This window comes from Streptomyces sp. 8N616 (genome assembly GCF_052246385.1).
Classification (GTDB): Bacteria; Actinomycetota; Actinomycetes; order Streptomycetales; family Streptomycetaceae; genus Streptomyces.
In genome coordinates, this window is record NZ_JBQQBY010000002.1 from 223926 (window position 1) to 280639 (window position 56714).

The 56714-nt window shown below is 71.7% G+C and carries 50 protein-coding genes and 1 pseudogene (2 of these 51 cut by a window edge); 31 read left to right on the forward strand and 20 right to left on the reverse strand.

Annotated features, from left to right (window positions below; all coding sequences use genetic code 11):
• The 6 genes from ACTWQC_RS02755 to ACTWQC_RS02780 all read left to right on the forward strand — a co-directional run.
• A protein-coding gene (locus ACTWQC_RS02755) for a VOC family protein (RefSeq protein WP_443313849.1) crosses the window boundary here: on the forward strand, window positions 1-340 show its end. Its footprint begins 455 nt before the window's first position; only the last 340 of its 795 coding nucleotides appear in the window; the start codon falls outside the window, past its left edge; the stop codon is at window positions 338-340.
• Window positions 341-408: 68 nt separating this feature from the next.
• Window positions 409-1026, forward strand: coding sequence for a 2Fe-2S iron-sulfur cluster-binding protein (locus ACTWQC_RS02760; protein ID WP_443313850.1), 618 nt, complete (start codon window positions 409-411; stop codon window positions 1024-1026).
• Complete coding sequence (locus ACTWQC_RS02765; protein ID WP_443313851.1) at window positions 1023-2027, forward strand: FAD binding domain-containing protein; 1005 nt, start codon at window positions 1023-1025, stop codon at window positions 2025-2027. Before ACTWQC_RS02760 ends, ACTWQC_RS02765 begins: the two co-directional genes overlap by 4 nt.
• Window positions 2024-4126 carry a xanthine dehydrogenase family protein molybdopterin-binding subunit gene (locus ACTWQC_RS02770; protein WP_443313852.1) on the forward strand — a complete coding sequence of 701 codons (2103 nt, stop codon included), beginning with the start codon at window positions 2024-2026 and terminating at the stop codon, window positions 4124-4126. Before ACTWQC_RS02765 ends, ACTWQC_RS02770 begins: the two co-directional genes overlap by 4 nt.
• A 109-nt stretch (window positions 4127-4235) precedes the next feature.
• Window positions 4236-4865: an alpha-ketoglutarate-dependent dioxygenase AlkB family protein gene (locus ACTWQC_RS02775; RefSeq protein ID WP_443313853.1), complete on the forward strand. Its 630-nt coding sequence runs from the start codon at window positions 4236-4238 to the stop codon at window positions 4863-4865.
• Between the two features lie 133 nt (window positions 4866-4998).
• Window positions 4999-5952 carry an NAD-dependent epimerase/dehydratase family protein gene (locus ACTWQC_RS02780; RefSeq protein ID WP_443313854.1) on the forward strand — a complete coding sequence of 318 codons (954 nt, stop codon included), beginning with the start codon at window positions 4999-5001 and terminating at the stop codon, window positions 5950-5952.
• Window positions 5953-6093: 141 nt separating this feature from the next.
• Here ACTWQC_RS02780 and ACTWQC_RS02785 read toward each other — a convergent pair whose 3' ends face one another.
• On the reverse strand, window positions 6094-7326 hold the full coding sequence (locus tag ACTWQC_RS02785) for an ROK family protein (protein WP_443313855.1): 1233 nt from the start codon (window positions 7324-7326) through the stop codon (window positions 6094-6096).
• A gap of 223 nt (window positions 7327-7549) precedes the next feature.
• On the opposite strand from ACTWQC_RS02785, the gene ACTWQC_RS02790 reads away from it, so the two are divergent.
• From ACTWQC_RS02790 to ACTWQC_RS02800, 3 genes are read left to right on the forward strand one after another with little or no spacing between them, the layout of a single operon-like run.
• Complete coding sequence (locus ACTWQC_RS02790) at window positions 7550-8353, forward strand: sugar phosphate isomerase/epimerase family protein (RefSeq protein ID WP_443313931.1); 804 nt, start codon at window positions 7550-7552, stop codon at window positions 8351-8353.
• Window positions 8350-9747 carry an MGH1-like glycoside hydrolase domain-containing protein gene (locus ACTWQC_RS02795; RefSeq protein WP_443313856.1) on the forward strand — a complete coding sequence of 466 codons (1398 nt, stop codon included), beginning with the start codon at window positions 8350-8352 and terminating at the stop codon, window positions 9745-9747. The genes ACTWQC_RS02790 and ACTWQC_RS02795 overlap by 4 nt, the downstream gene beginning before the upstream one ends.
• Before the next feature lie 5 nt (window positions 9748-9752).
• The gene (locus ACTWQC_RS02800) at window positions 9753-11738 is read left to right on the forward strand and encodes an amylo-alpha-1,6-glucosidase (protein WP_443313857.1); all 1986 of its coding nucleotides are present in this window, start codon (window positions 9753-9755) and stop codon (window positions 11736-11738) included.
• 41 nt (window positions 11739-11779) lie between these two features.
• On the opposite strand, the gene ACTWQC_RS02805 is transcribed toward ACTWQC_RS02800, so the two are convergent.
• The 3 genes from ACTWQC_RS02805 to ACTWQC_RS02815 form a co-directional block, all read right to left on the reverse strand.
• On the reverse strand, window positions 11780-11995 hold the full coding sequence (locus ACTWQC_RS02805) for a hypothetical protein (RefSeq protein ID WP_443313858.1): 216 nt from the start codon (window positions 11993-11995) through the stop codon (window positions 11780-11782).
• Between the two features lie 83 nt (window positions 11996-12078).
• Entirely contained in the window at window positions 12079-12312 is a 234-nt protein-coding gene (locus tag ACTWQC_RS02810; RefSeq protein ID WP_443313932.1) for a UBP-type zinc finger domain-containing protein, read from the reverse strand.
• Between the two features lie 50 nt (window positions 12313-12362).
• Window positions 12363-12797, reverse strand: a complete 435-nt coding sequence (locus ACTWQC_RS02815; RefSeq protein WP_443313859.1) for a hypothetical protein — start codon at window positions 12795-12797, stop codon at window positions 12363-12365.
• Between the two features lie 180 nt (window positions 12798-12977).
• On the opposite strand from ACTWQC_RS02815, the gene ACTWQC_RS02820 reads away from it, so the two are divergent.
• The 4 genes and pseudogenes from ACTWQC_RS02820 to grpE all read left to right on the forward strand — a co-directional run.
• Window positions 12978-14186 carry an LLM class flavin-dependent oxidoreductase gene (locus ACTWQC_RS02820; RefSeq protein ID WP_443313933.1) on the forward strand — a complete coding sequence of 403 codons (1209 nt, stop codon included), beginning with the start codon at window positions 12978-12980 and terminating at the stop codon, window positions 14184-14186.
• On the forward strand, window positions 14174-14794 hold the full coding sequence (locus ACTWQC_RS02825; protein WP_443313860.1) for an FMN reductase: 621 nt from the start codon (window positions 14174-14176) through the stop codon (window positions 14792-14794). The genes ACTWQC_RS02820 and ACTWQC_RS02825 overlap by 13 nt, the downstream gene beginning before the upstream one ends.
• 684 nt (window positions 14795-15478) lie before the next feature.
• Window positions 15479-17362 carry a molecular chaperone DnaK gene (dnaK, locus tag ACTWQC_RS02830; protein ID WP_443313861.1) on the forward strand — a complete coding sequence of 628 codons (1884 nt, stop codon included), beginning with the start codon at window positions 15479-15481 and terminating at the stop codon, window positions 17360-17362.
• A 68-nt stretch (window positions 17363-17430) separates the two neighbouring features.
• Window positions 17431-17940, forward strand: a pseudogene (gene grpE, locus ACTWQC_RS02835) (nucleotide exchange factor GrpE); the annotation flags it as partial.
• A gap of 8 nt (window positions 17941-17948) precedes the next feature.
• On the opposite strand, the gene ACTWQC_RS02840 reads toward grpE, so the two are convergent.
• From ACTWQC_RS02840 to ACTWQC_RS02850, 3 genes are all read right to left on the reverse strand, one after another.
• Window positions 17949-19124 carry an acyltransferase family protein gene (locus ACTWQC_RS02840; RefSeq protein WP_443313862.1) on the reverse strand — a complete coding sequence of 392 codons (1176 nt, stop codon included), beginning with the start codon at window positions 19122-19124 and terminating at the stop codon, window positions 17949-17951.
• A gap of 90 nt (window positions 19125-19214) precedes the next feature.
• On the reverse strand, window positions 19215-20978 hold the full coding sequence (locus ACTWQC_RS02845; RefSeq protein WP_443313934.1) for an ABC transporter ATP-binding protein: 1764 nt from the start codon (window positions 20976-20978) through the stop codon (window positions 19215-19217).
• Window positions 20979-21225: 247 nt separating this feature from the next.
• Window positions 21226-22866, reverse strand: coding sequence for an FAD-dependent oxidoreductase (locus tag ACTWQC_RS02850; protein WP_443313935.1), 1641 nt, complete (start codon window positions 22864-22866; stop codon window positions 21226-21228).
• A gap of 220 nt (window positions 22867-23086) precedes the next feature.
• On the opposite strand from ACTWQC_RS02850, the gene ACTWQC_RS02855 reads away from it, so the two are divergent.
• From ACTWQC_RS02855 to ACTWQC_RS02900, 10 genes are all read left to right on the forward strand, one after another.
• Window positions 23087-24205, forward strand: a complete 1119-nt coding sequence (locus ACTWQC_RS02855; protein WP_443313863.1) for a SchA/CurD-like domain-containing protein — start codon at window positions 23087-23089, stop codon at window positions 24203-24205.
• Between the two features lie 100 nt (window positions 24206-24305).
• Window positions 24306-24740: a cupin domain-containing protein gene (locus ACTWQC_RS02860; protein ID WP_443313864.1), complete on the forward strand. Its 435-nt coding sequence runs from the start codon at window positions 24306-24308 to the stop codon at window positions 24738-24740.
• Window positions 24737-26005, forward strand: a complete 1269-nt coding sequence (locus ACTWQC_RS02865) for a beta-ketoacyl-[acyl-carrier-protein] synthase family protein (protein WP_443313865.1) — start codon at window positions 24737-24739, stop codon at window positions 26003-26005. The genes ACTWQC_RS02860 and ACTWQC_RS02865 overlap by 4 nt, the downstream gene beginning before the upstream one ends.
• Window positions 26002-27252, forward strand: coding sequence for a ketosynthase chain-length factor (locus tag ACTWQC_RS02870; protein WP_443313866.1), 1251 nt, complete (start codon window positions 26002-26004; stop codon window positions 27250-27252). The genes ACTWQC_RS02865 and ACTWQC_RS02870 overlap by 4 nt, the downstream gene beginning before the upstream one ends.
• A 26-nt stretch (window positions 27253-27278) precedes the next feature.
• Window positions 27279-27536, forward strand: coding sequence for an acyl carrier protein (locus ACTWQC_RS02875; protein ID WP_443313867.1), 258 nt, complete (start codon window positions 27279-27281; stop codon window positions 27534-27536).
• 1 nt (window position 27537) lies between these two features.
• Complete coding sequence (locus ACTWQC_RS02880) at window positions 27538-28023, forward strand: SRPBCC family protein (protein ID WP_443313868.1); 486 nt, start codon at window positions 27538-27540, stop codon at window positions 28021-28023.
• Between the two features lie 122 nt (window positions 28024-28145).
• A complete protein-coding gene (locus ACTWQC_RS02885) occupies window positions 28146-28478 on the forward strand; it encodes a TcmI family type II polyketide cyclase (RefSeq protein ID WP_443313869.1) in 333 nt (110 codons plus the stop codon).
• 32 nt (window positions 28479-28510) lie between these two features.
• The gene (gene accD / locus ACTWQC_RS02890) at window positions 28511-30253 is read left to right on the forward strand and encodes an acetyl-CoA carboxylase, carboxyltransferase subunit beta (RefSeq protein WP_443313870.1); all 1743 of its coding nucleotides are present in this window, start codon (window positions 28511-28513) and stop codon (window positions 30251-30253) included.
• The gene (locus ACTWQC_RS02895; RefSeq protein ID WP_443313871.1) at window positions 30250-30816 is read left to right on the forward strand and encodes an acetyl-CoA carboxylase biotin carboxyl carrier protein; all 567 of its coding nucleotides are present in this window, start codon (window positions 30250-30252) and stop codon (window positions 30814-30816) included. The genes accD and ACTWQC_RS02895 overlap by 4 nt, the downstream gene beginning before the upstream one ends.
• Before the next feature lie 5 nt (window positions 30817-30821).
• Window positions 30822-32204, forward strand: a complete 1383-nt coding sequence (locus tag ACTWQC_RS02900) for an acetyl-CoA carboxylase biotin carboxylase subunit (protein ID WP_443313872.1) — start codon at window positions 30822-30824, stop codon at window positions 32202-32204.
• A gap of 92 nt (window positions 32205-32296) precedes the next feature.
• Here the strand turns inward: ACTWQC_RS02900 and ACTWQC_RS02905 are convergent, their stop codons facing one another.
• The 3 genes from ACTWQC_RS02905 to ACTWQC_RS02915 form a co-directional block, all read right to left on the reverse strand.
• Entirely contained in the window at window positions 32297-33325 is a 1029-nt protein-coding gene (locus tag ACTWQC_RS02905) for a methyltransferase (RefSeq protein WP_443313873.1), read from the reverse strand.
• Between the two features lie 57 nt (window positions 33326-33382).
• Window positions 33383-34471, reverse strand: coding sequence for a right-handed parallel beta-helix repeat-containing protein (locus ACTWQC_RS02910; protein WP_443313874.1), 1089 nt, complete (start codon window positions 34469-34471; stop codon window positions 33383-33385).
• Window positions 34472-34855: 384 nt separating this feature from the next.
• Window positions 34856-35695, reverse strand: a complete 840-nt coding sequence (locus tag ACTWQC_RS02915) for an SAM-dependent methyltransferase (RefSeq protein ID WP_443313936.1) — start codon at window positions 35693-35695, stop codon at window positions 34856-34858.
• 177 nt (window positions 35696-35872) lie between these two features.
• On the opposite strand from ACTWQC_RS02915, the gene ACTWQC_RS02920 reads away from it, so the two are divergent.
• Window positions 35873-36037: a hypothetical protein gene (locus tag ACTWQC_RS02920; protein ID WP_443313875.1), complete on the forward strand. Its 165-nt coding sequence runs from the start codon at window positions 35873-35875 to the stop codon at window positions 36035-36037.
• A gap of 12 nt (window positions 36038-36049) precedes the next feature.
• Here the strand turns inward: ACTWQC_RS02920 and ACTWQC_RS02925 are convergent, their stop codons facing one another.
• Window positions 36050-37069, reverse strand: coding sequence for an endonuclease/exonuclease/phosphatase family protein (locus ACTWQC_RS02925; protein ID WP_443313937.1), 1020 nt, complete (start codon window positions 37067-37069; stop codon window positions 36050-36052).
• Window positions 37070-37505: 436 nt separating this feature from the next.
• Here ACTWQC_RS02925 and ACTWQC_RS02930 point away from each other — a divergent pair, with 436 nt between their 5' ends.
• A complete protein-coding gene (locus ACTWQC_RS02930; protein ID WP_443313876.1) occupies window positions 37506-38324 on the forward strand; it encodes a serine hydrolase in 819 nt (272 codons plus the stop codon).
• 46 nt (window positions 38325-38370) lie between these two features.
• Here the strand turns inward: ACTWQC_RS02930 and ACTWQC_RS02935 are convergent, their stop codons facing one another.
• From ACTWQC_RS02935 to ACTWQC_RS02955, 5 genes are all read right to left on the reverse strand, one after another.
• Window positions 38371-38736, reverse strand: coding sequence for a hypothetical protein (locus ACTWQC_RS02935; RefSeq protein WP_443313877.1), 366 nt, complete (start codon window positions 38734-38736; stop codon window positions 38371-38373).
• A gap of 337 nt (window positions 38737-39073) precedes the next feature.
• A complete protein-coding gene (locus tag ACTWQC_RS02940; protein WP_443313878.1) occupies window positions 39074-39841 on the reverse strand; it encodes an anti-sigma factor family protein in 768 nt (255 codons plus the stop codon).
• A gap of 297 nt (window positions 39842-40138) precedes the next feature.
• Window positions 40139-42007, reverse strand: coding sequence for a penicillin-binding transpeptidase domain-containing protein (locus ACTWQC_RS02945; RefSeq protein ID WP_443313879.1), 1869 nt, complete (start codon window positions 42005-42007; stop codon window positions 40139-40141).
• Window positions 42008-42066: 59 nt separating this feature from the next.
• Window positions 42067-42540 (reverse strand): hypothetical protein, encoded by a 474-nt coding sequence (locus ACTWQC_RS02950; RefSeq protein WP_443313880.1) that lies wholly within the window; start codon window positions 42538-42540, stop codon window positions 42067-42069.
• Window positions 42541-42748: 208 nt separating this feature from the next.
• A complete protein-coding gene (locus ACTWQC_RS02955; protein WP_443313881.1) occupies window positions 42749-44059 on the reverse strand; it encodes a glycosyltransferase 87 family protein in 1311 nt (436 codons plus the stop codon).
• A 274-nt stretch (window positions 44060-44333) separates the two neighbouring features.
• Between ACTWQC_RS02955 and ACTWQC_RS02960 the strand changes: the two genes are divergently transcribed.
• The 4 genes from ACTWQC_RS02960 to ACTWQC_RS02975 all read left to right on the forward strand — a co-directional run bounded on the left by ACTWQC_RS02960 (window position 44334) and on the right by ACTWQC_RS02975 (window position 47920).
• A complete protein-coding gene (locus ACTWQC_RS02960; RefSeq protein ID WP_443313882.1) occupies window positions 44334-44804 on the forward strand; it encodes a hypothetical protein in 471 nt (156 codons plus the stop codon).
• A gap of 235 nt (window positions 44805-45039) precedes the next feature.
• Window positions 45040-45882 (forward strand): YqjF family protein, encoded by an 843-nt coding sequence (locus tag ACTWQC_RS02965; protein WP_443313883.1) that lies wholly within the window; start codon window positions 45040-45042, stop codon window positions 45880-45882.
• Window positions 45883-45987: 105 nt separating this feature from the next.
• Window positions 45988-46944 carry a lysylphosphatidylglycerol synthase transmembrane domain-containing protein gene (locus tag ACTWQC_RS02970; RefSeq protein ID WP_443313884.1) on the forward strand — a complete coding sequence of 319 codons (957 nt, stop codon included), beginning with the start codon at window positions 45988-45990 and terminating at the stop codon, window positions 46942-46944.
• Between the two features lie 157 nt (window positions 46945-47101).
• Window positions 47102-47920, forward strand: a complete 819-nt coding sequence (locus ACTWQC_RS02975) for an SAM-dependent methyltransferase (protein WP_443313885.1) — start codon at window positions 47102-47104, stop codon at window positions 47918-47920.
• Between the two features lie 74 nt (window positions 47921-47994).
• Here ACTWQC_RS02975 and ACTWQC_RS02980 read toward each other — a convergent pair whose 3' ends face one another.
• Both ACTWQC_RS02980 and ACTWQC_RS02985 read right to left on the reverse strand, forming a co-directional pair.
• Entirely contained in the window at window positions 47995-48861 is an 867-nt protein-coding gene (locus ACTWQC_RS02980) for an SAM-dependent methyltransferase (protein ID WP_443313886.1), read from the reverse strand.
• 412 nt (window positions 48862-49273) lie between these two features.
• Window positions 49274-50176, reverse strand: a complete 903-nt coding sequence (locus ACTWQC_RS02985) for an NADP-dependent oxidoreductase (RefSeq protein ID WP_443313887.1) — start codon at window positions 50174-50176, stop codon at window positions 49274-49276.
• Between the two features lie 170 nt (window positions 50177-50346).
• Here ACTWQC_RS02985 and ACTWQC_RS02990 point away from each other — a divergent pair, with 170 nt between their 5' ends.
• Window positions 50347-51711 (forward strand): LuxR C-terminal-related transcriptional regulator, encoded by a 1365-nt coding sequence (locus tag ACTWQC_RS02990; protein WP_443313888.1) that lies wholly within the window; start codon window positions 50347-50349, stop codon window positions 51709-51711.
• 436 nt (window positions 51712-52147) lie between these two features.
• Window positions 52148-54943 (forward strand): AAA family ATPase, encoded by a 2796-nt coding sequence (locus tag ACTWQC_RS02995; RefSeq protein WP_443313889.1) that lies wholly within the window; start codon window positions 52148-52150, stop codon window positions 54941-54943.
• A 112-nt stretch (window positions 54944-55055) separates the two neighbouring features.
• Here the strand turns inward: ACTWQC_RS02995 and ACTWQC_RS03000 are convergent, their stop codons facing one another.
• Together ACTWQC_RS03000 and ACTWQC_RS03005 are read right to left on the reverse strand one after the other, a co-directional pair.
• Window positions 55056-56549: a carboxylesterase/lipase family protein gene (locus ACTWQC_RS03000; RefSeq protein ID WP_443313938.1), complete on the reverse strand. Its 1494-nt coding sequence runs from the start codon at window positions 56547-56549 to the stop codon at window positions 55056-55058.
• Window positions 56550-56605: 56 nt separating this feature from the next.
• Window positions 56606-56714 carry the final stretch of an MBL fold metallo-hydrolase gene (locus ACTWQC_RS03005; RefSeq protein WP_443313890.1) on the reverse strand. Its footprint extends 794 nt past the window's final position, so only the last 109 of its 903 coding nucleotides appear in the window; its start codon lies off the right edge, out of view — the gene reads right to left on this strand; its stop codon occupies window positions 56606-56608.

Genomic DNA, 56714 nt, shown 5'->3' on the forward strand with positions numbered 1-56714 from the left:
GGAGCCCGACCGGGCCCGTGAGTTCTACCCGGCCGCGCTCGGCATCGGCGTCTCCCTCATGGAGGGCTTCGAGGACTACTTCTCGCTCGACGCGGGCGGCCGCACGGTCGGCGGCATGCGGCCCCAGGGTGAGGAGACGCCGAAGGAAGTGCCCTCGCACTGGCTCACGTACTTCGCCGTCGACGACACGGACTCCACGGTGGACGCCCTGGTCAGGGCGGGTGGCACGGTGCTGCAGCCGGCGTTCGACATGCCGGCGGGGCGGATGGCCGTGGTCCAGGACCCGCAGGGCGCGGTGTTCGCGGTCCTCAAGCCGGTCCCCGTCACGCCGCCTGCCTAGGAGCGGCCGGTCAGCGGGCGGCTGCCGCCCGACATGCGGCCTCCATCCCGTGGTGGGAGGCTTCGCGTATGGCAACCGCCCTCAGCAGCGCGATCACGCTGCGCATCAACGGGGAGGACCGTTCCCTCACCCTCGACAACCGCGTGACCCTGCTCGACGCGCTCCGGGAGCATCTCCGGCTGACCGGTGCGAAGAAGGGCTGCGACCACGGGCAGTGCGGGGCGTGCACAGTCCTCATGGACGGGCGCCGGGTGAACAGCTGCCTCGTCCTGGCCGTCGCCGCGGCCGGACACGACATCGTCTCCATCGAGGGTGTCGCCGCACTCGACCCGACGAGCGATCTGCATCCCGTACAGCGGGCGTTCATCGACCACGACGGCTTCCAGTGCGGCTACTGCACGCCGGGGCAGATCTGTTCGGCGATCGGTGCGCTCGACGAGGCGGCGCGCGGCTGGCCCAGTCACGTCACCGAGGATGTGGCGGCAGGGATTTCCTCGCCGAGCGCTCTGGACGCGGACGATGTCCGCGAGCGGATGAGCGGCAACCTGTGCCGCTGCGCGGCCTACGTCGGCATCGTGGACGCGATCCTCGAGGCGGCAGGTGCGGCGGACGGCGCGAGCGGGAGCGGGCAGCGCGCCTCCGCCGCGGGATCCGCTCCCCGGCCGGCCACGGGAGCCGCACGATGAGGCCCTTCGCGTACGAGCGCGTCACCGAACCCGAGGCTGCGGCCAACCTTGTGGCGGACCGTCCGGACGCGATGTATCTCGCGGGCGGCACCAACCTCGTGGACCTGATGAAACTCGGCGTCGCCAGGCCCGCGGTGCTCGTGGACATCTCCGGGCTGCCCTACGACCGGATCGAGCACCGGCCCGACGGCGGCGTGCTGATCGGTGCGACCGTGCGCAACGGCGAGCTGGCCGGCGACCGCGGTGTCCGCGAGCGCTTCCCGCTGCTCGCCGAGGCACTGTTGTCCGGGGCTTCCGGCCAGCTGAGGACGCTGGCCACCACCGGCGGGAATCTGCTGCAGCGCACCCGCTGCGTGTACTTCCAGGACGTCACCAAGCCGTGCAACAAGCGCGAGCCGGGAGCGGGCTGTTCGGCCATCCACGGCAGTCACCGCGACCTCGCCGTAATCGGCACGTCGGACGCCTGCGTGGCCACCCACCCCTCGGATATGGCGGTGGCGCTGGCCGCCCTCGATGCCACGGTGCATCTGCAACGCAACTGCGGCACGGACCGGGTGCCGCTCTCGGAGTTCTACCTCCTGCCCGGTGACAGGCCCGACCAGGAAACGGTGCTGGGGTCCGGTGACCTGGTCTCCGGCGTCGAGCTGCCGCCGCCTCCCGCCGGGGCGGCCATGCGCTACCGCAAGGTCCGCGACCGCTGGTCCTACGCCTTCGCGGTGGTCTCGGTCGCCGCCGTGGTCGCGACCGGGCCCGACGGCGCGCTCCGCGACATCCGGCTCGCGCTCGGCGGAGTCGCCCCGAAGCCGTGGCGGGCCCGGCGGGCCGAGGAACTGCTGACGGGCCGGCAGCCGACGCGGGACCTGCTCCGGTCCGCCGCGCGGGCCGAGTTCGAGCCTGCGCGCCCCCTCCCCCACAACGCATTCAAGATCGACCTCGCCGTCGACGTGATCGCGGCGAGCGTGCTGGATCTCGCGGGCGGAGCGGGCGGAGAGCGGGCATGACCACGCTGGAGCGGTCCGTCGGCGCGCCGGTCTCGCGGGTCGAGGGACGCGACAAGGTCACCGGGGCCGCGCTCTACGCGTACGAGTACCCGGTGCGGGACGTGGTGTACGCCTGGGCCGTGCAGTCGACGGTCGCGCGCGGTCGCGTACGCGCCGTGGACGGCAGCGCCGCGCTGGCCCAGCCGGACGTCCTCGCGGTGCTGGACAGCGGCAGCGTCCCCCAGCTGCACCATGCCGACGACCCCGAGCTGGCCGTGCTGCAGTCCCCCGAAGTCGCCCACCGCGGGCAGATCGTCGCCGCCGTGGTCGCGACCACGCTGGAGGCGGCGCGCGAGGGTGCCGCGGCGGTACGGGTGGAGTACGACGAGGAGGAGCACGACGCCCTGCTGCGCGCGGACGATCCGCGGATCTACGTGCCGGACGCGGTCAACGGGGGCTTCCCCGGCGAGCTGGAGTCCGGTGACGTCGAGAGCGCGCTGGCCACGGCCCCGGTCGCCGTCGACGCCACGTACACGACGCCGCCCGAGCACGCCTGCCCCATGGAGCCGCACGCCACGATCGCGGTCTGGGAGGGCGACACGCTGACCCTCTACAACGGCGACCAGGGGCCGTGGGTGTCCGCGACCGTGCTCGCCGCGCTCTTCGGCCTCCCCGCCGAGTCCGTGCACATCGTCGCGGATCACGTGGGCGGCGGCTTCGGCTCCAAAGGCCTCCCCCGCCCGCCGACCGTGCTCGCCGCCCTGGCCGCCCGGGCCGTCGGCAGGCCGGTCAAACTCGCCGTCACCAGGCAGCAGATGTTCACGATGGTCTCCTACCGGACGCCGACCGTGCAGCGCGTGCGCCTCGGCGCGGAGAAGGACGGCCGGCTCACCGCCATCTGGCACGACGCCGTCCAGCAGAGCTCCAGAATCGCCGAGTTCTGCGAGCAGACGGTCACGCCCACCCGCGTCATGTACGCCGCCCCCAACCGGCGTACGACGCACCGGCTCCTGCGCCTCGACGTGCCGACCCCTTCCTGGATGCGGGCCCCGGGCGAAACACCGGGCATGTTCGCGCTCGAGTCCGCCATGGACGAGCTGGCGTACGCGCTGGCCATGGACCCCATCGAACTGCGCGTGGCCAACGAGCCGTCCGTGGACCCGGAGTCCGGGCTGCCGTTCAGCAGCCGCAATCTCGTCGCGTGTCTGCGGGAGGGCGCGGCCCGCTTCGGCTGGGACCGCCGGGACCCCACTCCCGGCGTCCGCCGCGACGGCCGCTGGCTCCTCGGAACCGGCGTCGCGGCCTCCAACTACCCCGTCTATCTCATGCCGGCCACCGCCACCGCGCGCGTGGAGCCCGACGGCAGGTTCCTCGTACGGATCGCGGCGGCCGACATCGGCACGGGAGCCCGTACGGCCCTGACGCAGGTGGCGGCGGACGAACTCGGCGCGCCGCTGGACCAGGTGACCGTGGAGGTCGGGCGCAGCGCCTACGGTGCCGCCCCGTACGCCGGCGGGTCCCTGGGAATGGGCTCCTGGGGGTGGGCCGTGGGCAAGGCATGCCGGGCGCTGGCCGCGGAACTCGACGACAGATCCCGGGCGGTTCCGCCAGGCGGTCTGGAGGTACGGGCGGACACGACCGAGGACTTCCGGGCCAGGAAGAACCTCTCGCGGTACTCCTTCGGGGCGCAGTTCGCGGATGTCCGGGTCGACGCCGACACCGGGCAGGTCCGGGTCGACCGGTTGCTCGGCGTCTTCGCGGCGGGCCGCATCATCAACGCCCGTACCGCGCGCTCGCAGCTCATCGGCGGCATGTGCATGGGCCTGTCCATGGCCCTGCACGAAACCCTCGAAATGGACCCGCGGTTCGGCGACTTCGCCAACCACGACCTGGCCACGTACCACGTGGCGGCGCACGCCGATATCCGCGCCGTGGAGGCCCACTGGCTCGAAGAGCAGGATGAGGAGCTCAACCCGATCGGCGCCAAGGGCATCGGCGAACTCGGCATCGTCGGCACCGCGGCGGCCATCGCGAACGCCGTCCACCACGCGACGGGTGTCCGCGTCCGGGACCTGCCGATCCTGCTGGAGCGTGTCCGGTCCGGTCCGGCCACCGCCTGACGGGCGTGGACGGCCCGAGGAGCTCGATCGGCTCGATCGGCCGATCGGCTCGATCGGCTCGACCAAGCTGATTAGCTCATACGTTCTAATCCGAGCGTAGACTGTCGCCATGGCCATTCACCTGCAGGGCTCGCTCTTCGACGAGACCGACGAGGTCGGCCTGCGGTCGCTGGGCCCCATCCGCCGCACGCCGCTCGGCCGCGGCGCGTGGATCGACGTACTGCCGGGCTGGCTGACCGGCGCCGACGCGCTGTTCGAGTCGCTCGCCACCTCCGTGCCCTGGCGCGCCGAGCAGCGGCGGATGTACGAGCGCGTGGTCGATGTGCCACGGCTGCTGGCCTTCTACGGGGCGGACGATCCCCTGCCCCATCCGGTGCTGGCGGAGGCCCGTACGGCGCTCAGCGGGCACTACGCGGAGGAACTGGGCGAGCCCTTCACCACCGCGGGACTCTGCTACTACCGCGACGGCCACGACAGCGTCGCCTGGCACGGGGACAGGATCGGCCGCGGCGACACCGAGGACACGATGGTCGCCATCGTCTCCGTCGGAGAACCGCGGTCCTTGCTCCTGCGGCCGCGGGAGGATCACGGGCGGACGGTCCGGCAATCACTGGGCCACGGCGACCTGATCGTCATGGGCGGCTCGTGCCAGCGCACCTGGGAGCACTCGATCCCCAAGACCAACAGGCCCGTCGGCCCCCGCATCAGCATCCAGTTCCGGCCGCACGACGTGGCCTGAGACGAACCCGTCGACCGCCCCACGCCCCGGCCCCCCTGCGCACAACCCCTTCCCCTTGCCTGCGCCCATAGCAAGAGTTATAGTCTCTAACTAAAGCGAGGTACCGTAACGAATTGCTCATGGAGGAGCCGTCATGTCTGCTGCCGAACGCGACGAACTGCACGTCGTCCTGGGGTCGGGACCCGCCGGCACCGCCCTCGCCGCCGAGCTGGCGCGCAGGGGGCGCGAGGTCCGCCTCGTGAACCGCTCAGGGTCGGGACCCGCCATCGAGGGGGTGGACCGCGTCGCCGGGGACGCGAGCAGCGCCGAGCAGATGCGCGCTGCCATGACGGGCGCCGCGGTCGCCTACCACTGCGTCAACGTGGGGTACGAACTCCAGGTCCAGGTGATGCCCGGCATCCAGCAGGCGGTCCTCGCGGCGGCCGAGGCCACCGGGGCGCGCCTGGTGGTGCTCGACACCCTCTACCCGTACGGGAACACCGGCGGCGCGGTGATGACGGAGGACACCCCTTGGCGGGCGACCACCCGCAAAGGCCGGATGCGCGCCGAGCTCGACCAGAACTACCTGACCGCCCACCGCGAAGGCCGGGCCCGCGTCGTGCTGGGGCGCTCCGCAGACTTCGTGGGGCCCGGGGTCGTCAACTCCACGCTGGGCGGCGCGGTCTTCCCCGGCGCGCTCGCCGGCGGGGAGGTCCTGGCCCTGGGCGACATCGACCTCCCGCACAGCTGCACCGCCATCGGCGATGTGGCCGCGGGCCTGGCCACACTGGGCGAACACCCCGAGGCCGACGGCCGGGTATGGCACCTGCCCACCGCACCCGCACTCACGACGCGCGAGGTCCACACGATGATCGAGGAGCGCGTCGGGCGTCCGCTGAACCTCGTGGTCCTGGAGGAGGCCCGCCCCTTCGGCCCGTTCGACAAGGTGTTCATGGACGAGTACGCCGAGATGTTCTACCAGCACACCGAGCCGCAGATCATGGATTCATCCGCCTTCGAGCGCGCCTTCGGGGTGCACCCGGCCCCGATGAGCGAGACGCTCGACGCCACGCTGTCCTGGTACCGCGACTGGCTTGCCGGCCGGTGAGGCCCGGTCACGTCCGCCTGCCCTGACCCGGGCCAACGGCCCGTGGGGCAGCGGGCGTTGCAGCGCGGAAGACGGCCGTCGCCGTGCCGGCTGAGCGGCGAGCGGAGCGAGGACTACGGCATGGTCATGGCCGGCGGCGCTTCATCGCGGACCTGGCGAAAGGTGCGGTTCGCGGCTGACGCTCTCGAGCGCGGCGAGCCGGGCGTCGGCCCGGTCGGGGGCGTAGAGGTGCTCGACGACCATCGCGGCGGCCCCGGTCAGCCCCGCGCGCTCGCCGAGCGAGGAGGTGACGACCTGGAGGTTGGCGGTCGTACGCGGCATGGCGCGCTGGTAGAGGAGTTCGCGCACGCCCGTGAGGAACGGCGTCCCCGCGAGATCCCCGGCGATCATCAGCACACCCGGGTTGAGCAGGGTGACCACGGTGGCCAGCACCTCCCCCACCCGACGGCCCGCCTCCCGGGCCAGCCGGACGGCCTCGGGCCGGCCGGCCGCGAGATGCTCGCGCACCCCGGAGCCCGAGGCGGCCGGGAGGCCGAGCGCGCTGAGCTGCCCGGCGAGCGCGCGGCCGCTCGCGACAGCGGCGAGGCAGCCGAACGAGCCGCACATGCACAGGGCGTCGGTGCGGTCGGGCAGCCGGATGTGCCCGATGTCTCCCGCGCCGCCGTCGATGCCCCGGTAGATCTCCCCGCCCACCACGACCCCGGCGCCGATCCCCGTGGACACCTTGACCAGGAGGAAGGCGCCGCAGTCACGGAATCCGGCGCGCTGTTCGGCGTACGCCATGAGGTTCGCGTCGTTGTCCAGCAGGACGGGCAGCGGGTCCGACGACACGGGGCCGACGTGCTCGGCGTAGGCCTCCCGCATGCGCCGGCGGACCGGGTAGCGGTCCCAGCCGGGCATGATCGGCGGCTGGACGACCTGCCCGGCCTCCCAGTCCACGGGTCCCGGCACGGAGAGTCCTATGCCGCAGACCTTTCCCGGCTCGGTGCCCGCCTCCGCCAGCAGCGGCCCGAACCACTCGGCGAGCCGGACCAGCACCTTGTCCGGCCCGTCCTCGAGCAGCAGGGGCTCGGTCCGCTCGGCCAGGACCGTGCCCGCGAGGTCGAAGACGGCGAGACGGGCGTGGCGGGTCTCCAGGGCCGCGGCGAGCACGACGGCGTGCGCGGCGTCGAACTCCAGCCGGGTGGAGGGGCGGCCGCCGGTCGAGATGCCGGCGCGGTCGCGCAGCCACTCCGCCCGGAACAGCTGGTCGAGCCGGTGGCCGACGGTGGACCGGGACAGCCCCGTGGCCTCCTGGAGCTCGCCCCTGGTCGTGGCCTCGCCGGTGCGGATCAGCCGTAGCAGGTGGCCGGCGCTCGCCTGATTCCCCGTCATCCCGTCCTCGTCTCGTCAGCCGTCACGGCCAGGCTACGGCGAGTGCGGTCGCGATCGCCTCCGACCGCGGGGAACTTCCACGTGTGCCAAGTCCTCCCGCACTTACGGCCGTTGTTCATGCATCAGAGCACTACTTTTGTATGTTGCCAAGGCATAACCTTGATATATCTTCGACGTTAAGCGAGCACCCAAACCCTCGGAGTCCCGTGTGGAACGCGTGCACATGCCCAGGACCGCCTGCCAGGAACAGCTGCTGCCCGGCGAGACCCTCCAGCAGAAATGGGAGTTCGCGCAGGACGCGGGCTATGACGCGATCGAGCTGCGCGGGGGCCCGGGCGGCTTCCGCTTCCGCGACCGGCTGCCCGAGCTGCGCCGGGCCCTCGCCGACGGGGTCGTCATGCCGACCGTCTGCGCGCAGATCCCTCAGTTCTGCGGGGCGTTCGAGGAGGAGCAGCGGCGCGACGCCATCGTGCAGCTGAAGTCCCAACTCTCGGTGATCGCCGAACTCGGCGGGCTCGGCGCGCAGGCCCCCGCCTCGTACGGCATGTTCTCCCGCGGCCTGCCGCCTTTCGAGCCCGCGCGGCCGGCGGACGAGGAACGGGAGGAGCTGCTCGCGGGCGTCACCGAGCTGGGCGAGCATGCGAAGCGGGAAGGCGTGGTCCTCTTCCTCGAGCCGCTGAACCGCTACGAGGACCACCTCGTCAACAGGCTCGGCCAGGCAGTGGAGTTGATCCGTACGGTCGGCATGGACTCGGTGCGGATCGGCATCGCCAGCTTTCACATGAACATCGAGGAGAGCGATCCGGCCGCCGCGATCCTCGCCGCCGCGCCGTACATCGGCCATGCGCACGTGAGCGACTCCAACCGGTACCAGCCGGGCGCCGGTCACCTCGACTGGCCCGCCTGGCTCGGTGCGCTGGACGCGGCGGGCTACGACGGCCATCTCACGGTCGCCTGCCGGCTGAGCGGCGATCCCGCCCAGGCCCTGCGGTCCATCCCGGCCTTCCTCCACCGGGCCGCGACGTGACGGCCGGGCTCCTCGAATCCCATGTCACGCGGGGCCGGGACGGGGACGACGAGCGGTCGCTGCGGCGCGCCGCCACCCGCGTACTGCTGCGCAACTGGACGGGTGGAGCGACCGTGCCCTCCCGCTCGCTGTATCCGCACCAGTGGAGCTGGGATTCCGCGTTCATCGCGATCGGGCTGCGGCACGTCTCGCCCCGCCGGGCGCAACGGGAGCTGGAGACGCTGCTCGGCGCCCAGTGGGGCGACGGCCGGATCCCGCACATCGTCTTCAATCCGGCCGTGCCGCTCGACGCCTACTTCCCCGGCCCCGACTTCTGGCGCTCCTCGGAGGCGGGGCGGGGTGCAGGCGCGCCGCGCTCCACCGAGACCTCCGGGATCGTACAGCCGCCGGTCCACGCGCTGGCCGCCTGGCTGGTGCACCTGGCGGATCCGGCGGAGTCCCGGCGCCGCGGCTTCCTGCCCCGGGTCTTTCCGCGGCTGGCCGCATGGCACCGCTATCTGACGGACCGTCGGGACCTCGGCGGCCACGGACTCGCCGCCGTCGTCCACCCCTGGGAGCCGGGCCTGGACAACAGCCCGAGCTGGGACGCCCCGCTGCGGCGCGTCGAGCCCGCGCCGGACAGCTCGTTCCGCCGCGCCGACCTCGCCCACAGCCCGGCCGCCGACCGCCCCACCGACCTCGACTACGGGCGCTACGTACGGCTGGCCGCCACCTATCGCGACCACGCCTACGACGACGGGCGCACCCCGCACGCCTTCGCCGTCGAGGACCCGTCCTTCAACGCTCTGCGCATCGCCTCCGAGCACGCACTGGCGCGGATCGCTGACGCCGTGGGCGCCGACCCCGCGGGGCTCCGGGAGCGCGCCCGTGTCACCACCCGCGCCCTGGTGGAGCGGCTGTGGGAGCCGGCCGCCGGGATCTTCGTCTGCCGCGATCTGCGATCCGGCCTGACCTGCCCCGACCGCACCGTGTCCGGGCTGGTGCCGCTGATCGTGCCGGACCTGCCCCGGGAGGTCGCGGACGCGTTGCTGGCGACCGCGCGCGGCGAGCACTTCGCGCTCGGGAAGGTCCATCTGGTGCCGAGCTACGACTTGTTGGGGCCGGAGTTCGACGGCAGCCGCTACTGGCGCGGGCCCAGCTGGTTCAACATGGCCTGGCTCCTGCACGGCGGGCTGCGCGCGCACGGGGAGTACGGCGAGGCGGAGCGGCTGCGCGAGACCTCTCTGACGGCCGCGCACGCCACGGACTTCGCGGAGTACGTGGACCCGTACAGCGGCGAGGGCCGGGGCATCCGCGGCTTCAGCTGGACCGCGGCCCTGGCACTTGACCTGCTGTACGCGGACCGGGACGCGCACGGCGCGTTCGGTTTACGGAATGACGAAGGGGAGGGGTGAGCGCTATGACGGGACGTCATCTGCTGGTCCACGAGGGCGCCTTCGCGATCGTGACCGACTCCGGCGACATCACGGGGGTGCGCGGCACCTCTCCTGACGGGCTGTTCGCCCGGGACGCCCGGCACCTGAGCCGCTGGCAGCTGACCGTAGACGGCGCACCGCTCGACGTGCTGGTGACCGCCGGGCAGTCCGGGCCCCAGCGACCGCTGAGCACGGTGCTCACCCCGCCCGCCGGCCGTGACCGGCCGCCCGCGTTCACCGTCTTCCGCGAGCAGGCGGTGGGCGACCGGGCCCTGGCCGAGCGCATACGGCTGGCGAGCAACCGCCCGGAGCCGACGACGGCCCGCATCTCCCTGACCGTGGACGCCGACTTCGCGGACCAGTTCGAGCTCCGCTCCGACCACCGCTCGTACGACAAGAACGGCGCCGTACGGACCGCCGAAGCGCTGCGCGAGGGGGTGGTCTTCGGGTACGAGCGGACGGCGACGGACGATGGTCCCGCGTGGCGTTCGCGCACGGTGGTCAGCAGCAGGCCGGCACCGGACGCCGTCCACCGGCCGTCCGAGGGCACCGAGCACACGCTGGAGTGGCACCTCGCGCTGCCCCCGCACGGCAGCGTGGCGATCCTGCTCCAGGCGTACGCGCTGCCCTCGGGAGTCCGCGGTGCGCCCCGGGCCGCGCTCCGGTCCCCGCGCGAGGTCGTGGCACGGCATTCGGCGGACCGGGCCGTCTTCATCCGTGCCACCCCCAGGCCGCGCCAACTGACCGGCTGGACCGAGCTGGCCAGCGCCTGCAAGCAGGGCCTGGCCGACCTGGCGGGCCTGCGCGTGCCGGCCGCCGGCCCCGACGGGGAGCCGCTGCGCGTGCCCGGCGCCGGTATCCCCTGGTTTCTCACCCTCTTCGGCCGCGACGCCCTGATCACCTCGCTGTTCGCCCTTCCGTACCGGCCGGAACTGGCCGCCGCCGCCCTCCCCGCGCTCGCCGCGGCCCAGGGCACGGTCCACGATCCGGCCCGTCAGGAGCAGCCCGGCCGCATCGTCCACGAGATCCGGCACGGCGAACTCGCCCGCTTCCGCCAGGTCCCGTACGGCCGTTACTACGGCGCCGTCGACGCCACCCCGCTCTTCCTCACGCTCCTCCACGCCTACACCGAGCGGACGGCCGACGACGCGCTCGCCCGCCGCCTCGAACCACAGGCCCGCGCCGCCGTCGAGTGGATGTTCCAGGACGGCGGCCTCGAGCGGCACGGCTGGCTCGTGTACTCCTCGGACGCCGAACGGGGCGGCCTGGCCAACCAGAGCTGGAAGGACTCCCCGGGCGCGATCTGTTTCAGCGACGGAAGGCCAGCGCAGGGGCCCGTCGCGGTGGCGGAGGTCCAGGGGTACGCGTACGACGCCCTGGTCCGCACCGCCGCCCTCGCCCGTAAGACATGGGACGATCCGCACTTGGCCGACGGTCTCGAGGAGGCGGCGTTCGAGCTGCGCGGGCGTTTCTGCCGGGAGTTCTGGATGCCGCGGGCCGCCTTTCCCGCCCTTGCCCTCGACGGCGAGGGCCGCCAGGTCGACGCGCTGGCATCGGACGCCGGTCACCTGCTGTGGTCCGGAATCCTCGAGGAGGCAGAGGCCGAGACGGTCGGCCGCAGGCTGCTCGAGCCGGACTTCTTCTCCGGCTGGGGCATCCGCACCCTCGCCGCGGGCCAGGCTCCGTACCACCCGCTGTCGTACCACAGGGGCTCGATCTGGCCGCACGACAACGCGCTCGTGGTCCTCGGCCTGGCCCGCTACGGGCTGCGGGAGGAGGCCCTCGCGGTGATCCGCGGGCTTGTGGAGGCGGCGGCCGTGCACGGGTGGCGGCTTCCGGAGGTGCTGGCCGGGTACGGGCGCGACGAACACCCGACGCCCGTGCCGTATCCGCACTCGTGCTCCCCGCAGGCGTGGGCGGCCGCCACCCCGCTCGCCCTGCTCACTGCCTGGGCTCCCGGGCGTCCCTGAGGCCGGGCCGGCCCTTCACCCCGGCGCGGGGGCGGCGGCGGTCAGGACGGCGCGGCCTGCTGCTCCGCTTCGCCGAACCGCGCGAGGGCGAGCGCGCCCGCGATCGAGAGCACGAATCCGGTGACGGCCAGCGGGGCGAGCCCGTGCCGGGTGGTGTCGCCGAGCCGGGCCACGCCGAACACCGCGGGCCGGACGGGGCCCCCTGCAGCCATGCGCGCGCCCATGGCCTGCAGGACCGTCGCCGTGCCTGTACTCACGGCGGCGCGAGCGCGAAGGCGATGCCAACCATGGACGGACCGTAGCGGCGTGCGTCCGGCGGACCGCGGATTGAGGCGAGTCGTCAGACGAGAGCCTCGTGGACGAAGCACCACCGCCAGTCCTCGCCGGGCTCGAACGAGGCGATGACGGGATGGCGGTCCTCGCTCGCGTGCCCGCGGGCGTGCCTGTGCGGCGAGGAGTCACAGCAGCCGACATGGCCGCAGGTCAGACAGAGTCGCAGATGCACCCACAGGGAGCCGATCCGCAGGCAGTCCTCGCACCCCTCCGGCGTACGCGGCTCCACCTGCCGAACCATCGACAGGTGCGGATCGGGTTCCGAGATCACCCGGCGGCGTCCGGGTCAGGTCACCGGCGGCGGCGCCCGCACTGCGGCAGGCCGTCGATCAGCAAGGACACGCCGATGCCGAGCATCCAGACGTCCTTGGCCAGCGGCAGACCCTGCTCCGTCCAGCGCAGGCTTCCCTCCTGCCGCATGCCGGGCGTCCGCAGGTACAGGCCGAGGGTGCCGAGCGAGAAAGCGGTCAGGCCGGCCCCCGCGGCGGCCGCCGGGACGACGGGGAGCAGCAGAGCTCCGGCGAGCGCGAGTTCCACCCTCGAGAGGAGCCGGGTGAACCGCTCGGCCTCGAGCTTGCCGAAGAACGGGTAGCTGCCGGTGGCGAAGCCGTGCAGCTGCCCGGCGGTCGCCTCGTCCGCATCCACCTTCGACACCCCGGAGTTGAGCAGAAAGGCTCCGGCGCTGAGCCTGAGCGGAAGTTGCCGGGCCAGGGACCGTGGGTTCATGAGACCACCTCCCGTTCTCCATCCACGCTAACGGGGCAAGGCGGTACCCGCATCGGCGGCGACCCCCGCCACGGGCCCTGCGGGAGCCCACGTCAGCGCAGGTCACGGCCGGGAATAGGACGGCGCGCCGGACCGTTGAGGAGATAGTTGAACGAACAACTACAGAGGCTGGTGAGCACGATGCAGTTCGGGATCTTCACCGTCGGTGATGTCACGCCCGACCCCACCACCGGCAGGACCCCCACCGAGCACGAGCGGATCAAGGCCATGGTCGCCATCGCGCTCAAGGCGGAGGAGGTCGGTCTCGACGTCTTCGCGACGGGCGAGCACCACAATCCGCCGTTCGTACCGTCCTCGCCGACGACCATGCTCGGCTACGTCGCGGCGCGCACCGAGCGCCTCATCCTCTCCACCTCGACGACGCTGATCACGACGAACGACCCCGTAAAGATCGCCGAGGACTTCGCGATGCTGCAGCACCTGGCCGACGGGCGGGTCGACCTGATGCTGGGGCGCGGCAACACCGGCCCGGTGTACCCGTGGTTCGGGCAGGACATCCGGCAGGGCATCCCGCTCGCCATCGAGAACTACGCACTGCTGCACCGGCTGTGGCGCGAGGACGTCGTGGACTGGCAGGGCCGGTTCCGTACGCCGCTGCAGGGGTTCACCTCCACCCCGCGTCCGCTCGACGGGGTGCCGCCGTTCGTCTGGCACGGCTCGATCCGCAGCCCGGAGATCGCCGAACAGGCCGCGTACTACGGCGACGGGTTCTTCGCCAACAACATCTTCTGGCCCAGGGAGCACTTCCAGCGGCTGATCGACCTGTACCGGGAGCGGTACGCGCAGTACGGGCACGGCACGGCCGAGCAGGCCGTCGTCGGGCTCGGCGGCCAGGTGTTCATGCGCAGGAACTCCCAGGACGCCGTACGCGAGTTCCGCCCCTACTTCGACAACGCGCCCGTCTACGGGCACGGCCCCTCTCTGGAGGAGTTCACCGCGGAGACCCCGCTCACCGTGGGCAGTCCGCAGGAGGTCATCGAGAAGACCCTGACGTTCCGGGAGTCTTTCGGCGACTACCAGCGCCCGCTGTTCCTGATGGACCACGCCGGGCTGCCGCTGAGGACCGTACTCGAGCAGCTCGACCTCCTCGGCGAGGAGGTCGTACCCGTCCTGCGCAAGGAGTTCGCCTCGGGGCGGCCGGCCGAGGTGCCGGACGGCCCGGCTCATGCCGCGCTGGTCGCCCGCCGCGACGCCGACGCCGAGGCCGCGGCCACCGCCAACGCCAACGCCAACGAAGACACCGACACCGACACCGACACCGACACCGTATCCAACGGCCCGGCACCGGCTCCGGCGGAGCCGGTGAAGGAGGAAAGATGGAGCCGTTGAAGCTCGTGGTCGTCTCCGCCGGTCTCAGCCGACCGTCGTCGACCCGCCTGCTGGCCGACCGGCTGACGGAGGCGACCGGGAAACACCTGGACGGTGAGAGCCGCACGGCCGACGTACGCGTCGTCGAACTGCGCGGTCTGGCCACGGACATCGCCAACAACTTCGTGACCGGCTTCCCCGCCGCCGCCCTCCGCGAGGCGATCGAGGCGGTGTCGGAAGCCGACGGCATCATCGCCGTCACGCCGATCTTCACCGCCTCCTACAGCGGTCTGTTCAAGTCGTTCTTCGACGTCATCGACAACACCGCGCTCGCCGGAAAGCCGGCGCTGATCGCGGCGACGGGCGGCACGGCGCGGCACTCACTCGCCCTCGAGCACGCGCTGCGCCCGCTGTTCGTGTACCTGCGCGCGCTCGTCGTACCGACCGCCGTCTTCGCCGCGTCCGAGGACTGGGGCGGCGGCGACGCGCACACGGACGGGCTGGCCGCCCGCGTCGACCGTGCGGCCGGGGAGCTGGCCGAGCTGATGCTCAGCAGACCGCGGGCCCCCGAGCCGCCCGCCGCCGTGACCCCCTCCGAGCAGCAACTTGCGGCGCTGAGGCTCGACTAGCACCCTGCGGATCAAGGCGCCCGCGGCGGCTTCTCCCCGGGTCATGCGCTCCCCCGCGACCGCTGGGAGGCGCCCCCATCCCGAAAACTGAGGCTCTGCCCCGCGGGTCGCTCGCCGCGCAGCGGGCCGCCTGGTCCGGGGTGCGCGCCGCGCTGATCCGCCGGGCGGCCATGTCGTCCGGGCCTGCGACGAGACCGACGACGCAGCGCCGGCGGCGGCCACGGGCCGGGCGGGCCGCGGGATGCGCGCTGGCCGGCGGCCAGGCGGGGACTTCCCCGTGCTGCTCATCCACGGCACGGTCGCCGGCGTGTGGCACCAGCGCAGGTCCCGCCGCCGCGTCGGCATCACAGTGGAACCCCGGGGCTCAGCCGTGCCCGGCGCGGCGAGAGCTGGACGACCAGGTGGCGCGCATCGGGGGAGATCCTCGAAGCGACACCGTGGCCGACGATCGGCACGGTGACCGTCGGCGGACACGCCTGACCGGACATCCGCAGGCGACGCGGACTCCCCCTCTTCCCGCCCTCGTATCCTCACTTGCCCGGACAACTTGACAATTGCCTGGTCTGGATCCTTTTCTGAATGACATAGGGGCAATCTCCGTAGCTGCAGGTCACGGCCCATCACGGTAGGTGGAACCCGCGCCCGCACCCGGGCGCGCGGAAGGCCGTGAGGATGGGAGCTGACATGACACGCCCGGTCGGTATTGACCTCGGTACGACGAACTCGGTGGTCAGCGTCCTGGAGGGCGGTGAGCCCACGGTCATCCCGAACACCGAGGGTGCGCGGACGACCCCGTCAGTGGTCGCCTTCGCCAAGAACGGCGACGTGCTCGTCGGCGAGGTCGCCAAGCGCCAGGCCGTGACCAACGTCGACCGCACCGCCCGGTCGGTCAAGCGCCATATGGGCGAGGCGGACTGGCGGTTCCCGGACACCGGGGATGTGGACGGCAAGCGGTACACGGCGCAGGAGATCTCCGCGCGCGTGCTGCAGAAGCTGAAGCGGGACGCGGAGGCGTACCTCGGAGAGGACGTGACGGACGCCGTCGTGACCGTGCCCGCGTACTTCAACGACTCCCAGCGCACCGCCACCAAGGAGGCCGGCGAGATCGCGGGCCTCAATGTGCTGCGGATCATCAACGAGCCGACCTCTGCCGCGCTCGCCTACGGACTGGACAAGGAGAACGACCAGACCGTCCTCGTCTTCGACCTGGGTGGCGGCACGTTCGACGTCTCGCTGCTGGACATCGGCGAGGGCCTGGTGGAGGTCAAGGCGACCAACGGCGACACGCACCTGGGCGGTGACGACTGGGACCAGCGGATCGTCGACCACCTGGTGAAGCAGTTCAAGAACGCTTATGGGGTCGACCTGTCCAAGGACAAGATGGCGGTGCAGCGGCTGCGCGAGGCCGGGGAGAAAGCCAAGATCGAGCTGTCCGCCGCGACCGAGACCACGATCAACCTGCCCTACATCAGCGCCTCGTCCGAAGGCCCGCTGCACCTGGACGAGAAGCTCACCCGCTCGCAGTTCGAGCAGCTCACCGAGGATCTGCTGGAGCGCTGCAAGGGACCGTTCCACCAGGCGATCAAGGACGCCAAGATCAAGGTCTCGGACATCAACCATGTGATCCTCGTGGGCGGCTCGACCCGGATGCCCGCCGTGACCGAGCTGGTCAAGGGTCTGACCGGCAAGGACCCGCACAAGGGCGTGAACCCGGACGAGGTCGTCGCCATCGGCGCCTCGCTCCAGGCCGGTGTCCTCAAGGGCGAGGTCAAGGACGTCCTGCTGCTGGACGTCACCCCGCTGTCCCTCGGCATCGAGACCAAGGGCGGCATCATGACCAAGCTGATCGAGCGCAACACGACCATTCCGACCAAGCGGGCCGAGACCTTCACGACGGCCGAGGACAACCAGCCCTCGGTGGCCGTGCAGGTCTACCAGGGCGAGCGGGAGATCGCGGCGTACAACAAGAAGCTCGGGATGTTCGAGCTGACCGGCCTGCCCCCGGCCCCGCGGGGCGTCCCGCAGATCGAGGTCACCTTCGACATCGACGCCAACGGCATCATGCACGTCTCCGCGAAGGACCTCGGCACCGGCAAGGAACAGCGCATGACGGTCACCGGCGGCTCCGCGCTGCCGAAGGACGACATCGACCGCATGATGCGCGAGGCCGAGCAGTACGCGGAGGAGGACCACCGCAAGCGGGAGGCCGCCGAGGCCAGGAACAACGGCGAGTCCCTCGTCTACTCCACGGAGAGGTTCCTGCAGGACAACCCGGACAAGATCCCGGGCGACGTGAAGTCCGAGGTCGAGACCGCGATCGGCGAGCTGAAGGAGAAGCTCAAGGGCGAGGACACCGCGGAGATCCGCACCGCGACCGAGAAGCTCGCCGCGGTCAGCCAGAAGCTGGGCCAGGCGATGTACGCGCAGGCCCAGAGCGGCACCGCGGCCGGTACGGGCAGTGGCGCGGCCGGTGCCGGTGCGGGCTCGGAAGGCCCCGACGGCGCGAAGCCGGACGAGGACGTGGTCGACGCCGAGATCGTCGACGAGGACAAGGGAGACACGGCATGAGCACACCGTCCGGCCCCCGGCACGGGCCAGACCGGCCCATGCCCGTCGTCCTCCGCGACCAGCGGGGTATGGGCCCGACCACCCTCCAGCCCTGGACAGCCGGCCGCGGCCGACACCCCCGGAGTGGCCCCGCGCCGCCGTCCGCCGGAGCCGGTCCCCCGGCTGCACCGCCGGCGGCGCCTCCCTCCGCCCCGCCCGGCGGGGCCCCCGGCACGGGCGGGACCGAGGACCTTCAGGCGCGGCTGGCCGAGCGCACGTCAGACCTGCAACGCGTGAAGGCGGAGTACGACAACTACCGCAAGCAGGTCCGCCGCGACCGGATGGCGGTGCGTGAGATCGCCGTGGCCAACGTGCTCCGCGGGCTGCTTCCGGTCCTCGACGCCGTCGCACTGGCCCGCGATCACGGAGAGGTCACCGGGGGCTTCGCGGCCGTCACCGAGGACCTGGAATCCCGCCTGGCCGAACTCGGCCTCCAGGCCTTCGGAGAAGAGGGCGAGCCCTTCGACCCCACGCGCCACGAGGCGATCACCCGCGTGACGTCGGCCAGTGTCAGCGGCCCGACGTGCACACAGATCTTCCGCTGCGGCTACCGCGTGGGCGACCAGCTGCTGCGCCCGGCCGAAGTGGTGGTCGCAGAACCGGGCGAAGCTGCCGACCCGGCTGAATCGGCCGGACCGACGGAACCGGCACCCCCGGCGTCGGCATAGCGGACCGCACCGCGGCTGCTCCCAGCGCTGCGGGGGGCGGACCGGAATGCCCAGTCCAGCCGTGGTTCCACGAACGGGTGGAAGACTCTCCGTACGGGCGGGCTGCTGAGGGCCAGGGCGAGTGAGACACCGAGGACCGTGACGGCCAGTCTCCCTGCCGGGGTGTGCCAGAACTCCGGGCGGTACCAGCCCTCCCAGGCGGCTGTACGGATCACGAGACCGTGCAGCAGATACGCGTACAGCGTCCCCGCCCCGAGCGCCGTGAACCAGGTGTGTCTGCGCGGCACCCAGGCCAGGAAGGCCGCCACCAGAAGAAGCGAACAGGCGAGCAGAGCCAGCGTCATCGCGGCTCCGACCGGCCAGGCCACCCGCAGTTCGCCCCAACTCTTGCTGCGGACGGCCCACTCGGAGGTCATCTGCCCCTTGGCCAGGTAGGCCACCACCGCCGCTGCCCCCATCACGGGCACTGCGGCGATCCGCACCCACCTGGCCCGCAGCAACTCCCAGTGCTCGGGGCGCATCAGCAGACCGACCACGAAGAACGGGAGGAACTGCAGGATGCGGTCCAGGTTCAGCACGGCGCCGATCTCGTTCGCGGCGCCGAAGAGTGCGATGGCCACGGCGAGCCCCAGTGCGACGTACCACCGCATCACCAGCCATATCGGGGCGGTGAGCCGCCACACGAAGAGGGCGATGAGGAACCAGGTGAGATACCACGGGGTCAGCAGGCTGAGGTCGTTGCCGCGGTCGTCGACGGCGTTGCCGTAGAGCGTGTACGCCGTCTCGAAGATGGCGTAGGGCACCGCGATGCCCGTGATCAGCCGCTTGACCTGGCCCGGCTTGAACGTGAAGCTCCGCGAGAAGTAGCCGGAGAGCACGATGAACACCGGCATGTGGAAGCTGTAGATGAACAGATAGCCCGCCCAGACCGCCCGGCTGTCCTTGAGAGGCTGCCAGGCGTGTCCCACCACGACGAGGACCATCGCCAGCAGCTTCGCGTTGTCGAAGAACGGATCGCGCCCGCTCCCCGCCTCACGCGCCGAGCCTTCCGTCACACAACCGCCTCCCCGGATCGACACCGGTTTCGCACCATACCTGCCATGGCCAGGCATCTCGCCGTGTTTCCGGGGGGCGTGGCGTTCGCCTCAATTTCCGGAATTTATGAACTGGGTGGCGGCCAGCTCCGCGTAGAGGGGGTCCGCGGCGACGAGGTCGGCGTGGGTGCCGATGGCCCGTACGCGGCCCGTGTCCATGACCACGATGCGGTCGGCCATGGTCACCGTGGAGAGGCGGTGCGCGACGACGAGCACGGTCGTGGTGCGGGCGGCGTCGGCGACGGTGTCGCGCAGCGCGGCCTCGTTGACCGCGTCCAGCTGGGAGGTCGCCTCGTCCAGGAGCAGCAGCCGGGGGCGGCGCAGCAGGGCCCGGGCGATGGCCACGCGCTGGCGTTCGCCGCCTGAGAGCTTGGTGCCGCGATGGCCCACGAGCGTGTCCAGGCCGCTCGGCAGCCGTGCAACGAGGCCGTCGAGTCGTGTCGTACGCAGGACTCGGCGCAGCTCGTCGTCGTCCGCTCCGGGTGCGCCGAGCAGGAGGTTCTCGCGCAGGGAGCCGGACAGGACGGGGGCGTCCTGTTCCACGTAGCCGATGGCGGCGCGCAGGCCGGGGATGTTCCACCGCCGGATGTCCTGGCCGTCGAGGAGTATGCGGCCTTCCGTCGGTTCGTAGAACCGCTCGATGAGGGAGAAGACGGTGGTCTTGCCCGCGCCCGAGGGGCCGACGAAGGCCGTCATGCCGCGCGGCGGGACGGCGAAGCTGACTCCGTGGTGCACCTGGGGCAGGTCTGGGCCGTAGCGGAAGTGCACGTCGTGGAAGGCGAGTTCGGCGGGCGGGGCTCCGGGCGCCGGCAGTTCCGCGGACGGGCCCTGCGGCTCGGTGGGCAGCCGATGGGCCTCCTGGATACGGGTCACGGCGGCGGCTCCGACCTGGTATTCGGTGACGGCGCCGACGAGTTCGTTGACCGGCGGCATCAGGTAGAAGACGTACATCAGGAAGGCGATGAGCGTGCCGATGTCGATCGCGCCGGAGGCGACGCGGGCCCCGCCGACCGCGAGCACGGTGAGGAAGGCGATCTGGGAGGCGAGGCCCGCGGTGTTGCCCGCCAGTGCCGCCCACTTGGCCGCGCGTACGCTCGCCCGCCAGGAGTCGTGCGCCGCACGGTGGATGGCCGCTTCCTCGCGGTGCTCAGCGCCGGATGCCTTGACGGTGCGCAAGTTCCCGAGCATCCGCTCCAGTGCGGCACCCATCAGCCCGACGGACTCCTGGGCGCGTTTGCTTGCGCGGTTGATACGCGGGACCAGGAAGCCGATGACGGCTCCGGCGAAGGCGAGCACGCCGAGGGTGACGGCGAGCAGGACCGGGTCGAGCACGCCCATCATCGCCACGGTGGCCAGGAGCGTGAGCGCCCCGGTGACGGCGCCGACGAGGGAGTCGGTCGTGACCGAGCGCAGGAGGGTGGTGTCAGCGGTCACCCGCGACATCAGGTCGCCGGGTTCGGTGTGGTCGACGGCGGGGACGCGCAACCGCAGCAGATGGGAGACCAGGCGGCGGCGTGCGGTGAGCACCACCGACTCGGCGGTGCGGCGCAGCACGTACGAACCGAGGGCGCCGATCGCGGCGTTGGCGATGACGAGGACGGTCATCAGCAGGACTGCGCCCGTCACGGCGCGTTCGGCGCCGAGGTTGTCCACCAATTGTTTGGCGGCCAGCGGCAGGACCAGGCCCGTCGCTCCGGTGAGCAGGCTCAGCAGCCCGCCCAGCAGGAGCCAGGGGCGGTAGGGGCGTATGTATCCGAGCAGCACCCGCCAGGGGGCCGGGGCCGCCGGCGGGAGAGAACCGTCCTCCGGGGCCACGTCCCGGTCCGCGTCCGGGGACGGGGACGGGTGCAGGGACGGAGACGGAGTGGCGGCGGGCGTCGTGGCGCGCTGCCGGGGTATCGCGTCGGACGTGGTGACGTCCTGCGGTGCGTCCACTTCGAACCTCGGATGGCTTGTCGTGACGGGTGACGAGGTGTGCGTCGCTGTCAGTGAATCACCACACGTACGAGGGCGGCGCAGCAATTTCTGCGCCGCCCTCGTAGGTCCGTCAAGGACCGCTTGGTCAGGCCCGGTTCAGCCGGAGGACCGATTCCAGGACCTCCTGGAGGGTCCGCTCCGGATCGGGCACGGGACCCTCCGCTCGCCAGGCCACGAAACCGTCCGGGCGCACCAGGACCGCGCCGCCCTCCGCCGTCCCGTGGACCCCGGCCCAGTCCGCGCCGTCCTCGGGCGTCAGATCGTCGTCCGGTCCGGTGCCGACGCGGTAGCAGTGCAGCGGTACGTTGAGCCGCTCGGCGACGCCGAGCCCCGCCGAGTGCCAGGCGGTGCCCTCTGAGCCGGTGAGCAGGACGGGGAACCTCTCGTAGAGGTCCAGCGTCGACTCCTGCGCGCCGAACTGACGCAGCCACATGTGCGGCGCCCGGGTGCCCGGGTCACCGGTCAGCTGCATCCGCTCCGGTACGGGCGGCAGCTCGGGGTCCGTGCCGACGACCGCGCCGCGGGTGTAGCGGTAGCCGAGGGCGACCGTGAGCACACCGCTCTGCCGGCCGCCGCCCACGCCGGGCTCGGGCGCGTACCCCGGGTGGCTGTGCTCCGCGGAGCGGGCCGAAGCGCGTGCGCTGGTCGCCTGTGCCACCGGCTGACGCTCCGTCTCGTACGTCTCCAGCAGCCCTGGCCCAGCCCAGCCGCCGAGCACGGCGGCGAGCTTCCATGCCAGGTTGTGTGCGTCCTGGATACCGGTGTTGGAGCCGAACGCGCCGGTGGGGGACATCTCGTGGGCGGAGTCCCCGGCGAGGAAGACCCTGCCGTCCGAGTACCGCTCCGCGACGCGCTCCGCGGCGTGCCACGGGGCCTTGCCGGTGATCTGCACGTCGAGGTCGAGAACGCCGGTCGCCCTGCGGATGTGGTCCACGACCCGCTCGTCGGTGAAGTCCTCGAGGGTCTCCCCCTGGTCGGGGTGCCACGGCGCGTGGAACACCCACTCCTCCTGGTTGTCCACCGGAAGCAGCGCCCCGTCCGCCTCGGGGTTGGTCAGATAGCAGGCGATGAAGCGGCGGTCGCCCACCACTTCGGCGAGCCCGGGGGCGCGGAAGGTGAGGCTCACGTTGTGGAACAGGTCGCCGGGGCCCGTCTGGCCGATGCCGAGCCGCTCCCGGACCGGGCTGCGCGGCCCGTCCGCCGCGATGAGGTAGTCGGCGCGTACGGTGCGGTCCTCCCCGGACTCCCGGTTCCTGACCACCGCGGTCACGCCCTCCCCGTCCTGGTCGAAGGAGAGCAGCTCCGTGGAGAACCGCAGGTCGCCACCGTGCTTGCGGGCACAGCGGACCAGCACGGGCTCCAGGTCGTTCTGACTGCACAGGCACCACCCGGTCGGGCTGAACTTGGCGAGGCCGCCGCCCGGGTCGATCTCCTTGAACAGCCACTCCTGATCGTCCCCGGTGAGCGACCCGGCCTGGAGGATGCCGTGGTTGTCCGCCAGGACCGATGCGGCCTCGCGGATCATCGGCTCGGCTCCGGCCACCCGGAACAGCTCCATGGTGCGCACGTTGTTTCCGCGTCCGCGGGGGTGTCTCGAGGTGCCCGGGTGCTTCTCCACCAGCATGTGCTCCACGCCGAGACGGCCCAGGAACAGCGAGGCGGACAGGCCCACCAGGGAGCCGCCCACGATGAGGACCGGCACGCGGTCTTCGACATCTCGATTCATGAAGTGCTCCAGCTCCAGCCGCCGGTACAGGACTGGAGGTTCCATGCCCGACCGGGCCCGACCAGGGGGGTTCCGCCCACCCGTTTCACCCGGATGGCTCACAGATCTCGCGCCGCCCGTGGGAGTGAGCACACGATCGATTCCGTCACTCGGATTCCACCAGCGGTGAACGAACCGGAGGACGTGGGGGGCTACTGAAGCTCTCGAAGGAGATGCCAACATGACAACGCTGTCGGAAAGAGTGTCGCAGTCCGCCTTCGACGGCTCGAGACTTCGGGTCGTCCTGCTCCTGGACCTCCAGGACGGGGCCCAGCAGCGGTTCCTCGAAGCGTACGAGCGCCTGTGCAACCAGGTGGCATCCGTGCCCGGTCACATCAGTGACCAGCTGTGCCAGTCGATCGAGAACCCCTCCCAGTGGCTCATCACCAGCGAGTGGGAGAGCGCGCCGCCGTTCCTCGCCTGGGTGAACAGCGAGGAGCACGTCGAGATGGTGCAGCCGCTGCACCGCTGCGTACGCGACACCCGGTCCCTGCGTTTCAGTGTGCTGCGGGAGACCCCGGAGATCCCCACCTTCGCCCCCGAAGCCGCCAAGCGCCGGCTCCAGACCTCCCCCCGCATCGGTGACGGCGTCGTCCGGCACGCCCTCACCTTCACCGTCAAGCCCGGCAGCGAGCAGAAGGTCGCGGAGATCCTGTCCGGGTACACCTCCCCGGCCGCGCGGGTCGACGACACCACGCGCCTGCGGCGCACCTCGCTCTTCATGCACGGCAACCGCGTCGTGCGGGCCATCGAGGTGCAGGGCGACCTGGTGGCGGCGCTGCGCCATGTGGCCAGGCAGCCCGAGGTCCGGGAGGTCGAGGAGGCCATCAACCCGTACCTGGAGCAGGACCGGGACCTGAACGACGAGAACTCGGCGCGGGTGTTCTTCACCCGGGCCGCGCTGCCCGCGGTGCACCATGTGGGTGCGATCGGGCCGGACCCCGGGGACCTGCGGCGGCACGCGCTGTACTACCCGGCGAGGCCCGGTTGCGGCATGGCCGTCGCACGGCTGCTGGCGCGACAGGACGAGATGGCCGCCCACGACCCCTCGAGCCCCGTCGCGGGCAGCACGATCTTCCAGCGTGACGACATCGTCGTCCGGCTGATCGACCTGCGGGTGCCCATCGAGCAAGAGCCGGTCCTGGCGCTCGGCGTCAGCGGGCCCCGTAAAGCGCCCGTGCTGGGCCGTCTGATCGACACGGGGGCGGACGGCGAACTGGGATCCGAGCGGGAGATCTCGCGCTTCCTCGCACGCTCCGACATGGCCCTGATCACCGATCGCCGCGCACCGGACTCCTGAGTCACGTACCCCCGGCACACCGCACCAGACCTTCGCGGTCGCCCGGCCGTCGCGGCACCGCTCGTCGCCCTCAGCACCACGCCACCTGGAGGTAGCCATCATGACCACGCCCCGCCCACGCATCGTGGACCTCAGCGAAACCCAGCCCAACCGCAGGCGCGGCGGAGACCTGCGCGCCATGCTCACACCCAGCGCGGTGGGCGCCACGAGCGGCTTCATGGGCCTGGCCATCGTGCAGCCGGGTGAGCGCATCGGCGAGCACTACCACCCGTACTCCGAGGAGTTCGTGTATGTCGTGAGCGGCGCCCTCGAGGTTGACCTGGACGGGGAACCGCACGCGCTGCGGCCCGACCAGGGCCTTCTGATCCCCCCTCATATGCGGCACCGCTTCCGCAACGTGGGGGACACCGAGGCCCGGATGGTCTTCCACCTCGGCCCGCTGGCCCCGCGCCCCGAGCTGGGCCACGTGGACACCGAGGGTACGGAGGACACCGCACAAGCGGGCCCCCCTGAACGTGCGGAGAGTGTTTCGTGACCCGCCGCGTGGCGGTCACCGGGGTCGGCGTCGTAGCCCCGGGCGGCGTGGGCGTCCCGGCCTTCTGGGACCTGCTCGCGGCCGGCCGTACGGCGACGCGCGGCATCACGCTCTTCGATCCGGAGGGTTTCCGCTCGCGCATCGCCGCCGAGTGCGACTTCGACCCCGCGGCCCACGGACTCGACGCGGAGACGCGGCAACGCGCCGACCGCTACGTCCAGTTCGCGATGGTGGCCACCGACGAGGCCGTACGCGACGCCGGCCTCGACACCGGAGTCGAAGACCCCTGGCGCATCGGGGTCTCCCTGGGCACCGCGGTCGGTGGCACCACGCGCCTGGAGCACGACTACGTCGAGGTCAGCGAGGCCGGGAAGCGCTGGGATGTGGACCACGGGCCGGCCGGACCGCATCTCCACCGGGCGTTCTCGCCCAGCGCGCTCGCCTCAGAGGTGGCCGAACAGATCGGCGCCCGGGGCCCGGTGCAGACCGTCTCGACCGGGTGCACCTCGGGGCTCGACGCGATCGGATACGCCTTCCAGGCCATCGAGGAGGGCGCGGTCGACGTGTGCATCGCGGGCGCCTCGGACTCGCCGATCTCCCCCATCACGGTGGCCTGCTTCGACGCGATCAAGGCGACCTCGCCGAACAACGACGACCCGGAGCACGCCTCCCGGCCGTTCGACGCCCACCGTGACGGATTCGTCATGGGTGAGGGCGGCGCCGTGCTCGTCCTGGAGGAGATGGAACACGCCCGCGCCCGGGGTGCGCCCATCTACTGCGAGATCCGCGGCTACGCCACCTTCGGCAACGCGTACCACATGACCGGACTGACCCGGGAGGGCGTGGAGATGGCCGAGGCGATCAACCAGGCGCTCGGCCACGCCCGTATCAACGCTTCCGACATCGACTACGTCAACGCGCACGGCTCAGGCACCCAGCAGAACGACCGGCACGAGACGGCCGCGGTGAAGCGGTCGTTGGGCGCGCACGCGTACCAGGTGCCGATGAGCTCCATCAAATCCATGGTGGGCCACTCGCTGGGCGCGATAGGCGCGATAGAGGTCGTGGCCTGCACCCTGGCGCTGGACCGCCAGGTGGTGCCGCCGACGGCCAACTACGAGACGCCCGACCCGGAGTGCGACCTCGACTACGTGCCGCGGACCGCGCGCGAACTGCCGCTGCGGACCGTGCTCTCCGTCGGCAGCGGGTTCGGCGGCTTCCAGTCAGCGGTGGTCATGACCCGAGAGGGCGTGAGGACACGATGAGCTCCCAGCAGGACCGGCGTTCGGTCGTCACGGGTATCGGCGTCGTCGCCCCCAACGGGGTGAGCACGGACGCCTTCTGGAAGGCGACGCTGGAGGGGATCAGCGTCCTCGACGCGGTGACCCGCGAGGGGTGCGAGAACCTGCCGCTGCGGGTCGCGGGCGAGGTCCGTGGATTCGACCCGGCCGGGCTGATCGAGGAGCGCTACCTCGTCCAGACCGACCGGTTCACGCACTTCGCGATGGCCGCGGCCAACCTCGCGCTGGAGGACTCCCGGCTGGGCAGCGGGGACCACGGCGGCTCGCCGTTCGCCGTCGGAGTCGTGACGGCCGCCGGGTCCGGCGGCGGTGAGTTCGGCCAGCGGGAGCTGCAGCGGCTGTGGGGACAGGGGTCGCACTACGTGGGCCCGTACCAGTCCATCGCGTGGTTCTACGCCGCCAGCACCGGCCAGATCTCGATCCGCGGCGGCTTCAAGGGACCCTGCGGAGTCGTGGCCAGCGACGAGGCCGGCGGCCTGGACGCGCTCGCGCACGCGAGCAGGACCATCAGGCGCGGCACCGACGCGGTCGTCGTCGGCGCGGCCGAAGCGCCGCTCGCGCCCTACTCCGTCGTCTGCCAGCTCGGGTACGAGGATCTCAGCACGGCCTCGGACCCCGCCCGCGCGTATCTGCCGTTCACGGACGGCGCCTGCGGATTCGTGCCCGCCGAGGGCGGCGCCATGCTCGTCGTGGAGGAGGAGACGGTGGCCCGCGAGCGCGGGGCCCGGATCCGCGCCGTTGTGGCGGGGCACGCCGCGACCTTCACCGGGGCGTCCCAGTGGCGGCGGTCCCGGGAGGGGCTGGCCCACGCGATCCGCGGCGCGCTGGAGGACGCCCGGTGCGCCCCGGAGGAGATCGACGTGGTGTTCGCGGACGCGCTCGGCGTGCCGGAGGCGGACCGGGCCGAGGCGCTGGCGATCGCGGACGCCCTGGGAGCGCACGCCCAGCGCGTACCGGTGACCGCGCCCAAGACCGGCACCGGCAGGGCGTACTGCGGCGCTCCCGTCCTGGACGCGGCCGCCGCGGTGCTCGCCATGGAGCACGACGTCGTACCGCCAACGCCCAACATCGTCGATGTGTGCCACGACCTCGATCTGGTGACCGGCCGGGCCCGCTTCGCGGAGCTGCGGACGGCGCTGGTGCTGAGCCGCGGCCTCATGGGCTCGAACGCGGCGCTCGTGCTGCGGCAGGGCACCGACACCCCCTGGTGAGAACTCTCGCGAGAAGGAGAACCCCCATGACCGCTCACCTGACCTACGACGAGCTGGCCTCGCTGATGAAGACCGCCGCGGGGCTCACCGTCGACCCCAGGGAGATGGAGGACCGGCCCGACTCCACCTTCGCCGGGTACGGCCTCGACTCGCTCGGCCTCCTCGGCATCGTGGGCGAGCTGGAGAACCGGTACGGCATACCGCTGCCCGCCGACGCCGAGAAGTGCAAGACCCCGGGCGACTTCATCGACCTCGTCAACAGCGCACTCACCACAGGAGCATGACATGTCAGGACACACCGAGAACGAGATCACGATCGCGGCCCCCCTGGACCTCGTCTGGGACATGACCAACGACCTGGAGAACTGGCCGCAGCTGTTCAGCGAGTACGCCTCGGTCGAAGTGCTCGGCCGCGAAGGCGACAAGACCACGTTCCGGCTGACCATGCACCCCGACGAGAACGGCAAGGTCTGGAGCTGGGTCTCGGAGCGGGAGCCCGACCGCGCCCGGCTCACCGTCAAGGCCCGCCGCGTCGAGACCGGCCCCTTCCAGCACATGGACATCCGGTGGGAGTACTCGGAGGTCCCGGGCGGTACGCGGATGCACTGGACGCAGGACTTCGCGATGAAGCCCGAAGCCCCCGTCGACGACGACGGGATGACCGAGCTCATCAACCGCAACTCCAAGATCCAGCTGGAACTCATCCGCGACAAGATCGAGCAGCGGGCCCGGGAACGCGGGATGCACAGCGCGCCCGTCCTGCCCAACTGACGCTCACCACCGGCCAGGACGGCCGCGGAAAGCCCGGACCGGCCGGCCCCGGCGTGCGCGCACGGCGCGGCGCCACCGGCCGGCCCCCCAGGGCCAACCCCCACGCGAAAGGACCGTCTCGCATGCACCGCGCTCTGATCGTCGCCCGTATGGCGCCGGACTCGTCCTCGGACATCGCGGAGGTCTTCGCGGCCTCCGACCGCGGCGAGCTGCCGCACCTGATCGGCGTCACCGGACGCAGCCTTTTCCAGTTCGGCGATGTGTATCTGCACCTCATCGAGGCGGACCGGCCGCCCGGCCCGGCGGTCGCCAAGCACGCCGACCACCCGTCGTTCCGCGACATCAGCGAGAAGCTCTCCGCCTACGTCAAGGCGTACGACCCGGCGACCTGGAGCAGTCCCAAGGACGCAATGGCGCGGGAGTTCTACCGCTGGGAGCGCGACGCAGCGGTGTGACCTGGAGCCGGAGAGCGGGAGGAACACCTGACATGGTGCTTTTCGATGACCGGCCGCCGGAGCAGGCGCCGGAGCGACCGCCCGACTGGGTCCGGTGCGAACGGTGCGCGGAGCTGGTGTACGGCAAGCGGTTCGGCAGGACGCTGAACGTGTGCCCGGACTGCGGGTGGCACGCGCATCTGACGGCGCACCAGCGCCTCGACCAGCTGCTCGACCCGGGCACCGCGTCCCCGGTCGACCATGTGGAGTCGCTGCACGACCCGCTGGAGTTCACCGACACCCGGCCGTACGCGGACCGTCTCGACGAAGCGCGGGCCGCCACAGGACTGCGGGAAGCCGTGGTCTGCGTGACGGGCCGCATCGAGGACCGGCCCGTGGTCGTCGCCGTGATGGACTTCCGCTTCCTGGGCGGCAGCCTGGGCTGCGGAGTCGGGGCACTCATCACCGAAGCCGCCCGTACGAGCCTGCGGCAGCGCATCCCGCTGCTGCTGGTCACCGCGTCGGGCGGCGCACGCATGCAGGAGGGCGTGCTGTCCCTCATGCAGATGGCCAAGACCGCCCAGGCGCTGGCGGAACTCGACGAGGCGGGCATCCTCACGGTCTCGCTGGTCACCGATCCGACGTACGGCGGTGTGGCCGCGTCCTTCGCCACGCTCACGGACGTGATCATCGCCGAGCCGGGGGCGCGTCTGGGGTTCGCGGGGCCGCGGGTCATCGAGCAGACGACGGGAGAGCGGCTGCCCGAGGGCTTCCAGACCGCGGAATTCCTGCTGGAGCACGGCATGGTGGACGATGTCGTGCCGCGGTCCGCCCTGCGCCCGGTGCTGGGCCGCCTGCTGGCCCTGGGCTCGCCCGAGCGGGAGCCGCGGGCGGAGACCGTACAAGAGACAGCGGGCTCACCAGGCTCAGCGGGCCGGATTCTGGACAGTGTCGACGAGGTGCACGCGCGCGACGCCTGGGAGGCGGTCCGGCTCGCCCGGCATCCGCACCGCCCCACCGCCCTCGACTACGCGGACCATCTGATGGACGACTTCCACGAGTTGCACGGCGACCGGCTCTCCGGGGACTGCACCGCCATCGTCGGCGGCCCCGGGCGGCTGAACGGGCGTCCTGTGATGCTGATCGGGCACCACAAGGGCGGGCCCGCGCTGGCGGAACGGCAGCATCACCAGTTCGGCATGGCCACTCCCGCCGGCTACCGCAAGGCGGCCCGGCTGATGCGGATGGCCGCGAAACTCGGCCTGCCGGTGGTCACCCTGATCGACACGCCGGGGGCCAACCCGGGCCCGGAGTCGGAGCGCGGCGGCCAGGCCATCGCCATCGCGGAGAACCTGCGGCTGATGTCCCAGCTGACGGTCCCGATCGTCGCCGTGCTCATCGGCGAGGGCGGCAGCGGCGGGGCACTCGCCCTGGCCGTCGCCGACCGCGTGCTCGTGAGCGAGAACGGCGTGTACTCCGTCATCAGTCCCGAGGGCTGCGCCGCCATCCTGTGGAAGCAGGCGGAGGCCGCGCCCGCCGCGGCGGCGGCACTCCGTCTCGACGCCCGGGAGCTGCTCCGCCTCGGCGTCGTCGACGGTGTGGTGCCGGAACCGGAGGGCGGCGCCCATCAGGACCACGCGAGGGCGACGGCCCTCGTCGGCGCCGCAGTCCAAGCGGCCCTGGACGATCTGCACCCCTGGGAGCCCGGCCGGCTGCTGCAAGAACGCAGAAGCCGGTACCACCGCTTCGGTGTCGAGGCACGCATTCCCGTCGGAACCGGAGGAGGTTCATCGTGACTCTGGATGCGAGCAAACAGGACCACCACGAGAACGGCCAGCGTCCGTCCTTCACCGGGAACGGCTTCGCCGGCCACGACCTGACTCACCTCGCCCACACGACCCTGGACTCCGTCTGCCGCAGCGTGATGGAGCTCGCCAGGGCGGCACCGAGGCCGCCGCTGCGGATCAAACTCCAGCAAGGCCATATGACGGTCGAGATGGAGTGGCCCGACACGGCTGCCGCGGTGAGCGATGAACCTCCCGAGGAGGGCGTTCCCGAAGCGGGCCCTCCGCCCGTCGCACCGGTCCCGGTCGCCCAGGACGCCCACCTTTATCTCCTCGCCCCGACGGTCGGCACCTTTTACCACGCCCCGGAACCCGGAGCACCGCCGTTCGTCTCGGTCGGCGACGTGGTCAGGCCCGGGCAGCCCATCGGCATCCTCGAAGTGATGAAGATGATGAGCACGATCGAGGCCGAGGCCGCGGGCCGGGTCGTGGAACTGCTCGTCCAGGACGGATGCTCCGTGGAGTTCCAGCAGCGCCTGGTCGCCCTGGAGCCGCTCTCCGAAGCGGAGGCGTGATCCCGATGTTCAGCACCGTACTCATCGCCAACCGTGGAGAGATCGCCCTGCGGATCGCCCGGGCCTGCCGCGAAATCGGGATCCGTACGGTGGCGGTGTACTCCACCGCGGACCTCGACTCGGCCGTGGTGCGCTTCGCCGACGAAGCCGTGCACATCGGCCACTCGCCTTCGAAGGCCAGTTATCTCAACGCCCCCGCGATCATCGAGGCGGCCAGGCTCTCCGGAGCCCAGGCCATCCATCCCGGATACGGATTTCTTTCCGAGGACCCCGACTTCGCCGAGATCTGCGAGACGAACGGCATCACTTTCATCGGTCCGCCCCCGCAGGTCATCCAGCGGCTCGGCGACAAGGCGGCGGCCCGCGCGGCGATGGCCGAGGCGGGCCTGCCCGTACTGCCGGGCAGCGTCGACGCGGTGACAACTCCCACGGAGGCGAAGGAGATCGCGCAGCAGACCGGTTACCCCGTGATCTTCAAGGCCGTGGCGGGCGGCGGAGGGCGGGGCATGGCCGTCGTACGCGACCCCGACGACCTGCTGTCCGCGTACCGGGAGACCCGGGCGCACGCGCGCGTGGTCTTCGGTGACGACCGCGTCTATCTGGAACGCTTCATCGACGACGCCCGCCACGTCGAAGTCCAGGTGCTCTGCGACCGGCACGGCGCGGCGGTCCACCTCGGCGAGCGCGACTGCTCCGTGCAGCGGCGGCACCAGAAGCTGATCGAGGAGGCTCCGGCGCCGAATCTGCCGGAGGAACTGCGCACGGCGATGTGCGAGTCGGCCGTACGGGGCGCCGTGGCCGCCGGATACACCGGGGCCGGCACGTTCGAGTTCGTCGTGACGCCGTCCGACGAGTTCTTTCTGATGGAGATCAACTGCCGGCTCCAGGTCGAGCATCCGGTCACCGAGATGCTCACCGGAATCGACATCGTCCGGGAGCAGATCCTCATCGCCGCCGGTCTGCCGCTGAACGTATGCCAGGAGGACGTCGTACGTCGCGGTGTCGCGGTGGAGTGCCGGGTCAACGCCGAGGATCCGGAACGGGATTTCGCCCCCACGCCCGGCCGCCTGACCGAATTCGTGCCCCCGGCAGGCCCTTTCGTACGCGTCGACACGCACTGTTTTCCGGACTGGCTGGTGGGCCCCGATTACGACTCGCTGCTGGCCAAGACGGTCGTCTGGGCGCCGGACCGGGAGCAGGCGCTGGCCCGTATGGACCGTGCGCTGGAGGAGTTCCGGGTGGAGGGCCACGGCGTACGCACCACGATCGGGTTTCTGCGGCGAGCGCTGGCACACCCGGAATTCCGCGCCGCCGCGCACACCACGGGACTGGTCGGAAAGCTGCTCGGCGGTGAGAAGAACCGCGCGGACGAAGCGGATGCCGCATAAGACAGACACAACAACAGAAAGAAACAGCTGACCGCCGGACATTTCCCCGGCGGTCAGCCGTTTCTGTTCTGTTGGTTCTTCAGTCGCCTTGTTCAGTCGGCCACGGTGCTGTCGAACGCGTGCAGATAGGCGTTGACCGGGCGGATGTCGCCGACCCGCAGACCGGCTTCCGTCATCCGGCTGACCAGGCTCTCCTTGGAGTGCTTCGCGCCGCCGACGTTGAGCAGCAGCAGCAGGTCCATGGCGGTGGTGAACTTCATCGAGGGACTGTCGTCGACGAGGTTCTCGATGACCAGGACCCTGGCACCCGGGCGTGCGGCGGCGACGACATTGCGCAGGGTGCTGCGGGTGCTGTCGTCGTCCCACTCCAGGATGTTCTTGATGATGTACATGTCCGCCTGGACGGGGATCTCACGGCGGCAGTCGCCGGGAAGGATCGTGGCCCGCGCTGCGAGCGGGCCGCCGTCCCTGAGGCGCGGATCCGCATTCTCCACCACTCTGGGCAGGTCGAGCAGAGTCCCCCGCAGCGCCGGATGCTTCTCCAGCAGACTGGCGAGGACATGCCCCTGCCCGCCCCCGATGTCCGCGACCGACGACACTCCGGTGAGGTCGAGGAGCTCCGCGAGGTCCTCCGCGGACTGCCTGCTGGAGGTGGTCATGGCCCGGTTGAACACCTGGGCCGACTCCGGCGCGTCCTGGTGCAGGTAGTCGAAGAACTCCTTGCCGTACAGGTCCTGGAAAACACTGCTGCCGGAGCGCACCGCCTCGTCGAGGCGGGGCCAGGCGTCCCAGGTCCAGGGCTCGGTGCACCACAGGGAGATGTACCGCAGGCTGTTCGGGGCGTCGTCCCGCAGCAGCCGGGACATGTCGGTGTGGATGTAGCGCCCGTCCTCGGTCTCGTCGAAGATCCCGTAGCAGGACAGGGTGCGGAGCAGCCGCCGCAGCGGCCGCGGTTCGGCCTTCACCGCGGCGGCCAGCTCCTCCACGTCGGCGGGCTCCTCGCCCAGCGCGTCCGCGACACCCAGTCGCGCCGCCGCGCGTACGGCTGCGGCGCATGCCGCCCCGAACACCAGCTCCCGCAGTTGCATGGCCGGCTGAGGGGTGGAACTTACCGTGGTCATTCCGCTTCCATTCTTCCGGTGAAGCTCACAACGGCACTACGGGTCTACGGGACGGCACTACGGCTTCAGGCACAGGCCGGGGGGCTTGGACACCCGGCACACGTTGCGGATGAATCGGTTGTTCGCTCCCGGGTCCTGGTCGACCAGGTCCGCGGGCTTGTTGCCCAGCGCCACGTTGTAGCTGATGACATTGCGCTCGTTGCGCGCGCCCACGAAGCTCTTGAACAGGACGATTCCGCCGGAGAGCGGTGACGCGCCCTCGTTGTTCCGGACGACGTTCCTGGTCACCAGCGTCTCTTCCGAGCCGGTGAGGACGATCCCGGAGCCCTGGATGTAGGGGAGGCGGGTGTTGCCGGGGCAGTACTTGTTGTTCCGCTCGACGACGTTGTGGCGGACAGTCAAGTCCCCGGCCGGCGGGTTGCCTTCATCGCCCACGACGAACACGCCGCCGCAGTTCCCGTTGATGTGATTGCGCTGGACCGTGAGGTTCCTGACGCGGCGTACGGTGACGCCGATCCGGTTACCCGAGAGACGGTTGCCGCTGACCGACGCGCCCTGGGTGTCGATGGCCCCGCCCTCACGGTCGACCGTGTTGGCGATGAAGATGCCCGCGTCCTTGTTGTCCCGGGCGGCGTTGCGCCGGAAGTCCCCCCGGGTGGACCTCTCCTGCGCCAGTCCCCACTGGCCGTTGTCCCGGGCGCTCACCCGCTGAACGCTCAGCCGGTCGGTATGGGAGGCCCAGAGCCCGTTCTTCTTGTAGTCGCGAAGGGTCAGAGAGCGGATGCGTACGTTCTCGATGCGCCGGTTCGACGTACCCAGGACGCAGATTCCGTTACCGGCCTTGCCGCAGGCGTCCGCAGCGCGCTTGGCCGCGCCCGTGAGCACGGTCCGCGCGCCCGACCCGCGAATGGTCAGACCTGATGTGGTGACCGTGACGCTCTGCCGGTAGGTGCCGGGGCGGATGAGGACGGTGTCGCCCGGTCTTGCGGCGTCCACCGCCTTCTGGATCGACTGCCCTGGGCGCACGACGAGGGTGCGCTCCGCGGCTTTGGTCACGGGGCCCGCGCCGGCCGGTGCGGCCGCACCCAGTCCCGTGACTATCACTGCTGTTGTCCATCCGAGGCATTTGATCTGGCGTTTCATCATGGCCCCGAAGCTATGACCAATCGCCGCAGATCGCCACATTTCGTATTCGAACGACCACGTCGCGTGGCCACCGTGGGTCCTGCACTCGGGTTACGTCGCGGGCGGCGCAGCGCCCTCTTCACCCGCGGCCGCTTCCGTCGCGGCGGGAGTGACGGGCTGCGGGTCGCCGCCTGCGCAGGGCTGCGGAGCGGTCGGCCCGGCAGGCGTCTCTGCCATGAGCCACGCCGCCAGGCCGGGCGGCAGAAACCACGGTCGAACACGGGGGACGGTCACATGAGGCCAACGGTGTGATGCTCCCCCACGACACCCACCAGGGGGCAGCCGGCCCGTATCACCACCCGAACGGCTTCGGACAGGCGCCGCGGGGCACCGCTGCGGCGGCGCTCAGGGCTTCCGGCCGACCACGCCGTACTGGGCCACGCCCTCGTACCCGTCCGCCGGCCCGGCGTCGAGCCGCCAGTGCGAGCAGGACACGATGCCCGGCTCCAGAATCTCCAGCCGGTCGAAGAAGCGGACCATGTCCGCCTTGCCGCGGGCGACGATCGGAGGCGTCGCGTTGTCGTTCCAGAACCGCATGGCGGCGGCGTTGGCCTCGCCGCCGAGTTCCAGGGTGGGGTGGGTCATGGCCAGGTGGCTGCCGGCGGGCACGGCGTCCAGCAGCCGGTCCACGATCGCCTTGGCGTCGTCGGTGTCCGGGATGAAGTTCAGGATGCCCAGCATCATGACGGCCACGGGCCGGTCGAAGTCCAGCGTGCGGGCGGCCGCGTGCAGGATCGCGTCCGGGTCGTACGCGTCGGCGTCGACGTAGTCGGTGGCGCCCCCCGCGGAGCTGGTGAGCAGGTCGCGGGCGTGCGCCAGCACGATGGGGTCGTTGTCGACGTAGACGATCCGGGATTCCGGGGCGACCCGCTGGGCGACCTCGTGGGTGTTGTCGACGGTGGGCAGACCGGTTCCGATGTCCAGGAACTGCCGGATCCCGGCTTCACCGGCCAGATACCGCACGGCCCGGCCGAGGAACGCGCGGTCGGCGCGGGCCACCTCGCCGATGCTGGGGTACATGGCGGTCACCTGGTCGCCGACCTCGCGGTCCACGAGGTGGTAGTCGGTGCCGCCCAGCCAGTAGTTCCAGACCCGGGCATTGTGCGCGAGACCCCCGGCATTCCTGGCAAGCTCCGCGTGCCCACTGCTCTCACTCACGCTCTGCCTCCTGATCGTCGCTGTCATCATGCCGGACCCACCGCACGGCCGTGCCCCGGGGGCGAGTTGGCGGCCGGTCACCGGCCGGCCGGCGCCGTGCCGGTGTGCCGGCCCCACGGCGTACGGCTGCCGACGCGCCGCGGGCGCCGTCCGGGCTGACCTGCGTCTACGCTCCGCGTGTAGCGGTCGTCATGCTGGCAGGTGATGTGTCTGACCGGTCTCGACGCCCACCTGGTGGAGAACCCGCGGCTGGCCGACGCCCTGCACGGTCACGACCGGCCGTCTCCGGCCTGCCCGCTGGGGTCGACGGCCTCGCCCCGGGCGGGCATGACGTCGTTCATACGCGACGCCGATTCACAGCGCTGTTGACGGAACTCTGCGTCACCTGGAGTCGTGGAGGTCCAGGGTGACCAGGAGGGCGCGGTGGTCGGTGCCTTCGAGGGCGAGGAAGCGGGCGGTCCGGGGGCGGAGGGTGTCGCTGACGAGAACGTGATCGATCTGCGCCCCGATTCCCGCGCCCGCGGTGGCGGCGGGCCAGCTCGGGGTGCGGCCCGCGCCGAGCATCCGGGCGCTGTCCCGCAGGCCGGTGTCGAGTACGGCGCGGAAGGCGGCGTGGTCCTGGGACGCGTTGAAGTCGCCCGCGACGATCGTCGGCAGGTCGCCGCGGCGGGCGGCGAAGTCGCGCAGCCGGCCGAGTTCCGACCGCCAGAGGTGCAGCCCGCCGGGGACCGGTGGCATGGGGTGGGCGACTTGGATGCGCACGCGCTGTCCGGCGACCCGGGCGACCGCGCCGGGCATGGCGAGGGTGGCGTAGACCTCGGCCTCGTTCGTCAGGGGGTGCTTGCTGAGGAGTGCGGAGCCCTCGGCCGCGCCGGCGACGACGACGTTCCGGTGCGGGTACGCCGCCCGCAGCGCCTGCGAGTTGAGGGCCGCGGCACAGCGGGGGTCGCACTCCTGGACGGATACGAGATCCGGTTTCTCCCGGCGCAGGGCGCCGAGGAGCGCGTCCGTGGCGCCGCCGAACTCGAGGTTCGCGGTCAGCACGCGCAGCTGGGCTGCCACCGGTCCGCGCGGCGCGGGCGGAGCGTCGCCGTACGGCTGTGTGAACCAGCTCGCGACGGCGAGAGCGGCGAGCCCCCATGCGCAGCCCAGTGGCCGGCGCGCGGCGGCCGCGAGCAGCAGCCCCAGACCTGCGGGCACCAGCAGCCAGGGCAGGAACGCCAGCAGCTGCGGCACCGGGGAGACGCCGTCCACCCCGGCTGCCCGGCAGGCCACCACGACGGTGACCAGCACAAGCAGCAGGCCCGACGACCACGAGGCCACCGTACGGGCCCTGCCGCGTGGCAGCGCAGTCCAGCGGGGCAGCCTGGGCGGACGCAGGACGTGGGGCGGACGCAGCAGGTGGGGGTGCCCCGGCTGATGCGGCCGCTCACTGGAGCCGACCTGCTCCTGCAGGCTCCTGTCGGTGATGTTCACGCGTCGACTCCTCAGCGTCGTCGGTCCGGGTGCCCCGGCCTGCCCGGACTCCCCGGACTCCCCATGCAGAGACGGTGCCACCGCGGCAGCCGGTTCATCGGAGATCCGGTCGGCGCTCTCTCCGTACGAGCCGTGGACGGGGCGCGGCCGGCGGCTGTGAGGCCTGCCACATCCGGGGCCGGGCCGCGTCGGGCCCGGAAGGCGGGGCAGGAGGGCTGAGCAACCTGCTGGATGCCCCTGCTCTGCACATTCGCCGTGTTCACGGACAGGTCGGGACAAAGAGCGTCAGCGGTGCGTGCCTCCCGGGCGCGCCCGGTACGTCCAGCGCTTGAGTGAGCAGCATCCAGAAAGGCACGAAAGCGTGGGCCTCTTCGGAAGAACCGCATCGATATCCGCCCTGGCGGCGGCCCTCCTCCCGGTGGTGATGGCCGCGCCCGGTGCCTCTGCCGCCGCGGGCAGCTCCGACGCGGCGATCGCCGCCGCGCTGCGGAACGCCGGGGCGATCGCCTCCGGCAATCTCTCCGTCGCCGTCGTCGATCTGGACACCGGGGCAGCCGGCCAATACGCGCCGACGGACCACAGGTTCGCCACCGCGAGCATCGTGAAGCTCGACATTCTCGCGGCCCTTCTGCTGCAGGCTCAGCGGGAGGGGCGAGCGCTGACCCTTGTCGAGCGGGAGAACGCCGAGCGCATGATCAAGGTCAGCGACAACGACGCCGCCACCTACCTCTGGCAGCGGATCGGTGGACCCGACGGCCTGGCCGAGGCCAACCGGCAACTCGGGCTCGTCGAGACCACACCGGGCACGTCCTGGGGCCTGACGACCACCACCGCATCCGACCAACTCAGCCTGCTCAGGGCGATCACGACGAGCCACTCCCCGCTCACCCCCGAGAACCGCGCGTATGCCCACGGTCTGATGACCCAGGTGGAGCGGGACCAGGCATGGGGCGTGTCGGCGGCCGCCGACCCGGGGACCACCCCGGCGCTGAAGAACGGATGGCTGCCTCGCAGTGCCACGGGGCTGTGGGTGGTCAACAGCATCGGCGAAGTCCGCCACGACGGGCACCGGTTTCTGGTCGCCGTCGTCTCGGACGACCAGCAGGCCATGGATCCCGGCGTCCAACAGGTGGAAACCGCCGCCAGGGTGGCCACAGACGCTGTCGCCGAATCCTCGTAGGGGATCCTGAAGCAGACATCGCGCCGGGTCTGTCGACAGCGTCCCCTCAGGCGGCCTTCGGGCTGCAGTCCCGATCGGCTCGCGGGTCTCGCAGGAGAGCGAGGAACTCGGCGACGGAGCAGGCGGAGAGGCGGCGCTGCAGGACGGTGGTGTGCCGTCGGGCGCCCTCGACGTCCTCGCCGTAGTCGTAGCTGATGATCAGCTCTCCTCCGCGCCAGCGGAGGTCGACCCCCGTCGGCTGGACGCTGTCGCCCGACTGCAACCCCAGCGTGATGCTGAGCAGTTCCACGGCCAGGCGGCCGGCCTTCATCAAGCGCGAGCCCCGCGTGCCCCGCCAGACGATGTCGAGGTGCTCCTCCGCGGGCGCCGCCGGATCGATGCCCGCGGGGATGGCTGTGGGTTTCTCCGGCATTCCTCTACCCCTTCGGAACGACTCTGCGGAACGTAGCGGCCCGTACGCCCGGTTCACGCGCGCGTGGACGGGCGCGGTGAGGCCTCATGGCCTACTACGCGGGGAGGCGGAACCCGGGTTCACCGGCCCGGCCCGGGATCCGCGGGGCCCTCAGCTCTCTCGTTCCGGCTCCTGGGCGGCCGGGCCGATGACGGCGCGGACGTGTGCCGGGAGCACGCACGCGCGGGCCGCCAGCAGGTCGACGAAGGCGGTCGTCATGCACGGCGGGCGGATTTTTCCGCTGCCCCGCCCCCTTCCCGGCTGCGGGCCATATCCGGCTTCGCCGGGTGGTGGGCTCCTAGACCGGCACGGTCACGAGGGTCTTGCCCTGGGCGTTCCGCACCTCGACGGCCCTGACCCTCTCCAGAGCGACGGCGGCTCCGCCGTCGAGGTTGCTGCCGTTCTTCTCGTCCGCCGGGGAGACCAGCCAGCTCACCGCGACCTCGCGGGTGCCGTCCCGCGCGACGACCACGAGGCGGCACTTCTCACCGGCCGGGACACCGGCCACGGAGGCGTTGAGGCGGACCCACCCCGCGGCCGGGGTCACGTTGACCACGATGCGCGCGCCAGTGCGCGGGTCGGTCCTCGACGCGACCTTCACGGGAGCCGATGGCGCGGCGGATGGCGCGGCCGATGGCGCGCTGGTCGCCGTACGCGCCGTCGACTGCGCCACCCCCGGGCCGCCATGGTCGGGTGACGTCGCGCGCCCGACGAGCACCGCGCCGCCGAGTCCGAGGACCGCCACCGCGGCCGCGACCGCCGGCCGGACGGCCCGTGACCGCAGCCGCCGCGTACGGGCGGGGCTCTGCTCCCGCCCGGCCTGTACCGTCCGCTGCACCAGAGCCTCACTGACCTGCGGTGGCGGCGCGTCGGGCAGCACCCGGTCCAGCGGGGCGGTGCTCAGCACGGCACGCAGTTCGCGCAGTTCGGCGAGCTCGCAGTTGCAGGGAGCGCACGTCGCGAGGTGCGCCTCCATGGCCCGCGCGTCCTCCTGCTCGAGCGCGCCCAGAGCATACGCGGCGAGTGACCCGAGGAGTTCCGGATCGTGCTCCGGTGCAGGGTTCATGCGAACCCCTCGCCCTGTGTCATCGTTCACTCGCCCCTTCCGCGCGCCACGAGTCTCCTGCCCGGGTGACGTACGCCCGGCAGGGTTGGTTCACCGGGGTGGCGGCGGCTCCGCACCGGTCGACTCCTCGGCGCGAGCGGCTTCAGCACGAGCGTCCTTCGTCGGCGCAGCACACGACGTCGGCGCGCGCCTCAGGCCAGCCGGCTCAGCCAGCCGACTCAGGCCAGCCGGGCTCAGGCCAGCCGGGCTCAGGCCATCCGGGCTCAGGCCATCCGGGCTCAGGCCGGCCGCCTCGCCTCAGTCGAGACCGCGCAGGAACTCCGCCGCCACCGGGCCCGCGTTCTTGCCGCCCGAGCCGCCATCCTCCACGAGGACCGCGAAGGCCAGGTCACCGCGGAAGCCGATCATCCAGGCATGGGTGCGCGGTGGATTCTCGGTGCCGAACTCGGCCGTACCGGTCTTGGCCGCCGGGCTCCCGGAGATGCCGCGCAGCGCCTTCCCCGAGCCCTCGGTCACGACCGCGCCCATCAGCGTGCGCAGTTGCCGCGCGACGTCCGGGTCCAGCGCCTTCGCTGCCTTGTACTTGTTCTTCACGGCGCCCGGGACCAGTACGGGCTGCCTGAACGTGCCCGACTGGACGGTGGCGGCGACGGACGCCATGACGAGCGGGCTGGCCTCGACCCTCCCCTGGCCGATCATGTCCGCCGCCTTCTCGTTCTCGTCCGCGGCCTCCGGCACGCTGCCGTCGAACGTGGCGGCCCCGGCGTCCCACTCCCCGCCGATGCCGAACTGCCCGGCAGCGTCCGTCAGTCCCCCGTCCCCGATCCTGCCGCGCAGCCCGATGAAGGCCGTGTTGCAGGACTGGGCGAAGTCCTTGCGGAACGTCGTACCCGAAGGCAGATCGAATTCGTCCTGGTTCTGGTATTTCTGGCCACCGACGCTGACCGTACGGGGACAGGGCACGGCGCTGTCCGGCGTGACTCCGTTCCGCAGCAGCGCCGCCGTCGTGATCACCTTGAAGGTGGACCCGGGTGCGTAGCGGCCGCTGAGTGCCCGGTTCTCCGCGGAGTCGGGGGTGTTCGCGACGGCCAGGATCTCGCCGGTGCCGGGGCGCAGGGCCACGAGAGCGGCCTTCTTCTCCACCTTCGCGAGGGCCGCCTCGGCCGCCCGCTGGGTCTTCGGATCGATGGTGGTCTCGATCGGCGTGCCCGCCTTCCCCTTGCTGCGGTAGAGAGCGGGGCCCGCTTCCTGCACCTCGTTGAGGACGCGGACCGCGATGGTGGCGGTGCCGGCGAGCTGCTTCTGGTAGCGGTACTGCAGCCCCGTGGCACCGACCTCGTCGGAGTTCTCCGCGGCCGGCCCCGCGTTCTTCAACGTCTCGGTCGTGGCGGGCCGGACGCTTCCGATCAGCGGCTTCGCGGTCGTGGCCACCGCACGCTTGTGGTCGCGGAACTGGAACCCGGGTACCGGCAGCAGCTTCTCGCGCACCTTTCTGTACACCTCGTCCCTGAGGGTGATCACGGGGACGGCCTGGTCCGGCTTCGCCGCGTCCACCCGGGACTTGAGCGCGTCGGTGTCGATGTCGACGCCGAGGTCGGGGTCTTCCAGGGCCCGGTAGGCGCGGTCGGGGTCGGAGAGCTTGGCGGGCCAGATGCTGATGTTCCACACGGTGGTCTCGGGTGCGAGGTTGGTGCCGTCCGCGGCCAGGATCCCGGCGCGGGGGGCCAGGTCGCGGTAGCGCACCAGGCGGCTCCCGGGCTCCGTCAGCTCCGGGTGCAGGAGGGTCGGGGCGAAGTGGACCTTCCAGTCGCCGTCGGACTCCCATACCTCGGCGGCGGACCCGTACGTCCACGTACCCGCCCCGTCAAGTGTGAGCCGGGCCCGGAACGCGACGCTCGCCCTTCCCTCCTTCTTCCCGTCCTTCCTCTTCCCCGGCGTGAACTGCGCCTTGCCGATGCCCAGTTCCTCGTCGAGGCGGGCCAGCTCGGCCTTGGCCGTGTTCGGGTCGTCGGTGAAGGAGGCGGCCTTCTCCTCATCCCCCGCGGCCCAGGCGGAGAGGAACGACGCGACCGCCTCCGTGGCCTCGTCCTGGTCGGAGCAGCCGGTGGCGAGGCTCGCGATCACGGTTGCCGCGAGTGCCGCTGCGCGAGTGCGTCGGTGTCGCATGAAGGTTCTTCTCCTGGGTCGATACCGTCGATACGGTCGATACATGTACTACCCGGGCGTCAGGCAATGCTGATGATGCGAATCCTGCCGGGACTTTGGCCGCCTTCCGACCGCACGACGATGTCGAAGAGGAAGGAGTCCCCCGTCCCGGGGTGCAGCGCCGCCTCTTTCCCCGTCTCGAGGGCCGGCGTGGTGGATTCGTTGCGCTCGCCGGGCCCCGAACCGCTGATCACAATGATCTTGACCGGCGCCCGGCCGACATTCCGCACCGTGAGGGATCGTGTTTTCGGGCACTTTCCCCCATGCGCTCGGGCGCAGTTGAAGCGCGTGTCGCCGAATGCGACGGTGCCGCACGAGATTTCCAGCCCGCGGTCGCGCAGGGACGCGCACGTCTGACCGATCTGGATCCTCGGGTGCTCTGCCGGTCGGTCTCCCGCCTCCGGCGGGTCCCCCATCGATCCGGCCAGCAGGATTCCCGTCACGACGAGGGGAATCGAGACGGCCCCGATCACGGCGGTCTCGTATCCGCGCATGGCTGTGTTCCTTCTCCCCCGGGTCACCGATCGACAGACGGCTGTGTGAAGGCTGCCGCCGGAAGGAGGGAACGTAGCGTCACGGGGGGCGGTTCACCCGGGGAGGCGTCGATCGCGGCGCCGACGCCCGGTACCGGTGGGGCACCACCCGCCCAGCGGTAGTCCCCCTGGCCCAGCGGCCGTGAAGTGCCCCCAGGGGGAGGGCGCGTCAAGGGGCAAGCCCACCGCAGGCGCGGTGCTCCGCCCGACGCGCGCCGGCCGTCGCCCGCCACAGGCGCCATGCGGAGAGTCCCGCGGCGGCGAGCAGCAGCAGATTGCGGGCGTACAGCACGGCGATGGCCAACGGGTCGGCGTCCGCGCGGAGCTGGGCGTAGAGGAACGGGAACTCGGCGACCGTGAACACGCAGGCGGCGAGGAGCAGCCAGGCCACCGGGCGCTGGGTGGTTGCCGGACGCAGCAGACACACCGCGGCCAGACCGACCAGCCAGACCATGTACTGCGGGCTGATCACCCGGCTGGTCACCACGAACAGCAGCACCGCGGTCAGCGCCGCGTCCGGAAGGACCCGCACCGCCGCCCGGTCCGAGCGCGTACGCCACCACAGCAGCCAGCCCAGGGCGAGCACCGACAGCGCCTGGCTGCCCCAGACCACCCACTGCACACCGGGGCCGACGAACTCGTGCGAGCCGTACCTCTCGGCCCAGCCGCCGCTCCACCCGAAGTGGCGAGCCACGTGGAACGGCAGCGAGCCCACCGACTCGATCTGTATGCCCCGCTCCTTCTGCCCGCTGAGGAAGGAGAAGGCGTGCGGCATGGTCAGCGCGAGGCAGGCCGCCGACACGGCAGCGGCCACCGCCGCGTACGTGACGGCCGTACGCGTTCGGCCACCCCTGCCCGTACCGGCGAGCAGCAGCACCGGCCATACCTTGATCATCGCGCCGACGGCGGTCAGCGCCCCGAAGACCCGGTCGGCCCATGCCTTCCGGGAGGCGGCGGCGATCAGCGCGGCCATCGCGACCGCGGTCACCATCACGTCGAAGCGCCGCCACGGCACGGTGCCCAGGAGGGCGAGGCCGGCTATCCAGAGCCAGGGGCCCGCCATCGAACTGCCGCGGCGGGTGGCCGCATAGAGCAGCCCGGCCAGCACCGCGGCGTCGCAGAGCGCGCACAGCACGACGAAGGCGTGGCCGTAGTCCAGGAACGGGACCAGGCCCGGAGCGAGGATCGGGGCGGCGGCGCCGGGCGGGTACTGCCAGGTGACGTCGTGTGCCGGGAAGGCGCCGCCGCTCAGCACCGCGAACCAGCGCGGATAGAACTCGTCGACCGACCGGTCGAGACCGCCGGGCTGGTGGAACGGGCCGATCTCCAGCGCGGCGGAGACCAACCACAGCCGGGTGAGGGCCCAGACGGCTGTCGCGGACCATATCGCGTGTCGCGCGTACGGCCGCTTGACCGGATCCTGGGCGCGGGCGGCGGGTGCGGGGAGATCGGTGGCGGTTTGCAGGCTTTGGTAGGGCAATGGCTGTATCCCTCGGTGCGACGTCGTCGGGGTGATAGACGCTGCGGACGGCGTCCGGGTTCGCGTCGTCGTCCAGGCGCCCGGAGCACCTGCCCGCCGGTACTTTCTGCCCAGGCCCGTACGCCTCGATCGCGGATTCCTCCACCGGGCTCCCGAATTCGCCGCTTTTCCCGGCCGCGCCGCCGATCGGTGAACCGGGCGCCGTCAGGTCCGTACTCCCTGATGAAGGCCCCCTGCATGGCCCCATGCACGGGAAGCGTGAGGAGGTCACATCATGGCCGCCACCGAAAGCCACCCGTCCTCGTGGAGCCGGGACGCGGTCCCCCCGGGTCACCACGCGTCGCCGGATACCGCCGGAACGCTCAGGGCGTGGCTACCGCCGGGTGATGTCATCCGCAGCGTGCCGGTCGGCGTCTGGTGGGACGTGGTGCGCATGCCCGAAGCGCTGGGTCTCGACGTGTTCCACGCGCTGCCCGCCTCGGACCGCCACTTCGTCATCCACGACACCTGGGGTCCGCAGCCCCGGCTGTATTTCCTCGTCCCCGCCGGCACCACCGCGTTCTGGCGCGCGGAGCACACGGAGAGGCTCGGCTGCCATACCTTCATCGGAGTGCCGGGGCGGCTTCGCCGGGAACCGCCGGGCCCGCACTGGGCCGCGGCCCCCGACTGGCACGCACCCGGGCCCCTGGTCCCCGTCGGACTGCTGCTGGCCGCGGTGGGTCACCACTCGCGCTGCGAGCGCTGACGCGCGATACGTGACGCTGTCCCGCCCTACGTGACGCTGCACCAGGGCCAGGCTCCCGGTGCAGCATCACGTATGAGGGGGACTTCAATTCCCCGTGCACGGGGGAACGTTGGCATGTGACCGGGCACGGGCGCCGCGGCGCCGACAGCAGCCGACGCGGAATCGCTGTGCTGCTGCCGGATACATTGGCCCGGCTCGACATGCCGCCCCCCGCAGCCGAATTGGAGCCGGTCCGATGGAACACCGTGAACGTGATGCCGGCCCCGGCCCCGCCCCCCTGACCGCGACAGCGCCCCACACCATCCGCCGGGCGATCCTGGCGCAGTGGTGGACCGATGTGACGTTCCTGCACTGGCCGGCCGACCCGGACGCCGTCGCGCCCCTGCTGCCGCGCGGCATACGCCCCGATGTCCTCGACGGCACGACGTACGTCGGTCTCGTGCCGTTCCGCATGGAGCGGGTGTCCATCGGCCGCCGCCCGGCTCTCCCCTATCTGGGCACCTTCCCGGAGACGAACGTGCGGCTCTACAGCGTGGACGGCCGAGGGCGGCGCGGAGTCGTCTTCCGGAGCCTCGACGCGGCCCGCCTGCTGCCGGTCCTCAGCGGCCGGGCCGGGTTCCGGCTGCCCTACCTCTGGTCATCCATGAGCATCACCCGGGACGGCAGCCGGCTCACCTACACCGGGCGGCGCCTGCCCCCGGAACGCCGCAGGAAGTACCGCATATCCGTGGAGATCGGCGGGAAGCTGGAGCGGCCGGGCGAGCTCGAGTCGTTTCTCACCGCGCGCTGGGGGCTGCACGTCGACTGGTACGGACGCACCCTCCACCTCCCCAACGCGCACCCCGCATGGCCTCTCCACACGGCCCGCGTCCACCACCTCGAAGAGGACCTGATACGGGCCGCGGGTCTCGCCGCTCCGCAGGGGCCGCCGTGCAGCGTGCTCTACTCCCCCGGTGTCCCCGTCGTGTTCGGGACGCCCGCGACCGCACAGCCTTCGGGACCGGCGGCCGTCTCGACAGCATCCCTGTCGTCCGCGTCGTCCGCGTCGTCCGCGTCGTCCGCGTCGTCCCCGTCGTGATCGAGAACCAGCGTCGCACCGCCACCTCGGCGACCTCCGTACGCCGGCCGCCCGTCGGCCGCCCGTCGCCCGGTGTTGGCCCGGTGCGTTGAGCCTGTACCCACCATGGCGACAGAAACGGCTCCCCGGTGGCGGCGACTTCCGCTGCGCGAGATTGCCTGCCTCGTCCCGGTCGTGGCCGTGGCCGCGTGGGCCGTATGGTCCTGGCCGGTCGTCGAAGAGGGCTTCCTCCGGATGCTGGCCGCCGACCGCTCCTGGCTCGTGGCGGCCGCCGCGGCCACCGGGATGGCCTGGGTCGCCGCGGCCTTCGCGCGGCAGGGCGCCGTGGTCGAGCGGCTGCCCCCGGCCCGTCTGCTGGCCACGCAGTTCGCCGCCTCGTCCGCCAACCACCTGCTGCCGTCGGGCCTCGGCGCGGGAGCGGTGAATCTCCGGTTCATGTCCGTCTGCGGCCTGCCGCCCGCCCGCTCCTCGGCTGCGCTGGCCCTCTATCTCCTCGCCGAGTCCGTCGCGCGGGTGGCTCTGCTGCTGTCGCTGCTCGCCGCGTTTCCGCATGCGCTGCGGATCGGGCACCTGGTGCCGGGCGGGGCCCTGACGTCGCTGGCCATGACGGGCGGGGTACTCCTCGCCGCGGCGCTCCTGCTGATCGCCGCCGTACGCCCCCTGCGCAGAGTCGTCAGGACCTTTCTGAGCACCGCCCTCAGCGAGGCGCGCTCCATCCACGCCAGGCCGGACCGCGTCCTCGCCCTCTGGGGCGGATCGCTGGCCTTTCCGGCTCTGCAGGCTTCGGGTCTTGTGGCGGTCGGCCTCTCCCTCCACCTGCCGGTTCCGGCGATGCACGTGGCGGTCGCCTACCTCGCGGCCAGCGTCATGGCCGCCGCGGTCCCGACACCGGGCGGCATCGGGTCCGTTGACGCAGCACTCGCCCTCGCGCTGATCACGGTCGGTGCCCCTGCGGCCGTGGCCACGGCGGCGGTTCTGGCCTTCCGGCTCATCACGGTGTGGCTGCCACTGCTTCCCGGAGCGCTGATGCTGGGCGCGCTGGTGCGCTGGAAGGTGCTGTGACCGCGCGGCCCGCGAGGCCGCAGCACGGGGCCAACTCCCGTACGCGTGTTGCCCGTTACGCCCGCCCTCGCTGGGCCCCGCGCTCCTTTACGCCCGTGCCCGGATTTCGGTTCCATTCCGGTAGCCGCCCCGGCACTGATCGTGCACATTGGGCTCCATGACTCACGATCAGACCACCCCGCCCACGATCGACACCAGCGTGCCGCACTCCGCCCGGATGTACGACTACTGGCTCGGCGGCAGCAGTAACTTCGCCGCTGACAGGGCCCTGGGCCAGGCCTTCGAGCAGGCGATTCCCAGCATCAGGACCATGGCCAGGGAGAACCGCAGATTCCTCGGCCGGGCCGTGCGCTCCATGGCAGAGGCGGGCATACGCCAGTTCCTCGACATCGGCACCGGCATCCCGGCCGCGGGCGACACCCACTCCGTCACCGAGATCATCGCGCCCGACAGCCGCGTCGTGTGCGTGGACAACGACCCGATCGTGCACGCCCACGCACAGGCCCACGCCCGGGCCCGGATGGCCGACGGCGAGCAGCCCAGAACCGTATACCTGCAGGCGGATCTGAGGCATCCGGACCAGATCCTCGAAGCGCTCGCCCTCAAGGCCACACTCGACCTCGACCGGCCGGTCGGGCTGCTGCTGGTCGCGATCCTCATGCTTCTCGGCGACGAGGACGATCCGTGGGCGAGCACCGCCACCCTTTTCGACGCCCTTCCGCCGGGCAGCCACGTCGCCATCTCCCACCCCAGCCAGGACTTCAACCCGTCGGCGATGGCCGAGGTCGTCCGAGCCGCGGAACAGGGCCACATGACCCTCGTCCCGCGCGACCGGGGCCAGGTCGAGAGGTTCTTCGGCGACTGGGAACTCGTCGCCCCCGGAGTCGTGCCCGTGATGAGCTGGCACCCGGAGGACGACCGGCCGACCGACCCCAACGCCGCCTACTACTGGGCGGGCGTGGCCCGAAAGCCCTGACGGACCGGCACCCCGCGGCGGTCACGCCCCGCCGGCGGTCACGCCCCCGCCCGATGGTCACGCCCCGCCGGCGGTCACGGCTTGAAGCCCACGCCGGCCCACAGGCTGACCTCGGCGTCGGTGACCTCGCCCGTGGCGACGGTGGCGTCCGTGCCCTCGTCGGGATGCCAGCGATGCGCGACCTCGACGCCCGGCCCGACCATGTCCAGGCCCTTGAAGAACCCCTCGACCTCGGTTTTGCCGCGGAGCTGCGCGGGGGTGCCGCTGCTGATGTATATATCGACGACCCGCTGCCAGGTGGCGGGGTCGAAGTCCTGGGTGCAGTGCGACAGCGCGAGCGCGGAGCCGGACGGCAGCGCGGACATGAGGCGGTCGACGATTCCGTAGGGGTCCTGCTCATCGGGCACGAAGTGCATGAGCGCGTTGAGGCTGAGCGCGACCGGCTGGGTCAGATCCAGCGTTCCGGTCAGCTGAGGAGCCGTCAGAATGGTCTCCGGATCGAGGACGTCGGCCTCGATGTACGCGGTGCGGCCCTCGTCCGAGCTGATGAGCAGCGCGTTGGCGTGAGCGAGCACGACCGGGTCGTTGTCCACGTAGACGACGCGCGCGTCGGGCGCGACGGCCTGGGCCACCTCGTGCAGATTGGGGCTGGTCGGGATGCCCGTTCCGATGTCGAGCCACTGGCGGATGCCGCGCCGGGCGAGCAGCCGGGTCGCGCGGTGCATGAAGGCCCTGTTGGCACGCGCGCACACCTTGATCCCCGGGAACGCCGTGACGACCTTGGCAGCGGCCTCGCGGTCGGCGGGGTAGTTGTCCTTGCCACCGAGGTAGAAGTCGTACATGCGGGCGCTGTGGGGCTTGTCCTGCCGCAGGTCGCGATCAGCCCACGTACCGGCGGCGCCGCTCCCCGTGTCGTGGCCGGCGGATCCGTGCGCTGCCATGCGCTCTCCTCTATGTGGGAACGATCACTCGATGGTGTGCGGAATCCTAGGCATCGCCGGAAACTCGCCGGTGCACCCCAACTACCTTGATGCATGGGCGGGTTGCCGTGCTACAGGGCAACTCGCGCCCCCCGCGGTGATGTTCTGCGCGCAGTCCACGTACTGCATCACCGCGGCGACCATCAGCAGGCCCGTCGCTTCTACCCGTACCACTCTCCGGTCGCGGGGCCCGATGCGCTCCGGGCCGTCCTGGCAGCCACGCCCGACCTCGCGCAGCAGCCCGGCGAGCGGGGACCGCTCCCCCGAAGTCCATCATCGCGATCGGGAGACCGGTCCCTCGAACGGCGAGGGTTCGGCCGGCCGGCCCCGGCGACCACTGCCGGGGCCGGCCCACGGGCCATGGGTGTCCGTACTACGGGCGCAGCACGAGCTTGCCGCGTACATGCGCGGCCTCGCTCACCGCCTGGGCCTCGGCCGCGGCCGCGAGCGGAAAGATCCGGTCGACCGGGATCCTGAGCCTGCCCTGTACGGCGAGGCGGGCCTGCTCGGCGAGCGCCTGAGGGGTGCGCTGGGCTCCCGCGGAGAAGGGGACCCCGAACTCGGAAGCACTCGGGTCGGCGATGGTGACGATGCGGTCCGGCGTACCGCCGCGCAGCTCGATCGAGTCCTTCAGCGCCCCCTTGCCCGCCACGTCGAAGACCGCGTCCACCCCCTTCGGGGCCACCGCGCGGACCCGACTGACGAGTCCGTCGCCGTAGGCGAGAGGGATGGCGCCGAGGGAGCGCACGTAGTCGTGGTTGGCCGGTGAGGCGGTGCCGATGACGGTGGCGCCGAGGGAGACGGCCAGCTGGACGGCAGCCGTCCCGACCGCACCGGCGGCACCGTGCAGCAGCAGCGTCTCGCCATCCTCCACGCCGAGCAGGCCGAGGACGCGCTGCGCCGTTTCGGCGGCCACCGGCAGCGCGGCGGCCTCCTCCCAGCTGAGTTCGGCCGGCTTGCGGGCGACGACCGTAGCGAGGGCGTACGTGGCGTAGGCGCCGGTGTCGGTGGTGCCGAACACCTCGTCGCCGACCGCCGGCGTGGCGCCCTCGCCGACCTCGTCGACCACTCCGGCGGCCTCCATACCGGGGATCGCGGGGAACGTGGTCGGAAACACGTCCTGCACCCAGCCGCTGCGAATCTTGTAGTCGAGGGGGTTGACGCCTGCCGCCTTGACGCGCAGCCGCACCTGTCCGGGTCCCGGGTGAGGCTCCGGGGCCTGTGCCAGACGCAGCACCTCGGGTCCGCCGAATTCCTCGAAGACGATGGCTTCCATGTCCGTCCTGTCCCTGCGTTGAGAGTTTCTTCGATAAGTGCCTTGAGAGTTCCTCTCGGCTCCCTGAAGCCTCTGTCGTCGGGACCTGACGCCCGGCCATCCTTACGGAGAGTTCGTACCTGGCCGAAAGGACAGCCGAGCAGGCCGGGGAGGCGTTTAACCTGGCGGTCATGGAGTTCACGGAAGCAGGAACGGGCGCAGGAGCGGGCGCAGGAACGGGCGCGGGAACGGGCGCAGGAACGGAAACAGGAGCAGCGGCCGTTCTGGCAGCGGCCGTCGAGGTGATCCGGGCGCCGCTGGCCGAGATCCTGCCCCGGCTCTCCGCCGCCCTGGTGGGACCGGCTCCGCACCACGCGGTGGCGGAGCTGTCCAGCGAGTGCACCTATGCGCCGTTCAAGACCCACGGCGACCCGGTGGGTGACCGGCGGATCACGAATGCCGAACTGGCCGCGCTCGCCCCCTCCGTACCCGCCGGGCAGCCGTGGCAGGGACGGGCCCGTGTCGCCGGAACCGAGCTTCCCGTCCTCGCCGTTTCCAGCGACGTCGTCCCCAGGGGAGCGCTCCTGGTCCTCGTACGCACCGACGACTCCGCGCTCCCGCCGGCAGTCACCGCGCTCGCCCAGACGCTCTGGGACCTCGTGACCGCGCACCGGGACCGCATGACCGCGGAGGCGGTGCCGGGAGTGCTGGCCCAGTCACGGGTCGCGGCGGACACCCGGGCCAGAACCATCGCAGAACTCGGCGACGCGCACGAGGCCACGCTGACCGGGCTCCTTGGCGTACTGCGAAGCCGTGCGCTCGACGACTCGTCGGCCCGTGGCAGGGCGGTCGACCTCGCCGTCTCCGCGCTGGTCGACCTGCGCGCGGAGGCGGAGCGGGACCAGGCGCTGGTCGAGGAGCCGGCGGGCCAGGCGTTCGAGCGGCTGGCCGACTCGCTCCGGCCGCTGCTGCGCCACAGCCAGGTGCGGCTCGACCTGGCTCCTCCGGAGGAGGAGAACGGAGCTGCCGACCGGCTGCTGTCCGCCGACGTTGCGAACGCTGCGCGAGCCGCGGTACGGGCGGTGCTGCTCGCCGTCCTGGAGCAGGGTCCGGAGCCGGTGCGGCGCGTTCACGTCGGATGGAAGGTCGACGATCGTGAACTGCACGCGACGGTACGGGACGACGGGCCCGGCGCTGTGTCGCGGGACGCGCTCGCTGCGCGCCGGGTCGGTGAGCGGCTGGCCGCGCTCGGAGGCGGGCTCGGCCTGGACGCGGTGCCCGGCTGGGGCACGACGGTGACGGTCACAGTGCCGCTCGCCCCGCACGGGCCGCAGCAGGCCAGGCGGGCGGACCCGCTGTCCGCGCTGGGCGCACGCGAACTGGAGGTGCTCGGTCATCTCGCCCGGGGCCATCGCAACCGGGTCATCGCACAGGAACTGCACATCAGCGAGTCGACGGTGAAGTTCCACGTCGCCAACATCCTCGGCAAGCTCGGCGTCACGACCCGGGGCGAGGCGGCCGCACTCGCCCATACATGGGGTGGGGCCGCCGCCTGACCGAGCCGACCGGCCCCCGGGCGGCTTCGCCCTCCGTCCGCCAGGACCGCTGTGAGCGCCCGAGGCGGGGACGCCCCCTCCTTCATCTGGAGCTCACTCATGCGCGTCCATCGCGTCGATCCCGTCGACGTCGTGCCGCCTTGGCAGCAGTTACGTCAGTGGCGACAGTCCCGCTGCTCGCACCCTGCACGGGCCGGACGTCTCCCAATTCCGTGTCTCCCCCCGGTGCACGCCGGGTTCGACTACCAGATCGGCCGCGCCTACCCCCCTTCCCCCCGCCGCCCGGGGTGGCCGTGATCAGCCGCGACCGCAGCGCCGCCCCCGCGTCGTTCGCGGGACGGCGGCAGGTGCGCGCGTACACACACGTCGGCGGCCCGCGCCGCCCCCGACGGGTGGCAGGCGGTTTCCGACCGACGTTGTCGAGTTCTCTGCGAGAATGACCGGAGAATCCGCATTCCCTGGAGCATCGGTGGAAAATCCTGCGAAGGCCCGTGAAAGCCAGGGATCGGGGCGTGGTCCCGAGGGACCGGCGGTGGGCCGCGACACCGAGATCGCACGTCTCTTCCGGCTCGTCGACGCCGATCAGACCCACAGCGAGGTGCTGATCCTCACGGGAGATCCCGGTGCGGGCAAGAGCATGCTGCTGGACATCGCTGCCGACCGAGCGGCCAGCGCGTGCCGGCGAGTCCTGCGCGCGGTGGGCAGCGAATCCGAGGCGAATCTCGGGTTCGCCGGTCTCCACCAGTTGCTCCGTCCCGTGCTGGACGAGGTGGAGAACCTGCCCTCCCGGCAGCGCTCCGCGCTCCTGGGCGCCTTCGGTCTCGGCGAAGCCGCCGAGACCCCGGACGCCATGCTCGTGGATCTTGCGGTGCTGACGCTGCTGTCCGAGCTGGCCGAGCCGGCACCACTGCTGGTAGTGGTCGATGACGCACAGTGGATCGATCGTGCGTCGCTGGACGCGCTCTCCTTCGTGGCCCGGCGGATGGACAGCGAACCCATCACCCTGCTGGTGGGCGTACGCGCCGCGGATCCGCTGCCCGGGCTCGACCAGGGATATCAGCGCCTCACCCTCGGACCGCTCGCCCCCGAGGCCGCTAACCGGCTGCTCGACCTGCAGGCCGCGCCACCCGGCGGCCGCACCCGGATGCGGATCCTGGAGCAGGCAGTCGGCAACCCACTGGCCCTGGTGGAACTTTCCCGCGCCGCGGCGCTCCGGGGCCCGGCGGGCGGAACCGCGGAGGGCCCACTGCCGGTCACCGACCGGCTGGAGCGCATCTACGCCGGGCAGGTGGCGGATCTGCCCGAACCCACCCGCCGAGCCCTGCTGTTGCTGGCGGCAGCGGACGCCGCGGACGCGTCGGCGGCGTCGCTCGGCCTGCCCGAAGCGGACGACAAGGCGTGGCTCCCCGCCGAACAGGCCGGTCTCGTACGCCAGGACGGCCCCGGAGTCTCCTTCCGCCACCCGCTCATCCGCTCGGCGGTCTACCACTCCGAGTCCTTCGAGGCCCGGCGGGAGGCGCATCTGGCCCTCGCCGAGCGGTTGCGCGGGGAACCGGACCGGCGTGCCTGGCACCTCGCCGCCGCGACACTGCGCCCCGACGAGGGCGTGTCGGCCGCACTGCGGGAGACGGCGGACCGCGCCCGGCGCCGCGGCGGCTACGCGGCTGCCGCGGCCGCCCTGGAGCGCGCCGCGAAACTCAGCCCGCACCGCGAGGACCGGGCGCGCCTGCTGACGGACGCCGCGGCCATGGCAGTCTTCACCGGCCGCCTCACGTGGGTCGAGCACCTGGCCGCCCAGGTTCGTACCTCCACTGACGATCCGTCACTCGTGAGCAGCGCTTGGCTGGCGAGCGGGGAGCTCATGGCCATGACGCAGCAGCATGCGAAGGCGTTCGCCCTCCTGTCGCGCGTCACGGACGAGGCGGCGGTTGCGCAGTCGCCCGTGGCACTGGACGCAGTGGCCGCGGCGGCAGTGGTGGGCTACTACTCGGGCGAGGATTCCCAACGCCGGTGGATCCAGGACGTATTGGCCCGTATCCCCGACGATCCCTCCCGCGCTGCGCTGCGCGCCTGGGTGCTGGCCGTCTCGGACCCGAGCGGCAGCAGGGCGCAGCTGGCTCCCGTACTGCCTGGCCTGATCGCCGGGACGGAGAACGACCCGGGACGGCTGACCGCGCTCGCCATCGTCGCCTGGATCCTCGACGAGACCGCCCTCGCCGTCAGGACGTTCGACGAGGCATTCGACCGCTGGCAGGCGCGCGGGCCGCTGCCCGACGGGCTGGCAGGCGCGGCCGGATGGGCGTACCTGGAGCAGGGGCGGTGGACTCAGGCCCGTATGGCCTCCACCGACATCGCCGACGTGGCGTCGGTGTCCGGACTCGACCACGCCGAGGCGTGCGCGTGCGCGATCGACGCCACGGTGCTCGCCCTGCTGGGCGAGCAGGCGGGCGCGCGGGAGCGTGCCGGGCGGGCCCTGGCCCTCGTCGATCCGGTGGAGAGCCGCTCCATCGCGGTCTCCGCGCGGCGCGCCCTGGGCCTGGCCGCCGTGGCCGAGGGCGACTACGACACGGCGTACGAGCAGTTCCGCTCCGCCTTCACCGGCGACGGCGATCCGGTCCACTACCACGTCTCGTACACCGTTCTGGCCGAACTCGCCGCGGCAGCCAGCCGCAGTGGGCGGCGGGAGGATGCCTCCGAGGTGCTGGAGCGGTCGGCGCGCCGCCTCGGCGAGGGCATGTCGCCGCGGATCGCCGTACTGATCAACCGAGGCCGCGCCCTGCTGGCGGATCCCGGGGCCGGCGAACCGTACTTCCGGGCGGCCCTGGCGGACTCCACCGACGAGCAGTGGCCCTTCGAGCAGGCGCAGACGCGGCTGGACTACGCCGAGTGGCTCCGCAGGCAGCGCCGCATCACGGAAGCCCGTCCGCTGCTGACCGCCGCGCTCGAGACCTTCCAGCGGCTGGGCGCCCGGCCGTGGGTCGCGCGCACGCAGGCCGAGCTGCGCGCCGCGGGCATCGAGGCGAGCACCTTCGTCCCCAGTGCCTTTGCCGAACTGAGCCCTCAGCAGCAGCAGATCGTCCAGCTCGCCGCGCGTGGCCTGACGAACCGTGAGATCGGCGAGAAGCTGTTCCTGTCGCCGCGTACGGTCGGCTCCCACCTCTACCGGGTCTTTCCCAAGCTGGGCATCACCGCCCGCTCACAACTCCGCGACGTCATCGAGAGCACCCGGTAGGGCGCCTCCGGGGCACAGGCGTGAAGCCGAAGCAGCCCGGTGCTGATGATGGTTCTGGTCATGCGATGACGTCCTTGGAGGGGGCGTGGCGGCACGGGAGCACCGCCGGGGCTCAGGTCCAGGCCTGCCGTACCTGGGCGTTGGGGTCGTCGACCTGTGTCCATGCGTCGGCGATGCGCATGCTGGTGCGGCGGGTGGTGTCGTACTGCGGCCAGCCCGGGTCGCCGGTCCTCGCGAAGCGGATCCATGCGGAGTGGACGCGGGAAGCGAGCTCGGTCGGGGGCTCGGTCGGGCCGAGGACCGCCTTGGGGCCGTGGAGCTGCGGCAGATCGGTGCGGTCGAAGACGAACGGGAGTTCCATGGTGTGCGTTGCGCCGAGTTCGCCGTCGAGGGCCTGCGACCGCCAGGCGAACTCGTAGACGTGCGTGCGCGATGAGGGGTGCTGCGCGTGGGCCTCCGCCAGCCGCCGTGTTCCCGCGCCGAACAGGGCGTCGGCCATGATGGCGGACCGCAGTGCGCCGGACGATGCCCCCGGCCGTTCACTGCGGTAGACCCGCACCAGCTTGTCCGGGTCGGGGTGCGAACGAGCTGCCGCGGCGTACACGTCATCCGCTGTCGAGGGGGTCAGGTTGCCCAGCGGCGCGAGGTAGAGGTTGCCTTCCTCGGTGGTGGTGCCGAGGAGCAGGTCGACGCCCGCGCCGCGGCCGGCGGCCACGGCCTCGGCCGGCTGCTGGTCCAGAACGAGGCTGAACGCGCTCAGGCCGATCAGCGGGTCGAAGTACCCGTCGACCTTGAGGTCGATACCGGCCAGCTGGGGCATGGCCTCGACGAAACGCTCATCCGGCACCGATGCGAAGGACTCGGCCGTCGGAGCGACCTCCAGGGCCTGGGCGAGGGCCTGGGTGACCCGGTTCGCCTGAGCCCGGGTGAACGCTCCCAGGCCGCTGCCGCTCTGGATGATCGCGCGCTGGAGGAGGCCCTCGGACTGCGGACTCGCCACCACGCCGCCCACGATCGTGGCGCCGGCCGACTGGCCGAAGAGCGTCACCTGGGACGGATCGCCGCCGAAGCCCGCGATGTTCTCCTCGACCCAGCGCAGGGCTGCAATCACGTCCAGCAGGCCGCGGTTGTCGGGAGCGTCGGGGAGGTGGAGGAAACCGGGCACGCCCAGCCGGTAGTTGAGGGTGACCAGGACGACTTCGTCGCGGGCGAAGTTCGTGCCGTCGTAGAGCACCGACCGGGTGGATCCGGCGACGAATCCGCCGCCGTGTACGAACACCATCACCGGCCGGTCGTCCCGAGTGGTGTCGGGCGTCCAGACGTTGACGGTGAGGTAGTCCTCGCCCGGAACCCAGCCCTGACCGAAGTACGGGGACATGTCGAGGTCGCCGAACGCATCGCGCTTCGGCTGCGGTGCGGTGGGACCAGCGACGGTGGCATCCCTGACTCCGGACCACGGCGCGTGCGGCGCGGGCGGGGCGAACCGGGCGGCGCCGAGCGGGGGTGCGGCGTAGGGGATGTTGAGGAAGACGGTGGCGTCTTCTTCGCGGCGGCCCCGGACGGCGCCCTGGGCGGTCTGCACAGTGGGGTCGGTGTTGTTGGTCATGTCGTCGGTGTCTTTCTTCGCAGTCACTGGGGTGAGGGGTCACAGGCGGGTAGGGGTCACAGGCGGGTGAAGGGCGCCCATTCCTTGATGGAGAACTTGCTGCCGTCGCGCTGCACCTCGGCGGCGCCGTGACCGCCCAGATGGGCGGGGAAGACCAGGGCCTTG

Coding starts and splice junctions, on each gene's coding strand:
- ACTWQC_RS02965 (WP_443313883.1), top strand. CDS start 45,040: ATGGAACACCGTGAACGTGATGCCGGCCCCGGCCCCGCCCCCCTGACC.
- ACTWQC_RS02985 (WP_443313887.1), bottom strand. CDS start 50,176: ATGGAAGCCATCGTCTTCGAGGAATTCGGCGGACCCGAGGTGCTGCGT.
- accD (WP_443313870.1), top strand. CDS start 28,511: ATGGTGCTTTTCGATGACCGGCCGCCGGAGCAGGCGCCGGAGCGACCG.
- ACTWQC_RS02790 (WP_443313931.1), top strand. CDS start 7,550: ATGCCCAGGACCGCCTGCCAGGAACAGCTGCTGCCCGGCGAGACCCTC.
- ACTWQC_RS02975 (WP_443313885.1), top strand. CDS start 47,102: ATGACTCACGATCAGACCACCCCGCCCACGATCGACACCAGCGTGCCG.
- ACTWQC_RS02860 (WP_443313864.1), top strand. CDS start 24,306: ATGACCACGCCCCGCCCACGCATCGTGGACCTCAGCGAAACCCAGCCC.
- ACTWQC_RS02850 (WP_443313935.1), bottom strand. CDS start 22,866: ATGAATCGAGATGTCGAAGACCGCGTGCCGGTCCTCATCGTGGGCGGC.
- ACTWQC_RS02870 (WP_443313866.1), top strand. CDS start 26,002: ATGAGCTCCCAGCAGGACCGGCGTTCGGTCGTCACGGGTATCGGCGTC.
- ACTWQC_RS02905 (WP_443313873.1), bottom strand. CDS start 33,325: ATGACCACGGTAAGTTCCACCCCTCAGCCGGCCATGCAACTGCGGGAG.
- ACTWQC_RS02825 (WP_443313860.1), top strand. CDS start 14,174: ATGGAGCCGTTGAAGCTCGTGGTCGTCTCCGCCGGTCTCAGCCGACCG.
- ACTWQC_RS02940 (WP_443313878.1), bottom strand. CDS start 39,841: ATGAACCCTGCACCGGAGCACGATCCGGAACTCCTCGGGTCACTCGCC.
- ACTWQC_RS02915 (WP_443313936.1), bottom strand. CDS start 35,695: ATGACAGCGACGATCAGGAGGCAGAGCGTGAGTGAGAGCAGTGGGCAC.
- ACTWQC_RS02775 (WP_443313853.1), top strand. CDS start 4,236: ATGGCCATTCACCTGCAGGGCTCGCTCTTCGACGAGACCGACGAGGTC.
- ACTWQC_RS02945 (WP_443313879.1), bottom strand. CDS start 42,007: ATGCGACACCGACGCACTCGCGCAGCGGCACTCGCGGCAACCGTGATC.
- ACTWQC_RS02800 (WP_443313857.1), top strand. CDS start 9,753: ATGACGGGACGTCATCTGCTGGTCCACGAGGGCGCCTTCGCGATCGTG.
- ACTWQC_RS02810 (WP_443313932.1), bottom strand. CDS start 12,312: ATGGTTCGGCAGGTGGAGCCGCGTACGCCGGAGGGGTGCGAGGACTGC.
- ACTWQC_RS02950 (WP_443313880.1), bottom strand. CDS start 42,540: ATGCGCGGATACGAGACCGCCGTGATCGGGGCCGTCTCGATTCCCCTC.
- dnaK (WP_443313861.1), top strand. CDS start 15,479: ATGACACGCCCGGTCGGTATTGACCTCGGTACGACGAACTCGGTGGTC.
- ACTWQC_RS02785 (WP_443313855.1), bottom strand. CDS start 7,326: ATGACGGGGAATCAGGCGAGCGCCGGCCACCTGCTACGGCTGATCCGC.
- ACTWQC_RS02880 (WP_443313868.1), top strand. CDS start 27,538: ATGTCAGGACACACCGAGAACGAGATCACGATCGCGGCCCCCCTGGAC.
- ACTWQC_RS02920 (WP_443313875.1), top strand. CDS start 35,873: ATGTGTCTGACCGGTCTCGACGCCCACCTGGTGGAGAACCCGCGGCTG.
- ACTWQC_RS03000 (WP_443313938.1), bottom strand. CDS start 56,549: ATGACCAACAACACCGACCCCACTGTGCAGACCGCCCAGGGCGCCGTC.
- ACTWQC_RS02820 (WP_443313933.1), top strand. CDS start 12,978: ATGCAGTTCGGGATCTTCACCGTCGGTGATGTCACGCCCGACCCCACC.
- ACTWQC_RS02765 (WP_443313851.1), top strand. CDS start 1,023: ATGAGGCCCTTCGCGTACGAGCGCGTCACCGAACCCGAGGCTGCGGCC.
- ACTWQC_RS02935 (WP_443313877.1), bottom strand. CDS start 38,736: ATGCCGGAGAAACCCACAGCCATCCCCGCGGGCATCGATCCGGCGGCG.
- ACTWQC_RS02970 (WP_443313884.1), top strand. CDS start 45,988: ATGGCGACAGAAACGGCTCCCCGGTGGCGGCGACTTCCGCTGCGCGAG.
- ACTWQC_RS02980 (WP_443313886.1), bottom strand. CDS start 48,861: ATGGCAGCGCACGGATCCGCCGGCCACGACACGGGGAGCGGCGCCGCC.
- ACTWQC_RS02960 (WP_443313882.1), top strand. CDS start 44,334: ATGGCCGCCACCGAAAGCCACCCGTCCTCGTGGAGCCGGGACGCGGTC.
- ACTWQC_RS02885 (WP_443313869.1), top strand. CDS start 28,146: ATGCACCGCGCTCTGATCGTCGCCCGTATGGCGCCGGACTCGTCCTCG.
- ACTWQC_RS02910 (WP_443313874.1), bottom strand. CDS start 34,471: ATGATGAAACGCCAGATCAAATGCCTCGGATGGACAACAGCAGTGATA.
- ACTWQC_RS02875 (WP_443313867.1), top strand. CDS start 27,279: ATGACCGCTCACCTGACCTACGACGAGCTGGCCTCGCTGATGAAGACC.
- ACTWQC_RS02900 (WP_443313872.1), top strand. CDS start 30,822: ATGTTCAGCACCGTACTCATCGCCAACCGTGGAGAGATCGCCCTGCGG.
- ACTWQC_RS02815 (WP_443313859.1), bottom strand. CDS start 12,797: ATGAACCCACGGTCCCTGGCCCGGCAACTTCCGCTCAGGCTCAGCGCC.
- ACTWQC_RS02780 (WP_443313854.1), top strand. CDS start 4,999: ATGTCTGCTGCCGAACGCGACGAACTGCACGTCGTCCTGGGGTCGGGA.
- ACTWQC_RS02855 (WP_443313863.1), top strand. CDS start 23,087: ATGACAACGCTGTCGGAAAGAGTGTCGCAGTCCGCCTTCGACGGCTCG.
- ACTWQC_RS02995 (WP_443313889.1), top strand. CDS start 52,148: ATGACCGGAGAATCCGCATTCCCTGGAGCATCGGTGGAAAATCCTGCG.
- ACTWQC_RS02770 (WP_443313852.1), top strand. CDS start 2,024: ATGACCACGCTGGAGCGGTCCGTCGGCGCGCCGGTCTCGCGGGTCGAG.
- ACTWQC_RS02990 (WP_443313888.1), top strand. CDS start 50,347: ATGGAGTTCACGGAAGCAGGAACGGGCGCAGGAGCGGGCGCAGGAACG.
- ACTWQC_RS02760 (WP_443313850.1), top strand. CDS start 409: ATGGCAACCGCCCTCAGCAGCGCGATCACGCTGCGCATCAACGGGGAG.